At 59.6% G+C, this 56303-nt stretch carries 54 protein-coding genes and 7 pseudogenes; 18 read left to right on the forward strand and 43 right to left on the reverse strand.

What is annotated here, in order from left to right:
- The 7 genes and pseudogenes from PWP93_RS34930 to PWP93_RS34960 all read right to left on the reverse strand — a co-directional run.
- Positions 1–410: pseudogene (locus PWP93_RS34930) on the reverse strand (Ni/Fe hydrogenase subunit gamma); the annotation flags it as partial.
- Positions 397–855 carry a cyclic nucleotide-binding domain-containing protein gene (locus tag PWP93_RS34935; protein WP_421048094.1) on the reverse strand — a complete coding sequence of 153 codons (459 nt, stop codon included), beginning with the start codon at positions 853–855 and terminating at the stop codon, positions 397–399. The pseudogene PWP93_RS34930 and the gene PWP93_RS34935, both read right to left, overlap by 14 nt.
- Complete coding sequence (locus tag PWP93_RS34940) at positions 842–2008, reverse strand: 4Fe-4S dicluster domain-containing protein (RefSeq protein WP_421048095.1); 1167 nt, start codon at positions 2006–2008, stop codon at positions 842–844. Before PWP93_RS34940 ends, PWP93_RS34935 begins: the two co-directional genes overlap by 14 nt.
- Before the next feature lie 96 nt (positions 2009–2104).
- Entirely contained in the window at positions 2105–2482 is a 378-nt protein-coding gene (locus PWP93_RS34945; protein WP_421048096.1) for an STAS/SEC14 domain-containing protein, read from the reverse strand.
- A gap of 120 nt (positions 2483–2602) precedes the next feature.
- A complete protein-coding gene (locus PWP93_RS34950; protein WP_421048097.1) occupies positions 2603–3040 on the reverse strand; it encodes a universal stress protein in 438 nt (145 codons plus the stop codon).
- Positions 3041–3058: 18 nt separating this feature from the next.
- On the reverse strand, positions 3059–3751 hold the full coding sequence (locus PWP93_RS34955) for a CBS domain-containing protein (RefSeq protein ID WP_421048098.1): 693 nt from the start codon (positions 3749–3751) through the stop codon (positions 3059–3061).
- Between the two features lie 41 nt (positions 3752–3792).
- A complete protein-coding gene (locus tag PWP93_RS34960; RefSeq protein WP_421048286.1) occupies positions 3793–4782 on the reverse strand; it encodes an IS630 family transposase in 990 nt (329 codons plus the stop codon).
- 776 nt (positions 4783–5558) lie between these two features.
- Between PWP93_RS34960 and PWP93_RS34965 the strand changes: the two genes are divergently transcribed.
- The 5 genes from PWP93_RS34965 (at position 5559) to PWP93_RS34985 (ending at position 12004) form a co-directional block, all read left to right on the forward strand.
- The gene (locus tag PWP93_RS34965) at positions 5559–6953 is read left to right on the forward strand and encodes a bifunctional enoyl-CoA hydratase/phosphate acetyltransferase (RefSeq protein ID WP_421048099.1); all 1395 of its coding nucleotides are present in this window, start codon (positions 5559–5561) and stop codon (positions 6951–6953) included.
- On the forward strand, positions 6950–7213 hold the full coding sequence (locus PWP93_RS34970) for a hypothetical protein (RefSeq protein ID WP_421048100.1): 264 nt from the start codon (positions 6950–6952) through the stop codon (positions 7211–7213). The genes PWP93_RS34965 and PWP93_RS34970 overlap by 4 nt, the downstream gene beginning before the upstream one ends.
- A gap of 76 nt (positions 7214–7289) precedes the next feature.
- Entirely contained in the window at positions 7290–9767 is a 2478-nt protein-coding gene (locus tag PWP93_RS34975; RefSeq protein ID WP_421048101.1) for a plasma-membrane proton-efflux P-type ATPase, read from the forward strand.
- 59 nt (positions 9768–9826) lie between these two features.
- Positions 9827–10942, forward strand: a complete 1116-nt coding sequence (locus PWP93_RS34980) for an alpha/beta fold hydrolase (protein ID WP_421048102.1) — start codon at positions 9827–9829, stop codon at positions 10940–10942.
- Positions 10943–10987: 45 nt separating this feature from the next.
- Positions 10988–12004 carry a CorA family divalent cation transporter gene (locus PWP93_RS34985; protein WP_421048103.1) on the forward strand — a complete coding sequence of 339 codons (1017 nt, stop codon included), beginning with the start codon at positions 10988–10990 and terminating at the stop codon, positions 12002–12004.
- 250 nt (positions 12005–12254) lie between these two features.
- Here the strand turns inward: PWP93_RS34985 and PWP93_RS34990 are convergent.
- The 3 genes and pseudogenes from PWP93_RS34990 to PWP93_RS35000 form a co-directional block, all read right to left on the reverse strand.
- Positions 12255–12545 (reverse strand): annotated as a pseudogene (locus tag PWP93_RS34990) (DDE-type integrase/transposase/recombinase); the annotation flags it as partial.
- Between the two features lie 23 nt (positions 12546–12568).
- Positions 12569–13249 carry a hypothetical protein gene (locus tag PWP93_RS34995; protein ID WP_421048104.1) on the reverse strand — a complete coding sequence of 227 codons (681 nt, stop codon included), beginning with the start codon at positions 13247–13249 and terminating at the stop codon, positions 12569–12571.
- A gap of 121 nt (positions 13250–13370) precedes the next feature.
- A complete protein-coding gene (locus tag PWP93_RS35000; protein ID WP_421048105.1) occupies positions 13371–14072 on the reverse strand; it encodes a Spy/CpxP family protein refolding chaperone in 702 nt (233 codons plus the stop codon).
- A 338-nt stretch (positions 14073–14410) separates the two neighbouring features.
- Between PWP93_RS35000 and PWP93_RS35005 the strand changes: the two are divergent.
- Positions 14411–14887, forward strand: a pseudogene (locus tag PWP93_RS35005) (sensor histidine kinase); the annotation flags it as partial.
- Positions 14888–15311: 424 nt separating this feature from the next.
- Here the strand turns inward: PWP93_RS35005 and PWP93_RS35010 are convergent.
- The 3 genes and pseudogenes from PWP93_RS35010 to PWP93_RS35020 all read right to left on the reverse strand — a co-directional run.
- A complete protein-coding gene (locus PWP93_RS35010) occupies positions 15312–15800 on the reverse strand; it encodes a hypothetical protein (RefSeq protein WP_421048287.1) in 489 nt (162 codons plus the stop codon).
- Between the two features lie 288 nt (positions 15801–16088).
- Positions 16089–16412 (reverse strand): annotated as a pseudogene (locus PWP93_RS35015) (Crp/Fnr family transcriptional regulator); the annotation flags it as partial.
- Positions 16413–16429: 17 nt separating this feature from the next.
- Positions 16430–16636: pseudogene (locus tag PWP93_RS35020) on the reverse strand (aspartate carbamoyltransferase); the annotation flags it as partial.
- Positions 16637–16822: 186 nt separating this feature from the next.
- Between PWP93_RS35020 and PWP93_RS35025 the strand changes: the two are divergent.
- The 5 genes and pseudogenes from PWP93_RS35025 (at position 16823) to PWP93_RS35045 (ending at position 23368) form a co-directional block, all read left to right on the forward strand.
- Positions 16823–18565 carry a phage integrase family protein gene (locus PWP93_RS35025; RefSeq protein ID WP_421048106.1) on the forward strand — a complete coding sequence of 581 codons (1743 nt, stop codon included), beginning with the start codon at positions 16823–16825 and terminating at the stop codon, positions 18563–18565.
- A gap of 692 nt (positions 18566–19257) precedes the next feature.
- The gene (locus tag PWP93_RS35030) at positions 19258–19749 is read left to right on the forward strand and encodes an SET domain-containing protein (RefSeq protein WP_421048107.1); all 492 of its coding nucleotides are present in this window, start codon (positions 19258–19260) and stop codon (positions 19747–19749) included.
- Between the two features lie 731 nt (positions 19750–20480).
- A complete protein-coding gene (locus PWP93_RS35035; RefSeq protein ID WP_421048108.1) occupies positions 20481–20705 on the forward strand; it encodes a hypothetical protein in 225 nt (74 codons plus the stop codon).
- Positions 20706–20985: 280 nt separating this feature from the next.
- Positions 20986–21229: pseudogene (locus PWP93_RS35040) on the forward strand (IS110 family transposase); the annotation flags it as partial.
- A gap of 411 nt (positions 21230–21640) precedes the next feature.
- Complete coding sequence (locus PWP93_RS35045; RefSeq protein ID WP_421048109.1) at positions 21641–23368, forward strand: retron Ec67 family RNA-directed DNA polymerase/endonuclease; 1728 nt, start codon at positions 21641–21643, stop codon at positions 23366–23368.
- 398 nt (positions 23369–23766) lie between these two features.
- On the opposite strand, the gene PWP93_RS35050 is transcribed toward PWP93_RS35045, so the two are convergent.
- The 18 genes from PWP93_RS35050 to PWP93_RS35135 all read right to left on the reverse strand — a co-directional run bounded on the left by PWP93_RS35050 (position 23767) and on the right by PWP93_RS35135 (position 38550).
- The gene (locus PWP93_RS35050) at positions 23767–25716 is read right to left on the reverse strand and encodes a caspase family protein (RefSeq protein ID WP_421048110.1); all 1950 of its coding nucleotides are present in this window, start codon (positions 25714–25716) and stop codon (positions 23767–23769) included.
- Positions 25697–26308: a hypothetical protein gene (locus PWP93_RS35055; RefSeq protein WP_421048111.1), complete on the reverse strand. Its 612-nt coding sequence runs from the start codon at positions 26306–26308 to the stop codon at positions 25697–25699. Before PWP93_RS35055 ends, PWP93_RS35050 begins: the two co-directional genes overlap by 20 nt.
- A gap of 195 nt (positions 26309–26503) precedes the next feature.
- Positions 26504–26716 carry a hypothetical protein gene (locus tag PWP93_RS35060; protein WP_421048112.1) on the reverse strand — a complete coding sequence of 71 codons (213 nt, stop codon included), beginning with the start codon at positions 26714–26716 and terminating at the stop codon, positions 26504–26506.
- The gene (locus PWP93_RS35065) at positions 26713–28359 is read right to left on the reverse strand and encodes a patatin-like phospholipase family protein (protein ID WP_421048113.1); all 1647 of its coding nucleotides are present in this window, start codon (positions 28357–28359) and stop codon (positions 26713–26715) included. Before PWP93_RS35065 ends, PWP93_RS35060 begins: the two co-directional genes overlap by 4 nt.
- 905 nt (positions 28360–29264) lie before the next feature.
- Positions 29265–30467, reverse strand: coding sequence for a restriction endonuclease (locus tag PWP93_RS35070; protein WP_421048114.1), 1203 nt, complete (start codon positions 30465–30467; stop codon positions 29265–29267).
- A 939-nt stretch (positions 30468–31406) separates the two neighbouring features.
- Positions 31407–31727: a cyclic-phosphate processing receiver domain-containing protein gene (locus PWP93_RS35075; protein WP_421048115.1), complete on the reverse strand. Its 321-nt coding sequence runs from the start codon at positions 31725–31727 to the stop codon at positions 31407–31409.
- Positions 31728–31752: 25 nt separating this feature from the next.
- Entirely contained in the window at positions 31753–32343 is a 591-nt protein-coding gene (locus PWP93_RS35080; RefSeq protein ID WP_421048116.1) for a hypothetical protein, read from the reverse strand.
- A 30-nt stretch (positions 32344–32373) separates the two neighbouring features.
- Positions 32374–32826, reverse strand: a complete 453-nt coding sequence (locus tag PWP93_RS35085) for a hypothetical protein (RefSeq protein WP_421048117.1) — start codon at positions 32824–32826, stop codon at positions 32374–32376.
- A 23-nt stretch (positions 32827–32849) separates the two neighbouring features.
- On the reverse strand, positions 32850–33047 hold the full coding sequence (locus tag PWP93_RS35090; RefSeq protein ID WP_421048118.1) for a hypothetical protein: 198 nt from the start codon (positions 33045–33047) through the stop codon (positions 32850–32852).
- 35 nt (positions 33048–33082) lie between these two features.
- Positions 33083–33820 (reverse strand): hypothetical protein, encoded by a 738-nt coding sequence (locus PWP93_RS35095; protein ID WP_421048119.1) that lies wholly within the window; start codon positions 33818–33820, stop codon positions 33083–33085.
- Between the two features lie 10 nt (positions 33821–33830).
- The gene (locus PWP93_RS35100; RefSeq protein WP_421048120.1) at positions 33831–34325 is read right to left on the reverse strand and encodes a hypothetical protein; all 495 of its coding nucleotides are present in this window, start codon (positions 34323–34325) and stop codon (positions 33831–33833) included.
- 94 nt (positions 34326–34419) lie between these two features.
- On the reverse strand, positions 34420–34974 hold the full coding sequence (locus PWP93_RS35105) for a GIY-YIG nuclease family protein (protein ID WP_421048121.1): 555 nt from the start codon (positions 34972–34974) through the stop codon (positions 34420–34422).
- Positions 34975–35034: 60 nt separating this feature from the next.
- Positions 35035–35250 (reverse strand): hypothetical protein, encoded by a 216-nt coding sequence (locus PWP93_RS35110; RefSeq protein WP_421048122.1) that lies wholly within the window; start codon positions 35248–35250, stop codon positions 35035–35037.
- A gap of 237 nt (positions 35251–35487) precedes the next feature.
- Positions 35488–35985, reverse strand: coding sequence for a hypothetical protein (locus tag PWP93_RS35115; protein ID WP_421048123.1), 498 nt, complete (start codon positions 35983–35985; stop codon positions 35488–35490).
- An 82-nt stretch (positions 35986–36067) separates the two neighbouring features.
- Positions 36068–36955: a competence protein CoiA family protein gene (locus PWP93_RS35120; RefSeq protein ID WP_421048288.1), complete on the reverse strand. Its 888-nt coding sequence runs from the start codon at positions 36953–36955 to the stop codon at positions 36068–36070.
- Between the two features lie 126 nt (positions 36956–37081).
- Positions 37082–37306, reverse strand: coding sequence for a hypothetical protein (locus PWP93_RS35125; RefSeq protein WP_421048124.1), 225 nt, complete (start codon positions 37304–37306; stop codon positions 37082–37084).
- 53 nt (positions 37307–37359) lie between these two features.
- A complete protein-coding gene (locus PWP93_RS35130) occupies positions 37360–37713 on the reverse strand; it encodes a hypothetical protein (protein WP_421048125.1) in 354 nt (117 codons plus the stop codon).
- Between the two features lie 72 nt (positions 37714–37785).
- Positions 37786–38550: a tyrosine-type recombinase/integrase gene (locus PWP93_RS35135; protein ID WP_421048126.1), complete on the reverse strand. Its 765-nt coding sequence runs from the start codon at positions 38548–38550 to the stop codon at positions 37786–37788.
- Positions 38551–38914: 364 nt separating this feature from the next.
- Here PWP93_RS35135 and PWP93_RS35140 point away from each other — a divergent pair.
- The 7 genes and pseudogenes from PWP93_RS35140 to PWP93_RS35170 form a co-directional block, all read left to right on the forward strand.
- A pseudogene (locus PWP93_RS35140) lies at positions 38915–39064 on the forward strand (integrase); the annotation flags it as partial.
- Between the two features lie 378 nt (positions 39065–39442).
- Positions 39443–40384: an ABC transporter substrate-binding protein gene (locus PWP93_RS35145; RefSeq protein ID WP_421048127.1), complete on the forward strand. Its 942-nt coding sequence runs from the start codon at positions 39443–39445 to the stop codon at positions 40382–40384.
- A gap of 48 nt (positions 40385–40432) precedes the next feature.
- Complete coding sequence (locus PWP93_RS35150; protein ID WP_421048128.1) at positions 40433–41521, forward strand: porin; 1089 nt, start codon at positions 40433–40435, stop codon at positions 41519–41521.
- Positions 41522–41569: 48 nt separating this feature from the next.
- On the forward strand, positions 41570–42343 hold the full coding sequence (locus tag PWP93_RS35155) for an ABC transporter ATP-binding protein (RefSeq protein WP_421048129.1): 774 nt from the start codon (positions 41570–41572) through the stop codon (positions 42341–42343).
- Positions 42340–43098 carry an ABC transporter permease gene (locus tag PWP93_RS35160; protein WP_421048130.1) on the forward strand — a complete coding sequence of 253 codons (759 nt, stop codon included), beginning with the start codon at positions 42340–42342 and terminating at the stop codon, positions 43096–43098. The genes PWP93_RS35155 and PWP93_RS35160 overlap by 4 nt, the downstream gene beginning before the upstream one ends.
- A 14-nt stretch (positions 43099–43112) precedes the next feature.
- A complete protein-coding gene (locus PWP93_RS35165; protein WP_421048131.1) occupies positions 43113–43868 on the forward strand; it encodes an ABC transporter permease in 756 nt (251 codons plus the stop codon).
- A 121-nt stretch (positions 43869–43989) separates the two neighbouring features.
- Positions 43990–44775: an enoyl-CoA hydratase/isomerase family protein gene (locus PWP93_RS35170; protein ID WP_421048132.1), complete on the forward strand. Its 786-nt coding sequence runs from the start codon at positions 43990–43992 to the stop codon at positions 44773–44775.
- A 516-nt stretch (positions 44776–45291) separates the two neighbouring features.
- Here PWP93_RS35170 and PWP93_RS35175 read toward each other — a convergent pair.
- The 12 genes from PWP93_RS35175 to PWP93_RS35230 all read right to left on the reverse strand — a co-directional run bounded on the left by PWP93_RS35175 (position 45292) and on the right by PWP93_RS35230 (position 56177).
- A complete protein-coding gene (locus PWP93_RS35175; protein ID WP_421048133.1) occupies positions 45292–45699 on the reverse strand; it encodes a GFA family protein in 408 nt (135 codons plus the stop codon).
- A 116-nt stretch (positions 45700–45815) separates the two neighbouring features.
- A complete protein-coding gene (locus tag PWP93_RS35180; RefSeq protein WP_421048134.1) occupies positions 45816–47192 on the reverse strand; it encodes an aldehyde dehydrogenase family protein in 1377 nt (458 codons plus the stop codon).
- A complete protein-coding gene (locus PWP93_RS35185; protein WP_421048135.1) occupies positions 47189–47485 on the reverse strand; it encodes a hypothetical protein in 297 nt (98 codons plus the stop codon). The genes PWP93_RS35180 and PWP93_RS35185 overlap by 4 nt, the downstream gene beginning before the upstream one ends.
- Positions 47482–48438: an electron transfer flavoprotein subunit alpha/FixB family protein gene (locus PWP93_RS35190; RefSeq protein WP_421048136.1), complete on the reverse strand. Its 957-nt coding sequence runs from the start codon at positions 48436–48438 to the stop codon at positions 47482–47484. Before PWP93_RS35190 ends, PWP93_RS35185 begins: the two co-directional genes overlap by 4 nt.
- Before the next feature lie 26 nt (positions 48439–48464).
- Positions 48465–49214, reverse strand: coding sequence for an electron transfer flavoprotein subunit beta/FixA family protein (locus tag PWP93_RS35195; protein ID WP_421048137.1), 750 nt, complete (start codon positions 49212–49214; stop codon positions 48465–48467).
- Positions 49215–49250: 36 nt separating this feature from the next.
- On the reverse strand, positions 49251–50051 hold the full coding sequence (locus tag PWP93_RS35200; protein ID WP_421048138.1) for an enoyl-CoA hydratase/isomerase family protein: 801 nt from the start codon (positions 50049–50051) through the stop codon (positions 49251–49253).
- A complete protein-coding gene (locus PWP93_RS35205) occupies positions 50048–50524 on the reverse strand; it encodes an acyl-CoA thioesterase (protein ID WP_421048139.1) in 477 nt (158 codons plus the stop codon). The genes PWP93_RS35200 and PWP93_RS35205 overlap by 4 nt, the downstream gene beginning before the upstream one ends.
- A gap of 13 nt (positions 50525–50537) precedes the next feature.
- Positions 50538–51317, reverse strand: coding sequence for a citryl-CoA lyase (locus tag PWP93_RS35210; protein WP_421048140.1), 780 nt, complete (start codon positions 51315–51317; stop codon positions 50538–50540).
- Entirely contained in the window at positions 51304–52863 is a 1560-nt protein-coding gene (locus PWP93_RS35215) for an AMP-binding protein (RefSeq protein ID WP_421048141.1), read from the reverse strand. Before PWP93_RS35215 ends, PWP93_RS35210 begins: the two co-directional genes overlap by 14 nt.
- Positions 52853–54022, reverse strand: a complete 1170-nt coding sequence (locus tag PWP93_RS35220; protein WP_421048142.1) for an acyl-CoA dehydrogenase family protein — start codon at positions 54020–54022, stop codon at positions 52853–52855. The genes PWP93_RS35215 and PWP93_RS35220 overlap by 11 nt, the downstream gene beginning before the upstream one ends.
- A gap of 118 nt (positions 54023–54140) precedes the next feature.
- A complete protein-coding gene (locus PWP93_RS35225; protein ID WP_421048289.1) occupies positions 54141–54791 on the reverse strand; it encodes a flavin reductase family protein in 651 nt (216 codons plus the stop codon).
- Between the two features lie 81 nt (positions 54792–54872).
- On the reverse strand, positions 54873–56177 hold the full coding sequence (locus PWP93_RS35230) for an MFS transporter (protein ID WP_421048143.1): 1305 nt from the start codon (positions 56175–56177) through the stop codon (positions 54873–54875).
- Between the last annotated feature and the right edge of the window lie 126 nt (positions 56178–56303).

Here is a 56303-nt window from a genome sequence, read left to right on the forward strand (position 1 = left end):
TGGATGGCTGGCCGCAGCGGCGCAAGACCCAGCCCGCCTGCTACGATGACGACGTCGGACCCGGCGGCCGCGTTCAGCGGCCAGCCTCTGCCGAACGGCCCGCGCACGCCAAGCGTTGTCCCTGCGGTCACCCTCGCGAGTGCGCCGCTGACAGCGCCCACATCGCGAATGGTGTGTACGAATGTGTCGTGCTGAGCGGGATCGCCACTTACGCTGATCGCCGCTTCGCCAATGCCAAAGACGTAGAGCATGTTGAACTGCCCGGCCGCGAAGGCGGGCCGCGCACCGGCTAGTGGCTTGAGCTCCAGCGTGACGGTATCGGCAAGCTCCCGGCGGCTGCGCATGACGCGATAGCTGCGGGGTACGAAGGAATTGTCGAACCTGCCTGCGGCGGCGTCAGCGTTTTCCATAGACATCCAGGATCTGCAGGCGCGTGGCATGGAGACGCCGCGTGAGGATGGGGAGAAAGCGCTTCATCATCTCGTAGCCCAGGTGATGATCGACTTCGCATTTGGCGCGCAGGCAGGCTGCATCAATGCCGATCGCGCGCGTCAGCTCCATCGCTCGCACGTCGAACAACCACCGATAGGGAGGCACGAGCCAGGACGTGCCGACGATCTCACCTTCGCCTAGCGTTTCGAACACGACAGTCTTTCTTCCAGGCGCGGCGATCTCGAGCGCGACGCGTCCGTGGCGGATCAGAAAGAACTCAATCGCGAGTTCGCCTTCGCGCAAGAGATAGTGTCCCTCTTCGAAGCGACAGTTTCGTGCGCAACCGAGAACCAGTTGCAAATGCCCAGCCTCCAGGCCAGCAAAGAACGGATGTTCGGCCAGGATGCGCTCAAGCCCCTCCATGTCCCTCTCCACTCCCGTCATCGGGCGCGATACGCAGCGCGGCCACCTCTTCCGTGATATCGATCCCCACCGGACACCACGTAATGCATCGTCCGCAACCGACGCAGCCGGAAGTGGCGAACTGATCGATCCAGCTGGCGAGCTTGTGCGTCAGCCACTGGCGGTAGCGCGACTGTCCCGTCTGGCGCACGCTGCCCCCATGAATATACGAAAAATCGAGCGTGAAGCACGAATCCCAACGGCGTATGCGCTCGGCAGTCTGCCCGGTCAGGTCGCTATGGTCTTCCACTGTCGTACAAAAGCAGGTCGGACAAACCATGGTGCAGTTGCCGCAGCTCAGGCACCTTTGCGCGACTTCAGTCCAACGCGGATGGTGCGGGTTGCCCTGCAGAAGGGCTTGGATCCCCCCGGTTTGCATCGAGCGTCCCATCTGGCTTGCGGTGTGCGCCACCACCGCCTGTGCCGATGCCAGTTGCGCCTCCGTTGCCGGCCTGCGGGGGATATGCTCGAGTATCGCCGCGCCGCGGGCGCTCCCGACTTCGACGACAAGGTCATTATCGAAATCGGGAGGCAGTTCCGTGAGCGCAAGATCGAAGCCGGAATCGACGGCTGGCCCCGTTTGCATGGACACGCAAAAGCATGTTCCGCCCGCTTGTCCACAGTTGACCGCAACGATGAACGCATCGCGCCGGCGCAGCGCATAACCTCGATCGACAAAGGTCCCGCTGCAGAAGACGCGATCCTGCACCTGGATCGCGTGTAGTTCGCAAGCCCGTACGCCAACGAACGCGAGCTTCCGGGGTGCGACTTCCTCGCCGGGGGCGAAGGTGACGCCATCCACCCCCTCCTGCGCAACAAACAGGCGTTCGAGTGGCGGATGCAGAAAGCGCTTCCATGAGTGCGGGCCGACCGCAAAACCGAAGAGCGCTGCATCCCCGCGACGTTCGAGCCGATAGCGCCCCGCGTCCTGCCTGTCCGTCCAGCCTGCTGGAAAATCATCAACGCTGGCGACATCGTCGTAGACGATGGCGCCGTCCTTCACAGTCGGACCCAGCACACGATAGCCATGCCCGGCGAGTGCGCCGAGTAGCGCCTGCATCCCGTCCCGGGAGCCGATTACCGACCGCATCTGCTTCGGCGAATCTTCGATCATCGTTGCATCGCCACGTCCTCGACGGCTCGTGGCGCTCATGGCGTGGCGGATTCGCACCGCGCGAAGACCGGGATCGCGAGTGCCCCGAGGGAACCATCAGTTAACGCCTTTACCCTCAATGACCCATTCGCGGGCCTGGTCCGACTGGCAAGCGTCAAAGATGCGCACCTCTCCGGGAACCAGGAAGCGGAACACGGACAGGGCAATCCGCATCCACTCGACGTCCGTCACGACGGCCACGCGTTCCCATTGCGTCAGGTGTTGAACGCCAAGCTTGAAGTCCTCCCAGGCGGCGGCGGGTTCTATACCGGAAAAATCCGGCCCCAGTTCGAAATAGCACCGCACCTTCCGGTGGGTCCTGAGTGCCGATTCCATCGCAGGAATCAGGACGTCTTCGTAGTCCTTTTTCGTCACCCGCCCCTTCGCCACAAATCCCGCAACGCCGTCGGGCAGGTCCGTCACGATCTGTATCATCCCGCCTCCTTCGCGCCCGCACTCCATGCCGTGCAGTACATAGCCCGCTTCAGCCCGCCACAGCCCGCTTACCACCGTCGCTCTCGGCGGCCCTGACAGCAGCCACAAGGTAACGTTTTCTCAGGGCACGACGACAACCGGTAGCGGCGCCAGGCTCACGAGTGCCTGGGAGACGCTGCCGAGCAGCAAACCGGTGATCCGGCCGGTCCCGCGCTTGCCAACGACGATCGCCTGCGCTTTCCTTTCCCTGGCGATTTCGATCAGCGTCGGAGCGACCTCTCCGGCTCTCGATTCCAGTTCCGTCGATCTGGCTCCGGTGGACCACGCGCGCGCCCGCGCGTCCTTGAGGATTTCTGCAGAAAGCGAGGCCAGTATTTCCTTGAACCAGGCGGTCTGCCCGTCCGTCAGGCTTCTGAGTGCCTTGTCCGGAAGGCCGTAGCCGCCCATGACATTGACGATCAAAAGCCCCAGGTTCTCCCGCGTTGCCCAGTGCGCCGCGTAGTCAATCGCCCGGTTGGCGCCTTCGGAACCATCGATCGCCACTAAAATCCAGTTCATGGCGGCCTGCCATCTCCGTTACATTCCCATCACCGCCGGCACATCGCATGTATGGTCCTCGACCGCCTTCACACCGGGGATGCTTTCCGCTGCGACACGCATCGCCTGCACTTGATCGGGAGACCACACATAGTAACCAAACAGGTGGACGACGCCGTTCTGGACAATGATGTTACGCCCGGACATGGCCCAATTGCGGCCGGCAATTTCGCCCATAAGCATGGCCCGAATTTCACGATCGCTCACGGCCTGCAGGGTATTGGGCACACGAGGTGCAAGTGCCAATGCCTGAACAAGATTCGCGCGGCTGACGATCCCGACCACCTGATCTCCGCGCATCACTGGCACGCGCCTGATGTGATGAATTTCAAGCCTATTTGCGACCTCATCAAGTGGTGTCGCCTCATCAACGGTGATCACGCCTTCGGTCATGACATCCTTCACCAGACGACCGTGTTCCTTGATATAGGCTGAGGCGTCATGGCGGGAGGACAGCATTTCATGCCACCACGAGCGGCGAGGCTTTTCAGTGCCGAGTTCAACCCGATGCAGTAGATCAGCATCGCTGATGATGCCGCGCAAATGTCCCTGAGCGTCCAGGACCGGCGCTCCGCTGATCTCATGTTCGGCAAAGAGCGCCGCTGCTTCGCGAACAGTCATCTCCGGCTCGACCGACACGACCTCGGAAGTCATGACATCGACAGCTTGCATCGTCATCTCCTTGCACCTTGAGCGCCTTGAGCGCCTTTTACTCATAGGTCAGAAATGTAGGCGACAGATGGATGCCTGAAAAACGAGCGCACGAGCTCTGGGTTTTGCTGAACCTGTGTGAGTTGCTCGTGAACCTTCGGGCCGAGCTGTTCGCCTTTGCGTAAGGGATTTCGCGCGACACCTGTGCGCTTGACGTGGCTCCACACCAGCTCATCCGGGTTGAGGTCTGGCGCATAGCCGGGCAGAAAGTGCAGGGTCAGTTTGCCGTTAGTGCTAGCAACGTAGTCCTTCACGATAGCCTTTTTGTGTGCAGGCAGTCCGTCGACAATCAGATGAACTGGTCTCTTCCGATTGAACATCAACTTCTTGAGCAGCGCGACGAACAGTTCGCCGCTGAGTCCCCCTTCGTACGTCGCAAACCAGAAGGCGCCCTTCGAGTTGACGGCGGACGCCGCGCTCATACTCTGGCGTTGACCGGGGCGCTCTACGATGGGTGTCACGCCGCGTGGCGCCCAGGTCTTGCCATGTACCGAGTCGGCCCGAAAGCCCGATTCGTCCCAGAAGAAGATGTCCGCCTTCTGCTCACGAGCCCGTCTGGCGATGGATGGATACGTGTCGTGTTGCCAGCGCTCGATTGCCTCTGGATCGCGTTGGTAAGCGCGCTGCAGAGGCTTTTGCGGCGTCAGGTTCAGACGCGCCAGCATTGTGCCGATCGAGGCCAGGCTCAGCGTGATGCCGAATTTACGCTGGACCAGTTCGCGTACCAGATTCCGAGTCCAAAGCCCGAAGTCAAAGCCATACTGCATTGGGTTCTTGCCATTGATCCAGCGCAGCACCTGCTGCTCCTGGGCGGTAGTGAGCTTGCGCGGGCGGCCTGTGGCCTGAGTCGACCGCAATGCACGCACACCTCGTCCTCGCCCGCGGGCCTTCGCTCGCAGCTTGTATGCCCACGAACGATGCATCCCAAACGACGCCGAAACCGCATCAGGATGTTCGCCTTCATTCATCCGCTCGAGCGCGAGCATGCGCATCTCTTCGAGGATGTTGTGCGCCAGACTTCTCCCGTCTCGTTTCACGGTTCGCAGCTCCATCGAGTGACACGACACGATAGATCGGCATTCACCGAATTTGTTCCCTAACTTACTGACCTATGAGTAAGTGCCACCCACATTTGCTTTTTCGCTCAGGCTACGATCTGTCGAAACGCTCACATTGACCTATATCAATCGCCGTTGAAGCAGGTGTCGGGATCCGGTTGCACGAGGTGCGCTGACCAGGCTGCGTGTTGACAACCGTGTTCCGGCAGCATGGTCTGCTGCGGCAATTCGCACAGGAACCGGTGCCGAATTCCCCCGGCATGATCAAGGGCAGGATCCTCTGTGTCCCAGCGGCGAAGGGCTTTGAACCGTGCCGTGCGCGATCACTCCGGGCATGAGCAGAGGACGTCTGGGTACGCCTCTGTTTCATCGGTCTTTAAGATCCCTTATTGCGCACTGGCTGCGGCGAACAAACGCGTAGGCCCCGCTCGCAGCGAGCTCGCCGTAACACGTCTGAGGTATTCAGTTCGTCACACCACGACCTGACGATCAGGTTGCACCATGGGGAAGACCGGCGCACGGGCCTCGGTGTGGGACACAAAATCCGCTGGTTTTGATCGCCGCGATGCCGCTTTCCCTTGCCATGCCTGGGTCGCGAACTTGATGTCGATCAACCCGTGATTCACATCCAACGACGATAGTCTTCCAATCACCCGAGCAGTGAAAAATTCGCGGTATCGGGCGCTGGATATGCCAGGTCAGAGGCTTACATGGAACGAATCGAAAACCGCACGTACACCGAGCTGAATATCGGCGACTCGGCGAGCCTCGTGCGGATGCTCACGCTCCGCGACATCGAACTGTTTTCGGTGATGGCGGGCGATGCAGCACCCCTTGGTCTTGATCGCGATGTGGTTCAAAGTGGCCAGTTCCGGGTGATCGTCGCGCACGGAGCGTGGGCTGGCGCCCTTCTCTCGACGCTGGTAGGAACGCGCCTTCCTGGGCCCGGCACTGTCTACCTGGATCAGTCTCTGCACTTCGTCAAGCCGGTCGACCTCGGCGACACGATTACCGTCTCGGTTCGCGTCAGCGAAAAGGATGATGTATCGCATCAGATTGCGTTGGAGTGTCTGGCGGTCAACCAGCGCGGAGAGGACGTCATCACAGGCGTCACACACGTCGTTGCTCCAACGGAAAAGATCCTGCGCCCTGCCGAGGCACTTCCTGAATTCGAACTGATCGAGAAGGGTCGGCGCTACGGGCGCCTCATCGCGATGACTCGTGGGCTTGAGCCCTTGCCTACTGCCGTTGTGCACCCGGTAGACACGGCGTCACTCGTCGGGGCCGTCGAGTCCGCACGTGCTAACCTCATCATCCCGATACTCGTCGGCCCGGAAGCCAGGATTCGCGCCGCCGCAGATCGGGCGCAGGTCGACCTCACGCCCTACGAGATCGTGTCCACCGGGCATAGCGAAGCTGCAGTCATACAGGCGGTAGCCATGGTGCGCGCGGGCAAGGCCCAGGCGCTCATGAAAGGTGCGCTTCACACCGATGAACTGATGCATGCCGTGGTCGACGCCGAGCAGGGCTTGCGCACCGCGCGACGCATCAGCCACGTCTTTGCGATCGACGCGCCCGGCTACCCAAGGCCATTGTTCGTCACCGATGCGGCGATCAATGTGTCGCCCACCCTCGATGACAAGCGCGACATCATTCAGAACGCGATCGACCTCGTGCATGCGCTGGGCATTGCCGAACCGCGTGTGGCGATTCTCTCCGCCGTCGAAACCGTAACCGGGAAACTGCGCTCCACGCTCGACGCCGCCGCGCTTTGCAAGATGGCCGATCGCGGTCAGATCACAGGTGGCATCCTTGATGGCCCGCTCGCATTCGATAACGCCGTGTCGGAGGAAGCTGCGAAGACAAAAGGTATCAAATCACTGGTCGCTGGCCGCGCCGATATCCTCGTCGTGCCGGATCTCGAAGCAGGCAACATGCTTGCCAAGCAGCTCGAGTATCTCGCTGGTGCCGAAATCGCTGGCATTGTGCTTGGCGCCCGCGTCCCGATCATCTTGACGAGCCGCGCCGACAAAACCATCGCAAGGCTCGCCTCCTGCGCGATCGCGTTGTTGCTCGCGCGCCATACAAGCGGAGCAAAAGCGTGAGCGACACCAACCTTGTGCTCAACGCCGGCTCATCGAGCATCAAGTTTTCTGTCTTTCCGGGCCATAGGTTACCGAGTCGGCAGGATCTCATCTGTGAAGGCCAGTTCGGAGGCGTCGGAGGGCGACTCCATTTCATGGTGAAGGATGCGACAAGTACCTCCATGGCCGTCGATGACTCGCCGGGAACGACGCACGAGGATGCGCTGACCGTGCTGCGCGGTCAGCGGCAGGTGTTCGACAAGCGGAAACGGCGCAAATGAGATCGGCGAAGGCGACATCGCGAACAACCTCTAACCGGGCAACTGGATGGATCGAATGGGAAGCAAGGAGATGAGCATGAACCGGGATCAGTTGCTGCAGCAAGCTAGCCAACCAGCCACGCAGCAGGCCGTGACCTGGCAACTGAAAGGGCTAACGGAGGCCGAGGCGGCACGCCGGCTTGCTCAATATGGCGAAAATGCACTGACGGAGCACCGCGTTACCGTACTCGAACGGCTCGCTCACTTCTTCTGGGGGCCGATCCCCTGGATGATCGAGGTCGCAGCGATACTCTCGGCCGTACTCGGGCACTGGGCCGACCTCGCGATCATCCTGACCATGCTTTTCGTCAATGCTGGCGTAGGGTTCTGGCAGGAATTCAAGGCCGACAACGCAATCGCACTGCTCAAGCAGCGCCTCGCCCTAAAAGCCCGTGTGCGACGCGATGATCTCTGGAAAGACATCGAAGCAAAGTTTCTCGTGCCCGGCGATCTCGTGCTCGTCAAACTCGGCAACGTCATCCCGGCCGACCTGAAACTCGTGGACGGTGCTTACCTCAGCGTCGACGAGGCTGCACTGACGGGCGAGTCGCTGCCGGTCGACAAGAAAGCCGGCGACGATGCGTATTCTGGATCGATTGCCAGACAGGGTGAAATGAGCGGTGTCGTGACTGCAACCGGCATGAACACCTATTTCGGCAAGACTGCCCATCTCGTCGAGCAGGCCAGGACCGTCTCCCACTTTCAGCGCGCCGTGCTGCGCATCGGTAATTTCCTGATCATGGTCACGGTCGGTCTCGTATTGCTGATTGGGCTTGCCGCCCTGTTCCGCCATGACCCGCTTGTCGAGACGATACAGTTTGCGCTCATTCTGACCATCGCCTCGATCCCGGTCGCCCTGCCCGCTGTCCTCTCGGTCACGTTGGCGATCGGAGCGGAACGTCTGGCGGATCTGAAGGCAATCGTCTCCCGGCTCGTCGCCATCGAAGAGATGGCAGGCATGGATCTGCTGTGCAGCGACAAGACTGGCACACTGACGAAAAACGAGCTCACGCTTGGTGACATCGAGCCGGCGCCTGGCGTCCAACGCGAGGAACTCATGCTGGCTACGGCGCTCGCCTCGCGCCGCGACTCACCCGACGCCATCGATGCAGCCATCCTTGCCGCACTGCCTTCTGCCCGGCCGATGGACGGTTATGCGGTAACCGGCTTTCATCCATTCGACCCGGTCGCGAAGCGGGCAGAGGCCGAAGTGACCCATGACGGCACGCACTTCAAGGTAACCAAAGGTGCGCCGCAGGTAATCGTTGATCTTTGCGAACCGGGTGAGCAGGCACGGTGCTCGATTGCTGCGAGCGTCGAGCGCGCAGCAGCGCGAGGATTCCGTACATTGGGCGTCGCGCGTATGGACGAGGCGGGCAAGTGGCGCTATCTGGGGCTGATTCCGCTGTTCGATCCACCGCGCGAGGACTGCGCGCGAACGATCGCCATGACGCGCGCGATGGGCATCGATATCAAGATGGTGACAGGCGACCACGAGGCGATCGCCAGGGAGATCGCCGGGCAGCTCAAGTTGGGGCAAAACATCGTCGTAGCGGGGACCGTTTTCGAGTACGACAACGAAGGCGAGCAGCTCGCGCGCATCAACGCCGCAGATGGTTTTGCCCGGGTGTTTCCGGAGCACAAGTTCAAGATCGTCAAAACGCTGCAAGCCGCCGGCCATATCGTCGGCATGACCGGCGACGGCGTCAATGACGCCCCCGCCTTGAAGCAGGCGGACATCGGCATCGCGGTCAGCGGAGCGACCGATGCCGCGCGCGCCGCAGCCGACCTGGTGTTGACCGCGCCGGGGCTCTCGGTAATTGCAAAAGCGATCGAAGAGGCTCGCCGAATCTTCGAGCGCATGACGGGCTATGCGATCTACCGGATTGCCGAAACCATTCGCTTGCTGCTATTCATGACGGCAAGCATCCTCGTCTTCAACTTCTATCCGGTAACCGCAATCATGGTCGTGCTGCTCGCGCTGCTCAACGACCTGCCGATCATGATGATCGCCTATGACAATGCCCCGCTCGCGATGAAGCCTGTGCGATGGGACATGACCAGAGTGTTGACCACTGCAACTGCGTTGGGCGTCTTCGGCGTTCTGAGCAGCTTCGGTCTGTTCTGGTTCGTGCGCGACCATCTGAAGCTGGCGCTGCCGCTCGTACAGGCCTTGATCTTCCTGAAGCTGCTGGTTGCAGGGCACATGACGATCTATCTGACCCGCAACAAGGGGGCGATCTGGGAGCGCCCCTGGCCTAACTGGCGTTTGGTGGCGTCGTGCGAGGCCACGCAGGTCATCGGAACGCTGGCAGTCGTTTACGGCTGGTTCATGACGCCGACGGGCTGGACTTACGCGCTCATGGTATGGGGCTACGCCCTTGTGATGTTCGCGCTTGCGAGCGTGGTCAAGATCAGCGTCTTCAAGCTTCTCGATCATCGCGCGAACCGCCAGGCGCGTCATCTCGCGCGTGTCGAGCGTCATCTCGCGCCTCTGCCGTCCAGGCCCCATTGAGCTGATATGAGACTCACCGCAAGTTCACAGGATCGGTCCGCCCCGAAATGGAGTCCACCATGCCGAACAAATCTTCCGTCAGCTCATCCGAGCTGTCGCTCCTCAGCGTTCCAGCATTCTGGCCCATGGCGATGGCCAGGGCACTGGTGACCGCGGGGAGTGAGCTTTACGTAAAGAATCTCAAGTTCGTCGAGGAGGAGATCAAGATTCACGAGGAGTTGAGACCGCAACTCGCAACCCCGAACCGGGTCCGTCTCGACCTGCGCACGATGTCACTGCGCGATTACGGCGAGCCAGGAGGAACTCCGACGCTCGTCGATGCGCCCTTCGCCGGACATACTGCGATGATCGCCGACTACCACCGTGGACAGAGTCTCGTGCAGACGTTGCTCGACAACGGAATCGGGCACGTTGCGCTGACCGACTGGAAATCAGCGGGCAGTGACATGAAGGACCTCGACATCGACAACTATCTCGCAGAGATTCTCGTTGCAATCGATGATCTGGGCGGCCGCGTCAATCTTGTCGGACTGTGCCAGGGTGGATGGACGTCCGCCATGATCGCGGCCCGCTTTCCCGACAAGGTGAATGCGCTCGTCCTGGCGGGCTCGCCGATCGACACGGATGCAGGCAACGGCGCCATCAAGCGGATGGCGCACGAATCACCCCTATCATTCTATGAGGAACTGGTGACGCTAGGCGGCGGCTTGATGAAGGGTAAGTTCATGCTGCAGGGCTGGAAAAACATGAGCCCGATTGAGCACTACGCCCTGGACCAAATCGACCTGTATGAACACATCGACGATTCCGCTTACGTCTCGAAACTAGAAACATTCGAGAGCTGGTACGAAAATCCGATTGACCTGCCAGGGCGCTGGTACCTCCAGGTGATACACCAGCTTTTCCAGGAAAACCGTCTCGTCAAAGGCGAATTCGTTGGCCTGGGTCGAATACTCGACCTGCACGACATTACCTGCCCGACCTACCTGCTTGCAGGAGAGACCGACGCTATTACGACGCCTGAACAGGTACTTCGCACAGCCATGTATCTCGGTACGCGGACGGATCGCGTCGTCTCCCAGACCGTGCCCGGCGGCCACATAGGTCTGTTCATGGGCGCTCGTACGCTAAAGGAACACTGGCCGAACGTTGCACGATGGATAGCGGTTCAGTGAAAAGCAGGGCTGTCTCCTGGCAGGAAGCAACGGAAGGAGGATGGAATGAGTGCCGAACCACTACTCGTACAGGAACCGGAAAACCTGCCGCTCAGCCGCGGTTACGTGTTTTCCGCGAACGGAGTCGGCCGCAGGATCAATGCACAGGAGGCGCTCACGTGGCTGACGCACCAGGATAGCGAGACGGCAGGTTTCGTCTGGCTACATTTCGATGACGCTTCAACGGTCCTGAGTGGCTGGCCAACGGAGCTCGCGAAATTCCCACCGGGGTTCGGGGAAGCGCTCCGGGAAGGGTTGCGTTCGACGCGCGTCGAGCGCGTTCATCAAAACCTCATCGCCGTCGTCAACGACGTCGACTACGACTTTGAACGAAAAGGCCCGCTCAAAGTCGCGACGCTGTGGGTCAGCGTCTCGGTTCGCTGTCTTCTGAGCGTGCGCAGCCTTCCTCTACGTTCGGTCGATCAGTTGAGCCATGAGGTCGAGGCCGGTGTCATCTTCCCCAGTCCGATGGCGCTCGTTATCCGGCTCTTGCAACGACAGGCGGATCAACTGTTCGGCATCGTGCGAAGCGCAACCCGAACAGCCAACGAGGTCGACATGGATTTGCGCGTCGGAAAACTGCTGAGGCGCTCGAGTCTGGGTGGCATTCGTCGTGACCTGGTGCACCTGCGACGTTTGTTAGCGCCTGAGCCCGCCGCCCTGTTTCGGCTCATCAATCGTCCGCCGCGTTGGATCCGGGACGAGGATGTGCAATCCCTGAGGCAGTCTGCTGAGGAATTCTCCGTGGCGTTGCGCGACATGACAAGTCTTCGGGAGCGAATCCAGTTGCTCGAAGAGGAAATCGCGGCCAACGTGGCCGAGCATACCAACCGGAGCGTCTTGATACTGACCGCCGTTACGGTCATCGCTTTGCCGGTAAATCTGATTTCGGGTCTCCTGGGCATGAACATCGGCGGCATGCCTTTTCGTCAGTCGAACAACGGCTTCTGGCTGGTTCTTCTGTTGTCGTCGGTCCTGACAGGTTTGAGTGCGTGGCTTATCTTCCGTATCAGGCATGACTGAGTTCCCGATCGTGCTTCCCTACGCCCTCGCTGGGCGCACCGGGGGCCTCCGTCGTCGGGGGGCCTCGCTGCCAGCGCGTGATTGAGATCGTTTTGATATCTCGTTGCGCGCGCCGCGGCGCGCACATGCCACGCCCCAGCCTGGACCAAATGCGCCGGCAACTAGCAAACCCACGAATACGCCCAGTTTTACCGGTTCTGATGGTGCAAATAGGCAAACCGGTTGCGAAGTTTCCTATAGGAAGGATACCTTATCGAGCGGACAGGACAGAATTCCATACCGAGGGCGCCGCGGCACCCTCGAGGCCGAGCTTCGCGAGATCGAACTGTCCCTTGCGAATGCGGTGCGCCAACTCGAGCCCTGAAATCGTCGTCGCGGCGCTCCTGGACCGTTTGAAGCCGAGCATCACGTTTGTTCTGGATTTGATGTGGCGATGGTCCTGTTCGATCCGCTTGTCTAGATATTTCGAGGACCGGACCTTCGTGTCTTCAGGCAGCAGACCATCGGCCTTCATCTCGCGCACCGCGCGGTGCGAGGCAGCATTTGGTGTACGACGCCCCCAAGTCAACGCACGACGAACTTGCCGTACATGCCCTCTTCAGCGTGCTGAGGGGTCGGACAAACATACCAGTAGGTGCCAGCATCACGCGCGATGAAGGTCGTCGAGAGCGCCGCGTACTGAGCCTGACCGATGTCCTTTTTACTGCGCCATGGGAGAAGTGGCTCGACCTGCGCGAGGCCGGGCCCGGTATACATCATGGACATATAGGGGTATGGCGGCGGAGCTGGCGTGATGATCAGGCCGTGCTCCATATTGCCGCCGTAGTCCATGTTCACCAAGTTCAGATGCACCGTCGCGCCGCGCGGTACAACGAGTGTTGGATTCGTCAGGCCAGCGACCTCGAAGGTCTGGTCGTCATGCCCCGGTTGCACTGTGACCATGTTGATGGTGATTTCCGTCCCACTGTATGCGACGGCGTTGGCCTTGGTGTCAACGCGGCCCTGATGGGCGCTATCATGCAGGTACTTCACCACCTGTGCGTGGGTGAACACTCCGCCCTGCCAGGTTGAATCGACAGGATGATCGGCGAAGCCACCCATCATGCCCGGCCCCATCCCGTAGCCGCCCATCATCCCGTGGCCATTGCCGCCGTAAGGCTGGGCGCGGACCGAGGCCACGCCCAGTACAGACACCACCGCGACGACAATCGTGCGGCAGAGGGCCGTCAGTTTTCGATAGCTCATGCGCTTACCCCATGTCGATTGCAGGCCAGCCAGATTCTGGGGTGTCTGAAGCGGGCAGCGACGGCGTATGTTGCGGGAACGGACTCGTGCATGGCAGCCCAAGCGTATCCCCGCGAACCCGTTACCATCCGCGACGACCGTACTGACGCACCTGCTGCTGCTGCTGGGTGGTCAGGATACCAAATATCTGCTTTCGGCTCTCCAACTGGTTACGCAACATTTGCAGACGGAGCTCAGATATAGTCTTGGCGGTCTTCATCGCCGCATCCACGTCGAGGGTCTGCGGGTCGAAACTGTGCCAGCCTGAAACCATCGCATCGTGCATCGAGATCATCAGCGCCCACTGCTTCTTCTCTCGCGCGTCCTGAATCGCCTCTATCTGCTTGATTTGGGCATCGCTCAGATCAAGCGATGCAAGCATCGGAGCAGCCCCCCCGGGGCCAAAGTTGTACCCGCCCATCATCCAGGGAGCCATTCCATAGCCACCGTCTCCCATCATCCACGGCCCCATCCCCCATCCGCCGTATCCGCCGTAGCCTCCGCCCATCATCCAGGGGCCCATGCCATAGCCGCCACCCCATGCACCCATCATTCCCGGGCCCATTGACCAACCACCCGGGTCGTAGGCACGGCCGCCGCTCGCACCGCTCTGCCAAGCTCCCGCTCCGTAGCCACCCATCATTCCGGGGCCCATGCCGTAACCCCGCCCGTAGGCCGATGCCGCAGGCGTGTCGGTGCTATTGGGGGATTGCGCCGACGCCGGGATGCACGCAAGCGCGAGCACGGAGGCAGCCACTAAGGCTACCAGGACTTGCTTGTTCATGACCTCTCTCCATAACCTGCCTTAGAAAAAGGCTAATTCATAAAGCCGGAATCATTTTGACTTAGATCATGTAGTGACCTTTCCTCGCGGCAGGCCTATTTCCCTCGCCGAACGGGGAACACCTGTCGTCGTCTTCTGTTTCAAAGGGGCCCGTGCCTCCAATACCTTTCTCGCACTTGAGCAAGCCGGCCTCAAGGACGTAAGCTATATTTCGGGTCATGGAACGAATGGTCGCGCGCCCCCTCTCTCCATCGAACGAGGCCTGCCATACCGGCTCCACGCTCCGTGAGAACCGGGTTCCATGGCAGTTCGAAGGAAAAGGCGTCACCATCGGGTAACTCCTCGTGGAGCATTGCCGTCATGCTGCATATATTGATCAGGGTGCGAATGTAGTGCGGGTTCGAGGCAACGAGGATGGTCTTCGTATCCTGCTCAACAATCTGGTCGACAACGCCATCCGATATGCCGGCCCGCGTGCGCGTGTCGATGTCGTTGCAAACAGCGAGGACGACGCTCCTGTGCTTATGGTATGCGACACGGGCCCAGGCATCGCACTGGAGGATCGCGAACGGGTATGGGAGCGCTTTTATCGTGTGAGCGGTCATGGCGCAATCGGCAGTGGCCTTGGCCTGTCAATTGTGAGGCGCATCGCCGAGCTACATCAGGCCGTTGTCGCACTCGAGTGTGGACCAGACGGCCACGGGCTGACGGTGCGCTTTCGCTTTCCCAGGCTCGCTCCAGAGGGTAGCGCCCCGAGGACTTCGAAAACGGATCAGGCGGGCGCGCCCGCTGCCACAGCTCGACGTCCCGCATGATCAACATCTCAAACGAAGCCGCCACCCCGTCGCATTGTGATTTCAGATCATGTCTGGGCGCTGGCCTTCGTCAGGCTTTTCATGGAAGGGTCGTCTGAACTCATTCATGCCCCGCCCTACTTCTTTGTCGTAGTGACAATGCATGATCGGAGTACGCGATCCCGATCAGGTTTCGGAATGAAAAGCCTCTCAGTCAGCCAAACAAAGCCCACCCGTCGTCCAGCACAATAAGGCAGTCTTAAGGATCCCGGCATAAAGTGACAATATGCGCTGGTTGTCGTGAACAACTCGAATCGAGCAGCCATGCCCACTTCACGCAGGTGATTTACTGCGCGGCAGTCCTGTTCATTCCGGACTACTCGCCAGCATCACCTTTCGATGGCCCCGACCTTACGATCGGGGCCTCCTTTTTTGATCTCCACACTCAAGCCGACGGCAACCGGCGCGCAGCCCGTTGCGGGATCAGCGTGATGCAGGCGACGATAAAAGCGAAGAGAATTCCCGAGGCATAGAAGCGGCTGACCCGCAAACGGCCCTGGGCAACCGGCTTGTCGAGTAAATCGCCAAGTGTGGCCCCGAGGGGACGCGTCAGCACGAACGCGGCCCAAAAGAGCGCCGTACGAGACACGCGCGGCCACAGCCACAGCAGACCGACGACCACGAGCCCCGCCCCGAAAATCGCCGCGCCTGTTTCGAAACCCAGTCCAAGGCCGCCCCCCCTGTCTGCATCGGCAACCCAGTCTCCCAGGGCAGTACCAACGAAGAAGATCATCGTGCCGATGAGGTATCCTAGGTTTAACGACATCGTGTCCCAGTCACCGCCAGTCTCTCCGAGTGTCGTCGCTGCAATTTTTATTATCCAGAAACCCAGTGTGAGTGCGGGGACCTTGCTCAATGCATGTTCGGACGACATCTCCGTCAGAAGGATTAGAATCCCGTCGCGCACTATCAAGCCCTCATTTTCCAATTGAGCCAGCGCGATATAGGGTTTCATGCGCGATGCCGAGCGTGCCCGCCCATTGCATGAGCGTTCCAGGTGGCGTGAACCGTCCGTGATAGTCGTGTTCGAGCGCAGGCAATGCAGGACGCGATCACGCGGGGAGCGTAGCGTCAGCCGTTCCTCGCGTGCACGACTGCGCACGAGCTGCCGTGACAGTAGCCGAATCCAATCAACCGCGAACAATGGATCGTGCTCCAGACACGCGAGCAACGTCCTCGCAGAAAGGGCCAGCAGTTCGCTCTCTCTCCCGCAAAACGCGTCGCAGTGGTAGCGGGCGGTGAAGAGGCTCGTCTCGGCCACGAAATCCCCGGGGCCTGCCGTCTGCAGCGTGAGATATCCGCCGTGCGCTTCGTCACGTCGCAGGAACACCTGCCCCGTCTGAACCTGATAGACCGACTCAACCCGCTGTCCGCGATTGAATACGTACGTGTGCGCATCGTACCGGCGCAGCCGCGCCGATTCGCGCAGCGCGTCCGCCCACGTCGGCGGGGTGAAGGAGGAGTCAGAGAGATCGGCCACTGGCATTCTTGGTCGTGTGTGACCTACTCCGCTGGCGAGGTGTCCATCGGATGATGATGCATCATGCCGGGATCGTGCCCTGCCATCGCATCTTGGCCGTGATCGGACAATTGGGCATCGAACCATTCGTGCAGCGCAGCGACGAAGCGAGGCTCGTCCGTGCGATAGACGATTTCGCCGCCATCGGGCAAGTCGCGAAAGCCAAGAACGCTCGCAGTCTGGCGTGCCGCCACCGCAGGGGACACGGCAGCGCCCATGACGCACCATGCATGAAACAGAGTCGCCTCAACCGGTCATGGCTGGCCACCGGGACACCGGGCAGGCTCCCGTTCCTCACTCAAATTTGCAGGCAATCAGCGCCATAGAGATAAGTTTTCTTATCACAATGGGCGTATTCATGCATTAAACTCCGGGCTATGAAAAATCGCCTGCCGCGACCCGCCACCAACCCTTCCCTCGACCCCGCCGGCTTTCCCGATGCCGACGAGCTCGCGATGCTGCGCGCCTGGTACGCAGGCCTCGCCGTGCGCCCCGCCGTCGAGCGCTATCTGCCCTCGGCGCTCGGCGAGGGCAAGTCGGCGCGTGGCGTGCTCGGGCGGATCCGTCGCAGGCTGATCGCTCTTGCGCGCGCCGCGCATCGCGACGATCTGGCGACGCTGTTCGACCATCCCGTGAACGAACGCGAGCGACACGCGAAGGCTGTCGCGCAGGCCATCGACAATCTGCGCACCGCGCGACCGCCCGAGCCGCAGATCGCCGACGCCATTTCGCAGTGGTTCGCACCGCGCGCGGTGCGGGTGCTGCACGCGCACGGCATCACGACGCTCGCGGATCTCACGGTGCGCATCCCGCGCCGCCGCCAGTGGTGGAAGGCCGTGCCGGGGCTCGGCGTGGCCAGCGCCCGCGCCATCGAGGCGTTCTTCGCCGCCTGGCCCGCGCTCACGGAGAGGGCCCGGGCGCTCATCGTCGCGAGTCGGGAGAACGACATCGTGCCGTGGGAGGCGATCCGCCTGCCCAACGAAGTCGACGGCACCGAAGGGACCTTCCGCGCGCCCGCCGCCACCTGCACGCTCGACGCGTCCAACGACTACGAGGCCGTGCAGACCTGGCTTGCGCTGCACGAGTCGCCCGCCACCCAGCGCACCTACCGCAAGGAAGCCGAGCGGCTGATCCTGTGGGCCATCGTCGAACGCGGCCGCGCGCTCTCGTCGCTCACGACCGAAGACGCCATTGCGTACCGCACCTTCCTGCGCCACCCTTCGCCCCGCGGGCGCTGGGTGGGCCCCGTGCGGGCACGCACCTCGCCGGACTGGCGGCCGTTCAACGGCAACCTCTCGGCGCGCTCGGTCGCGCACGCGCTGTCCATTCTCGGCGCCCTGTTCCGCTGGCTCATCGAACAGCGCTACGTGCTCGCCAATCCCTTTGCCGGCATCAAGGTGCGCGACGCGACCGGCACCCGGGTGCTGGATGTCTCGCACGCCTTCACCGAGGGCGAATGGGCGCTGGTACGCACGATCGCCGACGGGCTCGAGTGGTCGTCGGAATGGTCACCGCGCTGGTCGACGCCGGCCGCGCAGCGGCTGCGCTTCCTGCTGGATTTCGGCTATGCGACCGGCCTGCGCGCGAGCGAGCTCATCGGCGCAACCCTGGGACACGTGGAGACGGACCCGCGCGGCGACCACTGGCTGCGTGTCACCGGCAAGGGCAAGAAGCTGGCGCGCGTCGCGCTGCCGCCGCTCGCGTGGAACGCGCTCGCCCGGTATCTCGCCGAACGCGGCCTGCCGGTACTGCCCGTGCGCTGGAATCCGCAAACGCCCATGATCGGCAGTCTCGACAGGGGTACCAACGCGGACAGCGAGGCCGTCAATTGCACCAGCATCAGCAGCGTGCGCCTGTGGATGGTGATGCGGCGGTTCTTTGTGCTCGCCGCGAAGGCGATCGAAGCCGATCACGCCCCGCTCGCTGAGAAGCTGCGTCGCGCGAGCCCGCACTGGATGCGCCACACGCACGCGACGCACGCCCTCGGCCGCGGCGCGGAGCTCACCACCGTGCGCGACAACCTGCGGCATGCCTCGGTGTCGACTACGTCGATCTACCTGCACAGCGACGAGGTCAAGCGCGCGCGCCAGATCAGCCACGCCTTCACTGGCCGAAAGTGAGCGCTCCGCGCATCGCTGGTATCTGGAAAGTTGCCAGCCGCCCTTGAAACAGGCGAAGCCACCCCGACCACGCGTCGCAAAGCATCCAGTCGATCCTGTCACGCCCAACAGAAAACCCTCGCGCCAGCCGGCGGCGCGCTCGAAAGCGTTGCTGCTTCCCATGCGACGAGACAGGGCATTGGGCCTGATCCTGCGCACGCGCCTTTGCCTGGAGAGGCTTCGCACTGGCCATCTCGACCGCAGACTGATCAGTCATCTGGCGCAGTTCTGCATCATCCGCGGATATGTGGCGAGAACAGGTCGTGGCGGGCTCGCATCCGAAACCTGTGACCTGGTCGAACAGCAACCCAGCTTTTGCTCGACTTCGAAAAGGCAGGCTGGCACACGGGGCGCCAACGGACCCGCTGCGCGACGGAGTGATCGCTGTGGTCAACGCGTATGACCACATGCTTACGACAGTCCGTGTGGAAATCCTTGCGAAGGCCAGTGATCATCTCAATCGCCTCATGGCCATCGCAGCGAACGAAGAGTCCAGGTCTGTCGAGAGCCGGGCCGGCCGGACTCCGACCAACCCAGACGCCGCCCAGGCTTCCGCGTAGCCTGCCCGACGCTTTTCCCAAACTTCTTTGAAAATCGCCCGCCCTGGCTATTCTTTAAACAGCCACGCACCTTCCTCGACGGTCGCCGCAAAAATGAAACGAATCTCCGTCAGACGCTCCCCGATACACGGCAAGGGTGTTTTTGCGCTCCGCGCACTTGCCGCCGGCGAGCGCATTCTGGAATACCGGGGTCGCGTAACGTCATGGACGGAAGCGACCCGCAACTATGCCCACCGGCAGGAGGAAGGACATACCTTTCTGTTCGGCCTCTCCGACGGGCGCGTCATCGATGGCGGCCGTGGCGGAAACAGCACCCGCTGGCTCAACCATGGATGCGATGCGAACTGTGAAGCCGTCGAGCAATCCGGCCGCATATACATCGAGGCGACGCGCGACATCTCCGCCGGCGAGGAACTCTTCATCGACTACTCGCTGGACATCCCGCGCACAAGCAGACGGAAGGCAGACTACCGCTGCATTCACGAGGAGCTGCCCCGACATTGCCGAGAGATAGCCACACCTCCTTGGGTACTGGTCGAGGACGGCCAACCACCGAAAGTTGAACGCTCCCAAGCGTCCAAATGACCGCGCAGCCCCGAACAAGCGCATTATCACAGCAACGTAGCACCGTTCAAGCAGATGATCACGCCAGAGCTGGTCGATTACCTGCGCCCCTCCCCTCGTCATCAACGCTTTGTCCGCGAGCAGTTGCGGTCGTTCTGGCTTGCAGAGGATCACTGCGGACGCGCCGTTCTCTCAGCGCAGAATCTTCGGCGTGCGCATCCGGTACACGAGGGATACACAGCACAGGATGCGAATCGCGCTGCGCCACGCCCTCACCTGTCTATTCGGTCAGGTGCGCGGCGCATCGGTCCTTGAGAGCGAGGAGGATGTCAACTCATGGCCAAATGTAAAATCGCACTTACACAACGGCCGGGAAGAACGACCATGAGCGACAAGAATCGGGCGGGGGAAGTGCAAACGGCATGGCAATCGCTGACTTCCGCAATGCTGACAGCAGACTCGGTTCGAGCTGTGGGGAAGATTGCCAGCGGCGACCGAGGGCCCATCGCTCTGCCGTCGCGCCCGGGTGTCTACGCCTTCTGGTGGGTGGGAGCCGCATCCAGCTGATGGGCGCTAATCGGCATATCGTCCTGAAGGGACCCGGCGGCGGCGAGGTCGACGTGTACTACCATGACTGGTGGCCGGGCGACGCTCCATATCCTTGCTTGTACGTCGGAAAGACCACGGATCTGAAGACGCGATTCAGTCAGCACCTTATGCGAGGTACTGGGGGCCGTGCACATCAGGTGTCGTTGAAGAACAAGAAAGTAACGCCAAAAACAACATCATGCCAGTTGCGATTTGGCATCGAGCACGTCTTTCCGGCCGAAGCTAACCCCTTGGACGTCGTAAAAAGCTCCGTAGGCTTCTCCTATTGTGACGAGTTCCCGGACAACGCAGTTGCCGAACGCTTTTTTGCAGAGGACAGGCTCGTCGGACACCTCAGACCCTGGTTCAACATCGATTCGGAACGTTGAGTTAGCGCCGGGTGTCCGGCAAGATAGGCGCTTTCTTTGCTGACAGGTAGTTGCATTTTCCTTAATAAACATGGTAACTCCGTGCACCCTATAGTAATCACCTAGCGCGAGACAACGCCACGATGCACAGCGCGTCGAGTTTCGACACACTTTTTTCTTTGGCCTATTCGATGGACGTGTGATTGACGGTGGCCAACGGAGAATTAATATGCACGCGTCCCACCCCGTGACCGAGTGAGCAAAGGAAGGTGGATCCTCACGGGCCAACGGCATCGATCGTCGTATGAGGCAGCAACTGATCAAGTTTCGAACGACGCAGATCAATAATCTGAGAGAACTGCTGACAGAATACTGCGAGGTGATGACCATGGGCCGGGCCAAGCTGGACAAGGAGATACCAGTTGGTACTGGAACGGATCGCTTAGCGCCTGCCTGCGGTGGTCATTGACACGTTTCGCGAGCAGTGGAACGGACTGGCATAGCTGGACGAGCAGGTAGCGCAGATCGACCGCAGCATGCGCGAGTAGAAGAAGGAAGACATGTCGTCGGTGAAAGCCATTGCCGAGATCCCCGGCGTCGGACCTCCCAAGAAGAATCCGTGCCGTTTGATGCTTAAGGCCAAGAACAGGGAGACCGTTTCATTGATGAGTGAGGAAATTCAGGAGCCGAGCCAGGCACGTCATTTTGCAAAAGAGGTTAAAGTCCAGACTCACCAACCGCTATTAGAAACGTCGTGTCATTCCCGAAAGCATAAGGACGTGTGCTATAGTGTTTTGGGCTTTCGGGCAGACCTTTTGCCATGATTCGTGGCACGTGAAACCAACGGCCGGGACGTTGCTCCTGACGATATCTCGCCATATATGAGTTACCTTACATTGCGATAGCATTCGCATAAGAGTGCCTGAAAGCCCGTCTCCTGCCAGCACACGAATTCAATGAGTCAGCTCGCACATTTGAAGTCGGCAATGACTTTGCACGACGTTGCGTCGCTCCTAAACTTTAAGGCGTCGGCGCTCTCCTACGTGTTGTATAAGCTTCCTCCTCAACAAAAGTACACTCATTTCGAGATTCCCAAAAATAACGGCGGAATGAGGGGAATACATGCGCCATGCTCCGAACTGAAGTTGCTCCAACGGAATCTCTCCGACTTGCTTCAGAATTGTATCGCGGAGATCGATACGGTCGAAAAACGGAAGAACAGCTTTTCCAACGGTTTCAGGCGCGACCGGTCGATTATCCACAATGCTGCCCCACATCGACGTCGACGATTTGTTTTTAACATTGATCTCCAAGATTTCTTTGGATCTATCAATTTTGGTCGTGTGCGGGGATTCTTCATTAAGGATCGTGATTTCAAGCTTGAACCGAAAATTGCGACCATTCTCGCGCAAATTGCCTGTTTCAATAACGCGCTCCCCCAAGGGAGTCCATGCTCACCCGTAGTCAGCAACCTGATTGGACACGTGCTGGACGTTCATCTGGTCGGGCTTGCCTACCGAAACGGTTGCACATATTCGCGCTACGCTGATGACATCACGTTCTCGACAAACAAACAGGACTTCCCCGAAGCGATTGCTGCGAGCGACGGTGATACTAACTCATGGCGGATCGGTACAGAACTCGAAAAGTCGATCAGGCTTTCGGGATTTTCTGTAAACCCGGCGAAGACGCGAATGCAGTATCGGGATTCCCGACAGGAGGTGACCGGGCTCGTAGTCAACAGAAAGGTGAATGTCAAGCCAGAGTACCGGCGCACCGTACGAGCGATGGTTCATCGTCTTTTTACAACTGGGGAGTTTCACGTTCCACAAGCTGTGGACAACGGCTCCGGCACGAAGTCCATCGTAAAGAGCCCGGGCAAACTGAGCCAACTGCACGGCATGCTCGGCTTCGTGGATCAGATTGACCTGCATAACAAGCGGATTCGTGACCGGGAATTGAAAACCGACAGCATCTCAAGCAAGGAGTCGATGTTCAGGGATTTTCTGTTTTATCGGGAATTCTATGCCTCAGACAAGCCTGTCATCCTATGTGAAGGCAAGACAGATAACGTGTACCTCAAGCACGCCATCCATGCCTTAGCCACCTCATATCCGTTGTTAGCATCAGTAGATGCGAGCGGTTCCATCCAAAGAAATATCAGAATTTTTCGTTACGCAGAGACCAGCACCGGTCGCATCCTAGGAATCCACGGAGGTACGGCGCAGCTTGCCACCTTTATGCGAAAGTATGCAGAGTCTACGTCAAGGTTCAAGGCGCCGGGAGCGTCCCAACCTCTGATACTGGTGCTAGACAACGATAGCGGAGCTAAGAGTAAAGGAAAGATTTTTCAGGCGGTCAAGGATATCTGCAAGAAATTGATGACCGGTGAAGAATCGTTCGTTCACGTGGCCGGCAACATGTATGTGACTCTTACACCACTCCTACCTGGACAGGCAGATTCTATGATGGAGGATTTCTTCGACGTAAAGACGAAGTCAACGATTATCGACGGCAAAGCGTTCGATCCGAATAACAACATGAATACATCGACGCATTACGGTAAGCATATTTTCGCGCAAAAGGTCATCGCAGCCGACCCCAAATCAGTTGAATTCAGCGGTTTTGCACAAATTCTGGCAAATATTTCGGCGGTCGTGAGCGCTCATGCAAAGACGCCGTAAAGACGACCTTACTTGACCTACGGTACCACGTCTTCGCCGCGTCCGTTCCCGCTGCAGGAACTGCGAATGGAGACGGACTCTGCAAGATAGGAAGGCGCTCCGTCACGTCAGGTATGACGCGCGTTCGAGGCGCCGCACCATAAGGCGAGCTTGCAAAGTGGCCTCGGAATCCTAGAGAGCGTCAAGCAGCATGGCCGGCCAAGATTGGCCTTACCCCGCCGAGTACGCCATTCGTCAGTTAGTGGTCTCGCCGGTTTGAGGCTAGCCCAAATTCCGTTCCGGTCTCAGCTGGGAAATTCCGGCTCTTCGGGTTGGGCCGAATCGGCCTCCATTCGTCGCCTCGCCATAGAGAGGTTTTTCCCCTATCCAACGCGGCACAAATGCACCGGCCGCGACCGTCAACTTCCGCGCTTGCTTTCCACTTCTTGCGGCGCAAGCAGAAACCATGGGCTCCGATCGGGGAATACTAGCGCTGAGCATATGGCAGCGATTCGAACGGTTCCTGAACGCAGCGACGCGTCGCTTCGCAACCGCGCAAGGCACGCCCCCTCCCAGTGCCGTTCCAGGTCCGAAGCTTGCCACACGTTGGTTCCTATCTGAAAAACGTGATTCCGGCCCTCACGGATCACGTCCTTGCCGAAGTCCCGATAGCTGTCCGGAATGAATATATTCAGCGCTACATGATCAAGCTGCCGCAGACAAGAGTCGAACTCGTCAGCCAGACCGCATCGCGCCCCCACCAGAAGAGCTAGCGCTAGGCTTTCAAGCGGCCGCGCGATGAGCGCTCCAGCCGCACTGAAATCTCCGGTGCTGCGCGCGCGCAGGTAAGCGAGAGCATCTTCCTGTCCCAACGTTGCCACGGCCAACCTGGCCTGATGCTGAACAATCCTGTTGAAAAGAATCCCTAGCGGTATTTCAAGAAGCTCTTCGAGCCCTTGCTCGAGTGCCGCATGTGCAAACGTGAGTAGATACGGCGCTTCGCTGTCGCTCATGCCACACAGAACCGGCGCGTAATCGTCGATTAGCCGTCGGCCCAGCGCCTCGAAAACGCGCACCGCGCGCGCGTCGTCCTGATGACGCGCGCGACGGATATGCACCAATGCACCACTCCATCCGAGAATACGCGTTAGGCGCGACGGAAGATAGAAGAAGTCCGCCAGACCGCCAGTCGCAAGCGACGCAACGTCGGTCTCCTGCGTGTCCAGTGCGGCCTCAAGCGCGATCTCGAGTTCGTCGCATAGCCCGTCAGCAAGCATCCGTATCGCGTCATCCACCGGCGAGTCATCGCCCGCTGCCGACAAGAGTACCGAGATACAGGTGGCGATCGTCTCGACTGCCGCGAATGAATTCTGCGAGGTGCGACCGCGCTCCACCAGTGTCGAACACACACCCTGGACAAACTGCGCTATCGCATCACGATCGTCGGAGATACATTCAACTACCGTCCGGAGAGCTCCAGCAATTTTGACGGGCGTCAGGTCGGACGGCTCACTGTAATACAGACGCCATAGCCTCTCCGCCGCTTGAGCAATCGCGCGGCCAGCGCCGACGCCGGGAATAATGCCCGTCACATCGTGTATGGCGGGCGCATTGCGCGCGTCGAAATGGGGGTTACGGACAAACCGCGACTGCCCGTACAGGTTCGCCCCCCACACCACCGGCACCTGGAGCGCATCCGACGCCACGCTCTCCGATGCGCGGCGCCCCGCATCCACGAGGTCAAGGAACGGTCTTCTTGTATCGATGACCTCACGCCCGGCTATCACATCCAGCAGTGCGCGCAACCCCAAACCACCCGACTCATTTTCTTCGGCATCCTGATTGGCTGCCGATGATGCGAAGATCGAGATACCCGACGTTTGTGCGTCACCTATGACTTCTGGCTTCAGCAACACCCCAAGGTCTGATACGAGGCCTCCCGACTGGCACGAGTCCATGATCAGGTTACACTGAGCCGGCCGCATTTCATTGATGATCTGGAATAGCATCGAGAGCGGGAGCGCAGACGTCGACATCATGTCCAGTCGCGACTCGCGAAGCGCCAGATAGTATGTCCCCCGCACCACGCCCCCATGACCTGCAAACACGAAAGTAAAGGTGTCAGCTGGGTCCCGATCGAGGAACAGTTCGGTCAAGGCGATATGGACGTCTGCAACGCTGGGCGAAAGCAGAAGCCGTGCGTCCGCCGCGGGATATGCTCCGAACGCCGGGTCGGTGAAGATCGCGAACGCAGCGCTGGCATCGCTTTCGGCAGCATGGAGCGTAGCAAGATTTTCATATCTGTCGCACCCGACGCAGAGCAAGACTCGACGCCCATGACCAACGAGTTTATTTGAATCGTGCGACACGCTCTGCCTCCCGCGCCTGTGCGTTGCTCTTTTTGCGTTCTACGACCTCCTCGATCTTCTGCTTGAATTGCGGGTCGTTAAACTGCGGGTCGCTCCGGAGTGCTGCCAACACATCTGGAGCTGCGTGAAGTTGCGGCATCGTCGGTCGCCCCTGCCGATCCACACCAAACTCGAGTTTCTCCAGGAGTTCAAGGATCGTCTCCGCGATTGGACGCTTATGCGCGCTTATCACATTCCCGACGCTCACAGCCGCCTCCGCCACGGTCTGATAGAGCTTTTCCCGCATCGAGGTTTCGAAGCCATCGACCAGCTTACCCATCTGCCGAAAGACCAGTGAGCAGTCACCCTGCAACAGGTCCGCACGCGCAATACAGACTTCATGGCTAGTCCGCTGGAGCACCGTGACGTCGGAGGGAGACGTCTCGTTCTGGCTGCTCATTTGGAGGCCATGCATGAACCGGTACACGTTGTCGGTGGGTAGGTAGGCACTTCGTCGAACCCCGACCTGCGTCGCTACGTCAGCAGCGAACGCCGTCATAAAAGCGGCTTCTTCGCGGGCGAACGGAAATGGGACCTTGTTGTCTTTCTCCATTGCAGATCTCCGGCTAGCTCAAGCAAACCGTCTTTCGCGAAGGCCTCCATTCGGAACGCTTGCGAACGAAACGGTACGGCATCATCCTCGCCTCCTTCATAAGCGAGGTTCCGGTGCATCAGACGTGCGCCACCTGGCCGTCAGGTAACAAAAAAGCCCGCATTCTGCGGGCTCTTGCGAGAATCGGATAACAGCTTATTTGGCCGTTTTTCGCGCCTCAAATCGCTCCCATACCTCGTGCGAACCCTTTAGCGCTCGATTCATGCGTGATTTGAGCGCTTCGCCTCGCCCGTCGCGATCAAGCGATTTCTGAAATGCGTCCCGCAGTTCCACCGCTTCACGCGACGGGGCGGCAATCTTGCGGGCGACCGTCTTCGTTTCCGACTTGCGGATCAGCGTACGTGTCATTCCCATGGTGTCGATGTACTCCGTTGGACAGCGTCATAAAGACCGAATTCATGGACAAAATCTAGCACAAACTCGTTGAGCTGGCTAACAAACCCCTCGAATGCTTCCTCGTTTTCGGCGTCCACCCGAGCATCAGTCTCGATCATAATCACGAGCGGCTTTTCGATCCGACCCTCAAATTTTGGCAGCAGGTCGTCGTCCTCGCGCAGCGACGCGGGAAGACAGATTAGCCAGTGGTCGCCGGGCCACGCCCCCCCGGTGAACAACGTGAAACTTGCTTCGTGCGCCTCCCAGGCGTGGATCAACAAGCCGGGTTCGGCAACGGGCTTCTCAGTTTCGTAACCCGCATGATACAGGACAGCCAGATCACCATAGGTGGCAGCAGGACGCACCGCAACTGCGACCTTGATCACGGGCACGTCACCATCTGGAAACCAATCGCCCGATTTGGTCGCGAAAAGGTCCCGCACCGTCACCAGCAGTTCCTCGCAGGCAGACTCCAGCACATCCGGCGTCGTCGTCATTCCTTCATACAATCGTAGGGCGACAGCCTCACGCGCCTCGAGGGCATCGAGGCGAAGGGTTTCGCGGGTGGCGTCGAACTGGAACAACTTGAGATCGGTCGGGATTGGCACGAAGAGCATGCGCTCAACCGCGCGCAGGTGAATTTCGAGAGAGCCTGCCACGATACTCTCTAGCATTCCACCCAGCCAATGCCCCTTCTTCGACGCATCCTCGCGCGCGGCTTCAATCGAAAAGGCAATAGTGACAAGATCGGCCTGTTGCCGCCGTTCGGCATCGAACGTCCACACGGGCAGATTTGACATGACGCCGCCGTCCACAAAGGCGCATTCCTCTTCCCGCGCGCCGACGCCTGTGCCACGCCGGCGTATGAAACGCCAGGGAGCAAAGACAAACGGCAGACAGATTGACGCGGCAACGGCATCGGCCACTGTCGTACCCGGGGTCCGCTCGACGGAGAACACCTCCACACAGCGGCCGCTTACGTTGGTGGCCACGATCTTGAGCGGCAACGCACCGTGCGAGGCCAGATCTTGGAACGTCACATTGCCCGGTGCCGTACCGAGCTTGGCAGCCAACGCACGGTCGACAAAAGCTCTGACTTTCGCGACGCTGGCAATGCCGCGCAGCATCCACCGGACAAGACAATAGCCACCCGCCGCGACGGCAGCAACAACCGCTGCCGCCCAATGCGGCCGTTCCCAGATGAGGAAGATCAACCCGGCAGCTCCCGTCGCGACAGCGGCCATGCCTCGCCATCCAGAGAACGTCTCGGTCAGTCTGCGGATCGAGGAAATCACAAACCAGCCACGGCGGCCAAAGAACTGCGTAGGTCGCGTCAAGCCACGCTCGGCCCCAAGCGTATCGAGAATGTTGAGTCCGGTGTCTAGATCAAAAATCTCCCGGCTCGTATAACGGACGGCGACGAGCGCTGCCATCATCGCGCCAGCGGACGTGCCTGCGGCACCCTGAATTCTCAGGGCCGCTTCTTCAACCGCGGCGAGCGCGCCGACGTGTACCACGCCCTTCGCACCACCGCCCTGGAAAGTCAACAGCACTGGATTGGCGGACGGACGCAGCCACCATGGCGCGGGCGGCGGTCCGAACTTGTCGAGGGTCAAAGTCCTAGACATCGTTGTTATATGGCGCGACGGCAAATGGTAATTATATCCCGCGCCTCAATACAAGATGAGCGCGTCCATCAGATAGCGGGCTGTATGTTCCACCTTGCTTGAGATGCCTGAGCGAAACATCCGCGCGTCTTTTGCCCAAAGAAGGAAGCCCATCCGAAAACTACGCTCAGTCAGAAAAGCCCGCCCTGCCTCACGGCCCAAGCCAGCGGCACCTCACCCATCGTGAGCACGAGCGCGTACAGGCGCACGCCGTCCGGGCCGGGTTCGGGGATCGACCCGGGGCACGCGCAGCGAGGGCCGCAGTGCCAGACGCTGGGCCCGGTCGGGCGACTGAGCGTGGCTCATCCCGGGCACACAGCGATGAACGCGGCGCCCGCCGGCGGCAGGTTTTCGGGGGCGCAGCCGGCGGGCAGCGCGAGGGCAACAAGTTCGCGGCGGTCGACCATATGCAGCGAGGGAAGTCCGCGCCTCCCGATCCTGGCGGAAAACCCGCGGCGCCGCAACGGCGTCCGCCCGCCCTGACCTGCCGTGGCGTCCTCCGGACCACAGCCGCGGTCCGGCCGGGCCGGAGCGCGCAATCTTTCAGGTTTGCGAACCTCATCAACTCTGATAACCCGGCATTATCAGGGTCGCATTTGCTGAGCCAAAATAGAAAATACGGTGCCTGATCCCACGCCTGGAGGCCCCCTGGATGCCCAATCCCCTCCCTAGACCCATCGGCGCCCCCCGGGTGGACCGTCCAGTGAAAAGACCTCGCGGCAACAGTGACCAGGGCGAGACGCCGACACCCGGCGACCATCAGGCACGCCCGCCTCTCGATACGCCCGACGTGGACACGCTGAAAGATAAGCGTGACCATGCCTGACCGCTTAGACAGTTGCGAAGCACCAAGGTCAGCCGCTTGTGATGGCGGGGGATTCAGGGTCCGGGATACCATCGCCATCCAGACGGAACTGCTCGATGATCCTTTGGTTGTGGTCATCAAGGTAGGCCTGCAACTCACGGCGTCCTATCAGGCGAACTGATGCAGCGTTGGCGAGCTCCGTAGCTGATCGTGTGAAATAAGAATTTGTGACGACCATGGCATCGTCGCAACCATAGAAGCTCTTTGCTGAGATCGCTTCCTGAACAGCTGAGTTGCCGACGTTTCCCGAATAATTTTTTGCCTGGATCACCATCTTTTTGCCAAACTTGCTTACGAACAGGTCTGCGCCTTGATCGCCGCTTAGCTTGGTTCCCTCGACGTCGTAACCCGCCGTCTGGAATATCTGGGCAAGAAATTTTTCGAACTCGTATCCATTCATGGCGTCCACGTGGTACATCGTCACGAACTGACTAGGATCAAAAAACTCCAGTTTCGTTGCTAGCCTCTCGACGAGGATGTCGAAATTGATCTGCTCGCAGATTTTCAACCAGGTTTCCACGGTCTGCCAGGGAAGAAGCGGCGTGCCGAATACCGAGGACGCCTGATCCGCATACTGTACTTCCGGGTGGCGTATGTTGTTGTCCCAGAGGAAATAGAATAGCAGGCTGAGATCATCGCGGTAGCTCACACCTGCTTCCGCTATCCACGACCGGAGAATCTCGCGCAGTGAGCCCTTGACATGCCTCGAGATCTCAGTGGAAAAGCCAAGGTATACCGAATTGAAACCTGTCGTCAGCAAAAGTTTGTCCAACAGGTGCGGAAGCTCTTCCAGCTCTGTGAAGCCTTTGCGAATCAAAACCTCGCGAAACAGCTCGCGGTTAGAATACGTTCCATTTTCTCGTGCGCCTGGCGTTTCGGCATCACTGGGTTCAATACCCACGTTTCGAACCGTGTGATAGAAATTGGCAAAGTAAGGTTTTTTGAGTTCGGAATATTTCCTGAGCACTGCGCGAAGCAGGTCGTTGAGTTGCGCCTGCTCTTTTTTCTTGCCAAGCAGATCCTTCAGGAACCCTTTTGTCTGATACTGGAATTCAGGATAGAAGGAGGGATCAAGCGGGACTTGGAGCGCCGCAGGTACTGACTGCCCCGATGATTGAACCGGAGCATTTGTGCACCATGGGCATTTAGTTTCAAATGATTTTCTTCTGCAAGAAGTACATTGGTAGATCACGAATTCTCTCCTGACTATGAATCTTCTTTTTGATAGCCATCACATTACCAATATAGCTCGCGATTGCCATTCGCCTTTTCTTCGACGGAGGCAACCGCGTCTCCATCCACTCGCCGGCATCTACGCATGGAGGCAGCGTCCCGAGCCTCATCGTGGCGGTTGTGCTAGCGGCGTGGTCGGTAGAGTCGAGGTGTGACGCGGGGGCGGTAGGCGGGGTTTGTCTGTTGCCGCCTCTTTCGTCTGGCGGTGCCCTATTAACCCTGGCCATAACTCCGCCTTCACACCCCGCTCATCGAACCCGCCGTGCAGATCTCCCGCAACGGGCTCTCGGACGAGACATCACGCCTTCGTACACGGCAAGTCACTACCAAGGCCCCTGTAGACGAGCGAGACCGAAGTACCCGTAGAGGTGCGAGGGTGGATAGTTGACGCTCATCGTTACTGCGCAACGTTGCCGTCGTCAGGCAACTGGCCGCTGAACGGATTGCTAGGTTTGTTGTCGTGTAATTGACGCCGCCGTGCATTCTGTTTGTCGCCGGCCTTGCGGCGGCGGTATGCATCGACCGTTTCACCTGGCGTAAGAACTGAAGGAATTTGTGACGTTCGGGTGGACGCTCCAGCCACCGACTGTGCGACCGCATCGACTCGAAAACAGCGTCAATTGTGGGCACGTTTCCCTGCTTGAACTTGCATTCTTTATCTCGCCACGCCTTCGTTTCCATACCCACAACGAGTAGACGGTGCTTCGCAGCCGCAAAGCTAGCTGGAACAGTGGGAAGGAATAGCCCCGAAAGGCCCTGCGCACCATCGAAGACGGCAAGGTCCCTAGCGGTGAGAATATCGAGATAGCTCTGCGCCAACGCGAGTGCGTGGCTGTCAGTCTCGCTGCTTGTGAGAGTTTCGCCCATGTTGATCGATTGCTCTTTTGTTTCGCGGTACTCAAGTCCGGACGTCACGATGGATAGAACGCTCGCGCATGAACCTTTCAATCGCTTGGACGCCGGCTTGCATCTTCTCCGCCGCAGACGGGTTCGCAGAGTGAATCATGATCACTGGAGGCATGAATCCTCGAAGCGCGACTGCCTCCTCGATCCAGACAATGACGTCGTAGCCCATTCCGCGCGCGTCATCGCCCAAGTCATGGTCCAAACTGAGTTCTGTCACGCCCCCTGCGTCAAGGAGCCGGATGGCTTCGGACGGCCAATACACTCGATGCCAGCCCGCTGGCGTCGGGCGCTCGTCATCAAGAAACAGCTTCATGTCCTTCTGCCTGTTTTCCTATGGCTCAGCTATGCAATTTCGCGAGCATTTCTCCCAAGGCTGGTAGAAACGGAGCGACGATCGTCATATGTGCCGCGGCCGAACTGATAAAGCCCTGATAGTGTTGCGAGAAAGAAGCCTTGTCGTGCCTCGCCGACTCTAAGCGCGCGATGGCATCCAACAACGCGTCCCTCTCAGGCGAAGCACCGATCCCGCTTTCAACTTTCTCTCGCATCTGGCCGAAGATATCGCTGGCTGACACAACGTTGACTGAGTGATCGCTCGAGTGGATGTTGACGCGGGCGTTGTTGCCACTTACGTTCACGGAGTAGTGTCCACCCGTGTGCCTATCGAAGACTTTAGGACGAGAAACCTTCACTTGGTAGTGCGCGCCGAATGGGCCGCTACTGTAGAACGTTGGATCATCTACCGTGAAGACTTCTTGCTTACCGTTGGGGAGTTGCCGCCGAATCTCATCGCCGGTCCGAACATCCGCGCTTGTGTCGTCGATCAAGATCATAGTTCCAGTAAACGAACCCTTGATGCGACAACGCAACTCCCCCTCCGGGGAGACGATTTCCATATCCTCTTGCTCTACCAATCCGGGCAGTCTCATCAAAGATCCTTTTTCTGAGTTTTTCGATGGTTAATAAATCTCGTATGCTCGGGCGTCAACTTCAAATGGCGCTGCGTGATATCCGACCGTAGCGATCTGCTGGAGATACGCGGGCAGAAACGCAGCAATCGAGCCCGCCACTTCGTACTGTTGGACATGCCGGCATTCGTGTGTCAGCAGCTGGCGTGTCAAGTGGCCGTGAACGATGAAGATTGCGTATCCTAATGTAAGGCCCGTAAAACCTGGTCCGAGCAACCCAGTACTCACAGCGACGTTTCGCAACCATGCGTCATCCGGCAACGGCAGCCTTGGCGCGATGACCACGCGGATTTTCTCCGGCTCTCTAACACCGAGGGCGCGTGCGTCAGCGATGCCTTGCGGCATCAGTGCTACCCCTGTTGATAAGGCTTGCCGCTCTTGTTCCTCAGCCCAACTGATCGCTGCAGGCAACAGCTGCGGGAGTACACTTGCGAGATTGGTCATAATCTTCCCCGTTTTCCGACTCGTCACGGTTGTTTTGTTTCGCGCGCTTGCGCGGCGATCTCCCGCAGTTGCCTGGCCAGCGGGACCATCGTTGAACTGTGCACGACACGAAGCACGGCTTTCACCGCCTCAGGTGAGACGAAAGTCTGTTCGGTCGGCGTTAGCTGCTCGCAGACGATGCGAGCCCATTCTCTCAGTTCGTCTTGGGTTATATCGTCCATAGCGCTTCCTGTCCTGGTCATGAGCCGCCAGTCGGCTAGTGCGGTAGGTCTACAAATCGATGCATTGGGTCGTGAACCGGGAGCGCCCGCGCCGCCACCAATTTGCCGAGCTCCTCCACGAAATCGCAACCTGCATCGAAGTACTCTCTGAGTTCTGTACGAGTGAAGTCACCCCGCCAATTATCGTGAACGATGCGATTCCGCTGGTCAACTAGCGCTAGGTAGCTCTCTCTCACCACTCCACTGATCCTGCGTTTGAACAGTCGTTCTAGCCGCTTCAGGACCGATAGCTTTTTACCCTGCGTCGCTGCTGTTACAGCTCGCTCAACTATGCCGGAACATAGAGACCATAGATCGCTTGCCCCAACCAAGTCCTCCAAAGGTACCGACAAATGAAGGCTTTGGTCATTGATCTCAAGATCCTTCATGACTAACGGCCGATAGGTGAAAAGAACCGTAAACGCTTCCGCGATTGCTGCTTCAGTGATGGTTGAGACTACAACCACCAGTTGCCTTTTATAGGCGGCGATCGCCGCCTCGATCGAATCCATTATGGGATCGACAAACCTTGACGTGGCTGCGTCGTCCAACGCAGTTAGCTTTCCGTCCTCGCCGACGTGCTGCGGTCGACCAGTGCCAAGCAAATATGTTTGAATTGCGCACTCATCTGAGCAGAAGCGCAGTAAAGTATCGGAGCAGCCGAGCGCTTCGATGAGTTCAAAGTGCCAGCGGCCGTGGTCAAAACGAACCTGTCGCGTCTTGTCAGAGATCACCGTCGTCTTCCTATTCGCCGGGCTGACGCCAAGGTACCACCTTGACAGCTTGTTCTGTGAGCGACAAGACGTGGTCAATGTCGATCACCACTTGATTCGCATTCGGAGCCAGGAACCCGTTCAAACCGCTCGGATAGCGGCCGTGGAACGGCGCGGCATGGAGCGCGTTCAGGCATGAACACCAGGCGGGCGGGGAGTTGGACATTGCTCCCGTAGCCGCGGCCTGCCATAGTGCATCGAGGTCGTGTCCGAACGGCCTCCCCCTCAGATCTGACGCACGCCGCCCCGTTGTCCAAAGCAATGCCTTCAGCCCCCCCTCCAGCGCCTGCGCAGCGAGCAGGGCGCCGGGAAGTGCAGTCTCAACCTTGCTTTCCGCAAGTGCGCGCGCGCCATACCAGAGTTGCCGTGCCGTCGACACGAAGCTCTCCCCATCGGACGGCGGCCTGCAAGTGACATCAGCGGCGGTCACAGCAACGCTTCCAGTTATCGCCCGTAGATCGCGCATTCCGTTTTCCGTCCTGTTACGTGCTCGTTCTATCACATTCTTGGCGAGAATTAGTGCCGAGCGGCGCTGGATGGCCTCACCAATGAGACCCGGTTCACCACGCCACATCAGCGGCGACCGACGTGTAGCAGGTCGGGCAACGTGCTCTCAGCTCGTATCGTATAAGCGTCGTAGAAAATTTTGTGGCGCAGCGGGGGCACACTATTTCGACGAACTTTGTCGCAAAACCAAGACGTCGTGTGGACGGCAAATTATCCCCGTCTTCATGGGCCATCGCAGTTTGGCTTGAAGCCGGTCCGCCCTTGACAGAAAACTGTGTGTGCACTGAAGCACCACCGACGGCGTGCACGACATATTGGGCGTCAGGAGCGTCGACCAACCGTTTTATCGCCTCAACAACCGTACCCACCTCACAGCGAAAGAACTCACGTTCCGCTTGCAACCGCGCATCCGAAAGCGCGTGATGCAGTTCTCGTTCCAGCAGTGCAGCGTGATCGACTTCGCACTTGAACTCAACGATAAACGTACCGGGAACACCAGTCGTCGAAAGTGCCGACACCCGCTCCTCTACCGGTAAAGTAGTAAATCCGATTTTCAGCAACCCTGGCATGGCAGAGTTGGACAAAACGTACACCCATCCTTGCGACATAGCTCAATGGCTCCGTATGCGTGTTCGACGCAAACAAGCATGCCGATCTGGATTTCCGAGTCACAGATTGTTGGCTGCCACGCGACGCTTTGCCTCGTTCATCGCCGCGACGTCCGCATCGGCTTTCGCAATCCCGCGTGCTGGCTGCAAGGCGACGCGCGTGCTGTCTCCAGAAGGAGAATCAACAACGGCCAACGGAAACCAGTACCCTGGCATATCGCTGTTCTCATATGACGCGGGGGTTATTCTGTATCCCCGGTATTCGATGACGGTCATGTCGTAGTTTTCCGTGGCTTATCGAAGATGGTCGGGCAGCATCCGTTCGAGCGCTGCGGCTTCTTCTTCAGCCTGTTGTTCAGTTCGTCCAATTCACGCGCGGCCGCCTCAGCGTTTGGAGTGCCACTGACCGGTTTCGTGCGTTGCATTGACCTCGCGTTGGCATGCGAAGCGGTCCCCGGCCTCGTTCTGGATCAAGCTCCAATAGTTCGCGTTCGTCATGGCTCTGTTTTCCTATCACTTAACGCAGTTCTCAACGGCATAGGCGCATTGCTCGCCTTTTGTGAGTGCGCCTCCAGTCGGTCCGCTGTAGTTCACCCGAGAAACCACACCGTTGGTCATCACCACGGACACCGTACACGACCGGTGGCGTGTCAGTGAGTGACCGAAAGAGTTGGTCTGGCTCGAGCCGGCAGCAGCGCCAGTGGCGTACACTGAATTCCCAACACGTGTCGCCTCGGCAGCACCAACCGCACTGCCCATCGTGTTCGAATAGGCATTGTTGAAAGTGTCGGTTCGGCCGTTGCCAGAACGGTAGCTCCAGACTTCGACGTTGCCTTCAGCGACTTTCGCTTGCGGGACGCCCATGCATGCCAGTACGTCACCTTTGGAAAGGCCGATCATCTGCGACTTCGCAGCCTCGGCGGTCTGAGCGCGCTCGAAAACGCAGCCCGACGTCAGCAATGTGACGCATGCACCCACGACGAGCAATGAATAACGATACGAGTGGTCCACAGCTATTCCCCCGACTGCATCTACACCAACTACCGGCCGGCGTTGCGGCGCACGAGCGCCAGCGTTTTCCGATGGTCCTCGACTATGCCACTTGCACTATCGAATCGGTATGTTCCCGAACCCACTCGACCAGAAGATCGAAATAGGCGGATGGGTCGCCCGCCGCGTCTGCCTCTGACCACCGAGCGACATACCCGGCAGCCTTCCTGTCGAGATCAAGCCGCGTCAATGTGCCGCTACCATACGTGGCCCAGAGCCGCTTGAATTTATCGATAGCCCACTGATGAACATGAATCGGGCTCAGATTCGTCTGTACACCGACCGCGGAAGTTTCGACCGCTCGTGATTTCAATCGGCGATCGTAGGCCGAAGCCTTCTTTGCGTGTTGTAGCGCGTCCATATAGGCGAGCTGCCGTTGTACCGGCTCTCGGCCGTTGTGAAGCCAAATGCGGTTTTCGAATGAGTCTCGGACAAACGCACGAAGCATATTCCAGTCAACATCCCGATTCAATTGCCACGCAAGGAGTTCGATCGCTGCAATGCCGAGCTTACCGAGCTTGCTGGCTTTATCGGCCTCGACCTGATGCGTTACTGCCACTTCCACTATGAGGTCGCGCCCCGCAACGGTTACGACGGAGTCGGCGACAATATCCTCAATACGCACTTCAAGGCGCGGGGCACTATAGGTGACGCGTCTTCGCGCTAGGGTGCGCGATGCACTTCTCTCGTATCCGTCGAATGTCGCAGTTTCCTCAACCGTGAGTTCAGGCACTGCCAGAACGCTTCCATCAGCGATGACCTGCTTTATGGCGCGATGCAGGGCCGTCTCGGCAGCCGTCGCACAATTTCCAGCGGCATCATGCGCGAAGTGCCACGCGTTGCGTTTCCCCTTTTTCGCGATCACGGAACCGTTGCATGCCGTGCAGAAACAACCACATGCTCGACCACGCTCGACCTCCGACACGTGCACTATCCTCCCGTTTCCCGCGACGGCGTACAGCGCCTCGGTAGCGCGAGCGCGCGACGAGTTTTCGGCTTCAGCAGGGTTTAACGCGCCTAGCTCGGACAAAGTCGCCCCCGTTTTCCGCGCCGTTGTTTAACGCACCGGCGCCGCGGCACGTTCCTCCGCGTCCTTCCGCTTCTGCTCTTTCGCCATGTGATGACCTACTGCGCAACCGACGATTGCGCCGGCAACTGCATGATGCCCTGCCACGTGCCCTGCTACGGCGCCAGCGGCCGCGCCTTTCAAACAGCCTGCCGCTTGAGCGTTGCCGGCCGCAACGGATAGCAGAGCTACCGCCATACAAATTGCTTTCTTCATTCTTTGTTCCTTCGTTCGTACTCGCCCGCGTGGGTGCGTATCTTTTACGTTTCCTAGTTTTCCAAATTGCAGTCGGCGACTTCAACCCTGTGCGACAACCCCGCGCGGGCGATCGGCGGTTTTTGAGGAATGCCCCACGCACACAATAGCGCATCGAACGAAGGCGCGGTTGGACCGGATTTCAGCACCGGGAGCTCACGTCCTGTCAATTGGTACTGGACACGCTCACTGGGGGTGGCTCCAGACTGCTTAACGCGCTCAAGCACGCCGTGACGAACCGCGTACTGAACTGCATCTGACGCTGCGCGCGAATTCAACGTCCCGCTTGCCGCGATCTGCTTGACTGTCGCCGCACCATACTGACGCATCCATGCGCAAAGCTTCTCGGCGTTATGGTGTACCTTCATCGGTATGTTCCGCTGTTGGTGACTCTAAGAAGTGCCTCTGGCCAAACTCTGAACGTCGCTGCCGTCTCTTGCCTAACCCTTCCTTATCGGCATCTGCACCCAAATCTGTATATCCAAACGACGGGCCTGATTAAAGCTTATGCAAAATGCATTCAATCGGATAGGTTGACCGCAGCGACAGCTGCACGGAGCTCTCGCTGCGATACTTCCAGATACGGCGCAACATGGTCGAGCGTGTCCCAACAGAATCTGCACCATTTCGAGCGAATGGCCGTTCGCCATCAAGCGGCTCGCGAACGTCCTCCTGCCAGTGTGACTGCTGTAACCTGCCCCGAGCCCGGCGGCACGGTACAGGCCGGTCACGTAGCTCTGAAGACTATCGGCGGCCAGATACTCGACCAAGTCGCCCTCGAAATTGACGCGACGCTTCGTGCTCAGCTCGAATGCGCCACCCTTCTGCGTGACGATCAGCCTTGTGCGGGGCATAAGACCACGGTACTCACGGCGATCCAGTGACATCCCATGTCCACGGCGATATCGCCACTCGACATAGCGATCCAACGCCTCGACTGCCTTCACGTGCGAGAGAAACACGCAGCGCGAACGACAGCCTTTGGTGATCGAGCCAGGCAACCCGATCTCTTCCTTCCTGGTGACCGACTTTGAGAGCACATGATGCACTTCTAACCGCGCAATCTCAGTCACGCGCATACCGCATGTGATGCCGAGCAAGAGGATCAAGGTGTCGCGCTCAGAAAAGCGACTGGTCGCTTCGGCGACGCACAGAAGGTGGCGGAATTTCGCGGGGGTGAGGATTTTGGCGTGCTTGGGTTCCATGCATTCCTGTCTCGGAATACGCCCGTTTTCGGGCCTTGTTACGAGAAAGAACACGCCGGGCGCTCCGCTCCAGTGCAACCCGCATGAAACCTCACCTCCTCGGAAAAATCTCGCTTGCCCTGCCTGCCGCTGCGGTGCGCCGGGAACCGGCGGATGCAGGGTGAGGATGGCGCAGGCGGTTAGTTGCGCAATGGACGAACCCTCGTGCTCGCGTCCAGCTGGACACACGAGGCCGGGTCGCGCACGGCTGCGCCCTGGCGCCACCCGAATCGTTGGCCATTTCGCCGCGCCAGGTGCGGGCCCGAAAGAGCGCGGTGTGGAAATTGCTGGGTCTGGGTGGTAGCCGCAAGCCGACCAACGTCCCATGGAATCCACCCTCATCACGCCTCGCCCTCTCGGCACGCTCGCGCTCCCCGACAACCTGGACGGCCGCAACGGCGCGAACCGCGCCACCGGACGCCGCCAGATCGGCACCGATGACGATCTCGACGCCATCCGCGCCTGGCTTGCACGTGTGCCGTCCCATGTGCTCCCGAGTTCGCCCGCGAGATGCACCTCGATGTGAGCGTGCGGATAGACGCCCGAATCTCTTCCACTGCATCGCTGCAAAGCCGCCCCCATGTCTTGCAGGGCCAAGCCCGGATACGTGCCCACCCTCGCCGCACGTCTTTCCAAAGACGGCCGGCGTGCCACCGAGTTTGGGCGGACACAAACCATTTGATCCATTTTTTTCGAAATCGCTTTCGACCGAGTTAACCCGACCTTGACTCTTATTATTTAAACTTCTAGCATTTACACCGAAATCGTTTTCGTTCGGCGGAGCAGTTCTTTACTCAAAGCTTCCCGCACCCAAACCCGTCGATGCGGCCCATCAGTTCACCGAGGAGACACTGTGTCCTACCTGTTCCGTTTGCTGGCTTTTGCCCTGCTGGCCGCCTCCCTCGTCCTTCCTTACGCTGCGAGGGCGGATACGCCCACCCGCACGAAAGTGCGCGTTGCGTCCGTCGTCTCGGCAGCATGGCTACCGTTATGGGTCGCCAAGGACCAAGGCATGTTCGACGCGCATGGGCTGGACGTCGACATCACGACCGTGCAAAACGTTTCGTCCGTCGTTGGCGCGCTGGGCCGGCAGTTCGAGATATCGGGCTGCACGCCGATCGATATCATCAAGGCACGGCTCAGGAAGCTCGATATCGTCGGCATTTCAGGTAATACACAGGAGCGGTCGTCGAATCAGCAGATGCGGTTTGTGGTCACGGCGAACGGCCCGATACAGAGCATGGCCGATCTCAAAGGACAAGTCGTCGCCACGCCATCGCTGAACGGGGTGATTCACGTTGCTACGCTAAACGCGCTCCGCGAGCGCGGCATCGACCCGAAGGGCATTCGTTTTCAGGAGATGTCCTTTGCAAATATGGGTGACCAGCTGGCTGTGGGACGCGTCGCCGCCGCGGAGATCGTCGAACCATACGCATCCGCATCGATGAAGAAAGGCGTCAATAGCCTCGGCGATCCGATGCTTTCCGTCGGCGACCCCGTGGTTTTGACTTGCTGGATGGCCAACGGTCAGTGGGCCAGGTTGAATCATGCGACGCTCGTCGCATGGCGCGCCGCGCTCAACGATGCGATTCAGTACATCCAGAAGAACGACAAAGCATCCCGCGCGGTACTTGCGAAATGGACGCACCTGCCGAACGAAATCGCCAATTCCACGCGCCTGCCTGCCTATCACACGCACCTCGACGATAACGATATCGAAATCTGGATCCGGGCTTCACTCGCCGCCGGTGTGATTAGCGGCAACGTGGGCGCAGCGGGATCGAGCGTCAACTAGCGCAGACGCGGTAGTGGAGCCCCTCAAAAAAACACTGGAGACGCAGTAATGAAATATCGGTATCCGGCAGCGACAGTCCGTCTTACCCGGTACGCAGCAGGTTTGATAATCGTTTCAGCTGCAGCCGCCGTCCATGCGCAGTCGAGCGTGACACTCTACGGCATTGTCGACAGTGGCATTGCGTACGTCACCAACGCGGGAAAAAGCGGCGGCCAGAATCAAAGCGTGGTTCAGATGATTACCGGTGGTGATGTAAGTGACCGGTTCGGGATTCAGGGCAAGGAAGACCTGGGCGGCGGGATCAAAGCAGTATTCACGCTTGAAAGCGGCTTCAATATCGCAAACGGTACGCTTCAACAGGGCGGGCGTCTGTTTGGCCGGCAAGCGTTCGTTGGCCTTCAGACACCGTACGGGACGATAACGCTGGGTCGTCAGAACGTTCCCCTCTTCGACTACTTCACGCAACTCGATCCGCTCGGCTATTACAACTGGTCGCTGGTCGCCCAGGACGCCCAGTACGCGAACCGGGCGGACAACTCCGTCAAATACGTCACCTCGACTGGACCTTTGCGCTTCGACGCGCTTTTCAGCACCGGTTACGACGCAACCATCCCGAACGGCGCACAGGTTCCGGGCGAGTTCCGCGTCGGCCAGGAAGTCAGCGGCGGGGTGAGCTATGCCGCCGGCCCGATTCTGGCGGCTCTCGTGTACGAGATGCGCCGTGGCACATCGACTGTCACGCAAAGCAACAAGGAGCAACGCATTGGCGCCGGACTCAGTTATCGGGTGATTTCACCGCTCACACTATTCGCCGGATACAAGTGGTTCAATAGTTCCATTCCTGCCACTGCCGCGCGCTCCAATATGTACTACGGCGGACTCCAGTATCACGCCACCCCTGCCTTGATCATTTCCGCGGCGACTTACTACACGGACATCGTATCGGCAGGCCAGCATCCGATCGACTTCGGCATCAACACCGCCTATTTTCTTTCGAAACGCACCAACCTTTACGCAGCAATCAGCTACGTGAAGAACAGTCATGGATCGAACCTCGGCGTCGCGGGCTTTGGTTCCGGTGTGGTCGCCGGCGCCAATCAGACGGGCGTCGAAGTGGGTGTAACCAATCGGTTCTAGCCGGCGCATCGGCTGCGCCCGATACAACAGCCAATTTGATGGATAAATATGAACCCACCTGCATTTTTCTGTGACCAGACCGAAGTCAGATTGACATCGGCGAGCGGAGAAAAAGTCATTCTCCAAAGCATCGACCTGCGTATCGGCCGCCAGGAATTTCTTTGCCTGGTCGGCGGGTCGGGTACGGGAAAGACAACGTTGCTGCGTGCTTTGGGCGGCTTTTGCGAACCGACGGGCGGCAGAGTCCTGTATGAGGGCAAGACTTTCTGCGGACCGCCCGAGGGCGTCGTGACGGTGTTTCAGGACTATGGCAACGCGTTGCTGCCATGGAGAACAGTCAGGGGCAACGTAGCGCTCGGCATCGAGGGAAAGATCTCCGGAGCGGAACTCGACCAGCGCATCGACACGGCCCTGACGCTGGTCGGTCTCAAACATGTCGAGAAGGAATATCCGGCCAAGCTATCCGGCGGCATGCAGCAGCGGCTGCAAATCGCGCGCGCGTTGGCCCTGCAGCCGAAGGTCCTGCTGATGGACGAACCCTTCGGCGCGCTCGATGCGATGACCAAAGCGAAACTGCAGGACCAGTTGCGCCATATCCAGGCCAGCACCGGAGCCACCATCGTATTCATCACCCATGATGTCGACGAGGCAATCTATCTGGGAGACCGGGTCGTGCTGCTGGCCGGCTCTCCAGGAAGAATCGCGTCGGAGATACGCCCCGCACTCCCCGCAATGCGCGATCAGATTTCCACGAAGGAAATGCCCGAATATTTGCAGGCGCGCCACGAGCTTCTGAACCTTCTACACGGAGCCGCGCGATGACGCCCCTCTCGCGCAAGGGGTGTCAGTGGCTGCTGCCCATCGCGCTACTGGCAGCCTGGCAACTGGCGGCTAACACCTCCGACGGGCTTAACGTTCTGCCGGCGCCCGTGCAAATCGGCGAGGCTCTGCTCGATGCGCTGGTGAGCGGACGTCTGCCCGCCGACGCATTGCATACCTTTGGCGCGGCGCTCGCGGCTTGGGGCATCTGCCTTGTCGTCGGCATACCGTTGGGGATGGCACTGGGCAGTTCGGCAAAGCTTCGCCTCATTTTCTCGCTTTTTATCGAACTGCTGAGACCCGTGCCCGCCGTCGCGCTGATTCCGCTCGCGATTCTGGTATTCGGATTCTCCTTGCAAACCGAGATTAGCGTCACGGTGTTTGCGAGCGCATGGCCCGTGCTCTTCAGCAGCAAGTCAGGCATCGAGCGACTGCACTCCAGAATGTTCGAAGTCGCCGCCACCTTGCACCTCAGCAGATCTCATGCGCTACGGAGCGTCGTCATCCCGGCCGCCCTTCGGGAGATTCTCGTCGGCGCGAGACTCAGCTTCAGTCTTTGCCTCGTAGTGAGCGTCGTAGCCGAGATGGTGGGCAATCCGGCCGGCCTCGGATGGGGACTGGTCAGCGCGCAGGAAGCAATGAAAGCGAGCGAGATGTTTGCCTATCTCTTTGCCATTGGAATGCTCGGCGTGTTCGCGAACTTCGCTTTGGACTTCGCAGTCGGACGCCTGCTTCCTGGCCTGTACCAGCGAAACTGAAAGGAAAGTCATCCGTGAACTACATATCTCGTATGCTTGCCGGCCTCGTCCTGCCGGTTGCCTTGTTAAGCGCATGGTGCGCGTGGGGAGACCCGTCATCACCCGTTGCACCGGCACCGCAAGCCTGGTTGACGCAAGCAGCCACGATGCTCGCAACAGGCGATCTTCAATTATCGGTGCTAGCGACGCTGAAGACCGTCGTGCTTTCCACCGTAGTCGCGGGCGTGATCGGCACGGTGATCGGCGCGATCCTCGGCGCGCGGCTTGCCATCTCCGAAGCCGTCACGCCGACACTTGAATTTCTTCGCTCGATCCCGCCGCCGACAATCGTTCCCGCAGCGATGCTGTTGATCGGCACCGGCGCCGGACTGGAAGTCTCGGTCATCACGCTGGCGACGCTCTGGCCGGTCCTGCTCAATGTGCTGCACGCAACCCGGACGATTCACCCGACTTTGACCGGCACAGGCCGCACGCTGAGACTTTCCGCGCGGAGTATGCTGCTCAACATCTACGCCCCATGCATTTTGCCCGGCATGATCGCCGGACTGCGCGTCGCAGTGCCGCTGGCGATCATTGTTGCGCTTCTGGTCGAAATGCTGGCGACACTGCCCGGCATCGGCGGCATGCTTCTATCCGCTCAACGCGACTTCGATGCTCCCTCCGTCTTTGCGTTGCTCTTTATCGTCGGAATCATCGGCGTATGTCTGAATTCCGCGCTCGAATGGCTGGAGCGATATGTTTTGCGAAGGCCGCCCAACAGCGTGCGCTGATCATATGCGGTAGATCGCATGCCCCGACGGCATTGTGCGTGCGCCCCCTTTCCACACCTCAGCCCGTGTCACTGCTCAGGATCACACGCAATGGCCGGGCGCTGACTTCAACGATACATTGATGTCCATCGACTTCCAGATCATCGATCACGCTATTGCTCATATCGTCATCAACCGCCCCGAGCTTCACAACGCGCTCGACGTGGAACACGATCGCGACCTCGCGCGCGCGTTCCGGCGTTTCAATGAAGACCCGCAGTTAAAGGTGGCCATCCTGTCCGGCATCGGAGGACGCGCGTTTTGCACCGGTGCCGATATCGGCGACTACCTGCCGCATAGGCGTCGGATCGCGGCGAGCGATGCGCCGACCTCGATCATCAGCTTCGGTGGCCTGACTGGCGCCACAGACGTCGTCAAGCCGACGATCGCCGCGATCGACGGGTTTTGCGTGGCCGGTGGCCTCGAACTGGCTCTCGCTTGCGACATCCGTGTGGCCACGTTTGAATCGCGTTTTGGGTTGCCCGAAGTCAAGCTAGGCATTCTCCCCGGCGGCGGTGGCACACAACGACTCGTGAAAGTCACGGGCATGGGCGTCGCGATGAGGATGATCCTGACGGGCGATACCTTCGACGCCAACTTCGCGCTCAATCATGGCCTCGTGACCGAACTGGTATCCGCACAGGAGTTGCAGCAAACCGCGCTGACGATCGCTCGCCGGCTCGTCGCGAATGGTCCGCTCGCGGTCGTTGCCGCGCGCCGCGCGGTCATCGCAAGCTATGGCCTCGATCTCTCGGAAGGTCTGCTCCAGGAAGCGCAATTGCAGAGAGAACTACTGATGAGTCGTGACTCGCGCGAGGGCGTCACCGCATTCACCGAGCGCCGGCCGCCCGATTATAAGGGGAGTTGATATCTGTCGACTTGTTGGGGAGCGCGCCGTCCATGCCAGGACAGCACCGGCGCTCAACGATGCTCGATAGATCGCTTTCACGCAACCATCCGGACTGTGCCGCGAGAGAACGCACTTCAATGTCCGGCCGAACTTCCAGTTCTTCAAAGAAGCTACCGCCGCGATTGATCCATGCGACCGTGTACCGGATGTCTCTAGCGCCAGCTGCATACGAACCATCGGCCATGAAAACAGGATCGCTTCTCGCGATGCGCCGATTGTCTGTTCGCCGAGTTCATAGGCGGCCGCCCGTGGCTAGTATGCTCGTATGGGTTCCGTGCTGACCCGGTGGGAAAAGTGCTTTTACAGATCGAGATGGCGACAACCCTGCGTATGGATTCTGCAGAGCCACTAGACAAGTTTCCAACTGGAGCGCCGCGACTGCGCAACGCCTCCAGTGCGGAGGCCATGTCCGGAAGCAGATCCGGCCGCGGGTACGCATCGCAAAGATCTGCACGGTCGCGCCCACTCAACGCGTCACGGACTCAGTGCAAAGCGCGTAGTGCCAGCGATAGGTGCGAGCCATTGCACGGCGCGCGCCGTGTAGATCTCGATTTGAGGAGCCTGCAGGCCGTCCATGCTATCGAGCGTGCCTGCCTTTACCAGAACCTGCGCCGGCAGCATCGCCACCTTCGTGATGATCGGAGAACCGCAATTCCCGCAGAAATGCCGATAAGAGGGCTGACCGCTATCGCCCTTGTCTTCATAGACCATTGTCTGCCCGTCCTGCTCGTAGTCGGCTTCACTCACTAACAGGTTGAAGGAAAACAATGTTCCGCCCGCTTTCTGACAGTGCCTGCAATAACATATTGCGGCGGCCGACGGTTCACCCTTGATGACGTAACGCACCGCGCCGCATAAGCAGCCACCTTTGCGAATCTGCATGATTTATCTACCGGACCAAAAAATTGCGGAGGAACCGGCAGGCTCCTCCGTGGACGAATGGCGATGCTTATCGCCACAAACTCGCGCAGCGACAACGGCGCCGCCCCGCGAGGCGATCAGGCTGCGCCGGCGACCCGGACGAGCTTGCGGTTGAGGAATTCTCCTATGCCCAATTCCGACAACTCACGACCGAAACCAGCATTCTTGACGCCGCCAAAAGGCAGCCCCGGCGAGTCGACGAAACACGAATTGATGTACACCATCCCCGACTCGATGCGCGACGCAACCTGTTTTGCACGCGCGATATCCGCGTCGAACACATAGCCTCCGAGCCCGTACTTCGTCGCATTGGCCAGCTCGATCGCTTCTTCCTCGTTATCGACGACATAGAACGACAACACCGGGCCGAATGCCTCCTGCTGAAACAGCGGATTGTCTTCGGTGATATTCGTGATGATCGTCGGCTCGAGAAAGAAACCGGGACGATCGACCCGCTTGCCGCCATGAACGACTCGCGCTCCGGCAGCCTCGGCGTCCGCGATCTGCTTGAGCAGACCTTCCAGCGCGCGCTCACTGACGAGCGGGCCGAGTAGGGTCGCCTCGTCCCCTGGATCGCCGACATTGATCGCCGCAAAGCGCTCCTTCAGCGCAGCCAGCATCAGCTCGCCACGCTCCTTGCCGACCACGATGACGCGCTTGATATTGACGCAGCCTTGTCCCGAGTTGAACGTGCGGCCCATCACGCACTGCTCGACCGCATGTTCGATCGGCGCACCCGGCAGAATCAGAGCGGGGTCACTACCTCCCAGCTCAAGGATCACTTTCTTGAGATTTCGCCCGGCGCGTTCACCGACCGAAACCCCTGCTCTTTCGCTGCCGGTCAGTGCAACACCGCGCACGCGGAAATCGTCGATCAGACTGGCGACCTGCTCGATACTGCAGAAGAGATTGGTATACGCACCCTTCGGCGCTCCGGCTTCCTCGAACAGCCTCGCGAAAGCGAGCGCGCACTGCGGCACGTTTTCCGCGTGCTTCATCAGCACGACGTTGCCTGCGATCAATTGAGGCGCAGCGACACGGGCGAGCTGGTAGTAGGGGAAATTCCATGGCTCGATCGCGAGAATCACACCGATCGGCTCGGATACCAGCGTAGCGCCCGGTTCTCCCGGCAACGACTGCGCGGCCAGAAGCCGCTCGCCGTTTTGCACGTAGTAATCCAGAATGTCAGCGACCAGATCGATTTCCATGTACCCGAAGCGAACCACCTTGCCCATTTCGAGCGTCGGGTACTTCGCGTATTCGTCGCGCTTCTCGCGCAGGATCTGCGCAGCTCGCGCGACAATCCGGACACGCTCGGCAACCGGCCTGAATTTCCAGTCTTCGCGATAAAGTTCGTCGGCCGTTTTCAGCGCCGCGAAAACTTCTTCGTCGGTCTGCAGCGGGAACTCCTCGATCAATTCGCCCGTTGCAGGATTGATACTGCGAAAGCTCATGTTCTACTCCGTAGCTTGACCTTAAAAGAAGAAGTGGCGGTTCCGTCGACCCTCGCCTTTGCTGCGCGCATTGCCTCGTCGAAGCTCGTTTCCGTCGCCACGTGCCGGTGGTCGACCGACACCAGCCAGGCTCCATGGGCCAGACGCCACCTGATGCGCGAGTCCTGCACCATCAGCGAGAACCATCGCCACAGGCTGGCATCCTCAGCATTCGCGCTTGCGACTCCCTGCAAGCGGCCAATGTCGACCGGGTTCGCACGGTCTTTCCAGCATGCTGAAACTGGCGCCTTCATGAACCCAAGTCCAGTTCGTGAAGGAGCGAAGGAACACAGTCGAACAGATCACCGACCAGGCCGTAGTCGGCAACGCTGAAAATCGGCGCCTCTTCGTCCTTGTTGATCGCGACGATCACCTTCGAGTCTTTCATCCCGGCCAGATGCTGGATCGCACCGGAGATGCCAACCGCGATGTACAACTGCGGCGCGACGATCTTGCCTGTCTGTCCGACCTGATAGTCGTTCGGCGCATAGCCCGCATCGACGGCGGCACGCGACGCGCCTATCGCCGCGCCGAGTTTGTCGGCCAGCGGTTCCAGCACGCTTCGGTAATTCTCGCCACTGCCCAGACCTCGTCCGCCCGACACGATGATGTTCGCCGAAGTCAGTTCCGGACGATCCAGCTTCGTCACTTCCCGGCTGACGAACTTTGAAATTCCCGAATCCGCCGCAGCCGCAATTTCCTCGATCGACGCACTGCCGCCTTCAGACGACGCCGGATCGAACGCCGTCGCGCGGACCGTGACCACCTTGACCGGATCGCTTGATTCCACCTGCGCGATCACATTGCCGGCATAGACCGGCCGCTCGAATGTGTTGTCGGCAATGACGGCAATGATGTCGCTGATCTGCGCGACGTCGAGTCGTGCAGCAATGCGTGGCGCGATGTTCTTGCCATAGGCGGTAGCCGGCGCAAGGATGTGCGAATAGCCGCCCGCAACGCCGAATACCGTGGCTTCGACGTTCTCCGCGAGACCGTCGGCCAATGCCGGCGAATCCGCGAGCAGCACTTTGGTGACGCCAGCGACTTTCGCGGCGGCCTGCGCCGCGGCTTTTGCTCCGTGTCCGGCGACCAGCACGTGCACAGCTTGATTCGTGAATGTCGCAACGATCGCGGCAGCCGCAATCGTGTTGAGTGTTGCTGCTTTCAGCGACGCGTTATCGTGTTCAGAAATGACCAGAATCGACATTTGATCCTTCTCCGCATATCCGTGTATCAAAGCACTTTCGCTTCGGTTTTCAGCTTTTCGACGAGCGTCCTGACATCCGCCACCTTCACGCCAGCGGCACGTTTTGGCGGCTCGCTGACCTTCAGGGTCTTCAGGCGCGGCGTCACATCGACACCCAGATCACCGGGTTTCAGGATCTCCAGCGGCTTTTTCTTTGCTTTCATGATATTCGGCAGCGTCACGTAGCGCGGTTCGTTCAGCCGCAGATCCGTCGTCACCACGGCCGGCAGGATCAGCGCCAGCGTTTCGGTCCCGCCGTCCACTTCGCGCGAAACGGTCGCTTTGCCGTTCGCAATGACAAGCTTCGAAGCAAAGGTCGCTTGCGGCAAACCCGATAACGCGGCGAGCATCTGGCCCGTCTGGTTCGAATCGTCGTCGATCGCCTGCTTGCCCAGAATAGCCAGCGAAGGCCGTTCTTTGTCGACCACCGCCTTGAGCAGTTTCGCGACTGCCAGCGGCTGCAACTCTTCGTTCGACTCGATCAGGATGGCGCGATCCGCGCCGATCGCCAGCGCGGTGCGCAGCGTTTCCTGACATTGTGCGCCGCCCGCCGACACCGCGACCACCTCGGTCGCGACGCCGGCCTCGCGCAAACGCACCGCCTCCTCGACTGCGATTTCGTCGAATGGATTCATGGCCATTTTCACATTCGCGAGTTCGACACCCGTCTGGTCCCGCTTCGCGCTGACCTTCACATTGGCGTCCACCGATCGTTTAACCGAAACCAACACTTTCACATCGCTCTCCTTAACAGACCGTGTTTTCCTGGCGAATCACCCTTCAATCCGGATGCCGCGACCGTCACTGACTTTGTCCCAGAAGCGCTCGTAGTCGGGCGCTCTCTTCTGATTGAACGCGGCAAGACCTTCTTGCCACTCTTCTTTCGGCACGTCGAGCGGCGACTCGACGACGCGGCGCCAGTCGATTGCCGTGTGCGCAAGCAGATTGCGCTTCGCTGCCTTGAGCGCGCCCGGCGGCACCGATTCGATGACTTTTCCGGCAAGCAACAACGCTTCGCCGAGAAGCTTGTCAGCGGGCAACACACGATTGACGAGGCCGATGGCCAACGCCTCGTCCGCCGGCACGCGCCGGCGCGTCAATATCAACTCGGACGCGCGGCGCAGGCCTATCACGCGCGATAGCAACGCGAGCCCGGTGTTCGGAATGACGCCGTGGCCCAGTTCGGGCATGCGGAACCATGCAGAGTCGGCTGCCACAACGAGATCCGATGCAAGCGTGAGTTCCATCCCACCGCCCACCGCGGCACCATGAACAGCGGCTATCACGGGCCTGTCGAATTCCGTGATACGTTTGAACATCACCGCGGGATCTTCATCAGGTGCAGGGCTTTCCATCCATCCGTCGCGCAGGTCGTCGATATTGGCGCCCGCGCAAAAGGTCGGCCCCCGTGCGGCGATCACGACCGCGCGTATCCCTTCGGCCAATGCCGTGTCTAGCGCACGCGACAGTCCGCGGACGATTTCCCGCGACAGCGCATTGCGGCGATCGGGGTCATTGAGTGTCAGCAGCGCAATGTCGCCACGCCGTTCGTAAACAACTTTATTGCCACTCATGCGAAAGGCTCCTTGCCATTGCTGGCCAGAAGATAGGCGCGCAATTCAGAGGTGACAGGATGCGGACGTCCGCTCTCGCCGTGGACCAGCACGCAGACGGCTTCCGCCTTCGCGCGACAGCGATCGTCCGCGTCCACGAACAACCCCTGTCGTACCTTGAACGATGTCTTTCCGACTTCGATGACCGTGGTTCCGACACACACACGTCCGGGAAAATGCACCTCCGCGCTAAACTCAATCAACAGTCTGACGACCGCGAGGTTCGTGCCGCCCATCAGCGCGCGAATCGATGGCGGCGCAAAGATCTCCATGCGCGCAGCTTCGAAAAAAGTCGCGATAATGGCGTTGTTGACGTGTCTGAACTGATCGGTATCGGCGTTCCTCAGCTTCTCTTCTGTCCAGAAGCGAAAGTCACCGCACTGCGCAGCCGCGTTTGCCGTCGATGGCATCCGGTCCGATTCGAAGGCATTCATACCTGCTCTCCTGTTACTCCTTCGGGATCAAATGCGCGCTCGCTTCGTGTTCGGTGCGCAAATAGAGCGCGGTAGCGAATGGTTGACGCATTTCTTCGAGGATGTGCCCGACAAGCCCAACCGAACGCGCGGCAACCGCTAGTCCCCGGCAAATTTGCCAGGGGATCTTCATTTCGGATGCAACCGCGGCCATCGCACCGGTCACGTTTACCGGCAACGGACGATTCAGCTGTGACTCGGCTTCTTTCCCGATCGCGTTCATCAGGCGAATGTAAGGGCCGGCATATCCAGTCTCCTCAGCGACTTTGAATAGTGCCGGCGCGCGCGGATCGATCGGCTTATGAAACGGATGTCCGATGCCCGGCAGGATCTCCTTGCGCGCGCGGTAGTCATGGACGATCTCACGGGCGAGCGCGCCGATGTCAGGCACGTTGGCGGGATCGGGAAGCGACGCCTGCAACAGCCGCGCTGCGTTGTCCAGCGATCCGACGAATACCGAACCCAATCCCAACAGGCCCGCCGCGACGGCAGCCTGGACCGCTTCAGGCGCGCCCGCATAAGTCATGCGCGTTGCCAGCGACGAAGGTGTAATACCGTGCTCGACCAGAATGACCATCATCGCGTTGAACATGCGCAGTTCGAGCTCTTCAGGCAATCGCCCAAACAGTTGCAGAAACGCCATTTGTCCGAAGTCGAGTTTGCCGACGATGTCCTCACACAAGTCCAGACCGTGAACGACGACCTTCGTCGGTGTCGCCCACGCGATGTCGGAGCGAATTTCAGCTTGCTTCATGATGGACTTCTCGCGTTGTAGATGAATGTTGAGCAACACCAAGAGTTTGCGCTGCCATGTCGCGCAATACGCTCTTCAGGATCTTCACGCCATTGGGGCCGTCCTGTTGCGGAAAAGACTCCACTGCCAGAATGCGTCGCGGAATCTTGAAACCGGCAATCCCCTGCTTGCACCAGACGAGCAATTCCTGCTCCGTCGCGGGGGTGCTGGAATTGCGGACAAACGCAACCGCAACGTCTCCCTCGCCGTCGATGTGGACCCCCACGACTTGCACCGCCGCAACACCCGGATGTCGTGCGAGAAAGTCCTCGATCTCGACCGGATCGACCAGATAACCGCGCAAACGCAGGCTGTCCCTGATCCGCGCCGAGTAGCAAAACCCGCCACCATCGGCATAGGCGAGATCGCCAGTCCTCAGCCAGCCGTCGGGTGTCAGTGCTTCCGCGGTCGCGGCGGGATTGTTCAGATATCCCGCCATCACGTTATAGCCGCGAAGCTGCAATTCGCCCTGCTGTCGGTCCGGCAATGGCGCACCGGTTACCGGGTCGACGATCCGAAACGAAATCTCGGGGGAAATCGGTGTACCGCCGGGTAGACCTCTTTGCTGTGCATCGCCGTCGCGATCGCCGATCGCGGTCATTGCAAGGCATTCGGACATCCCATAGAGCCCCGTCAATCGGACGCCCCAAGCCGAGCATGCCTGCGCGATCACGCTTTGACCGAGGCTCGCATACTCCGCAAATGCACCCCGACGCCATGTGGCCAACGAGGAATCTCCGGCATTCAGCACCATGTCCATCATCGCGTCCGAGCCGAAGAAATGGGTGACGCGGTGACGCTCGATGGCTTCGGCAGCCGCTTGCGCCTTGAACACAGGCAACAGCACGCATGTACCGCCCGAAGCGAGCGCTGCGATCGCCTGAACGAATCCCAGCACGCCATAAAGAGGCAGCGCACAAAGAACCACATCGCCGACCTTCATGTCGTTGAAGCGAGCGGCATTGCGCGCATGACGGGCAATGCCCCCTGCAGTGTGAACCGCGAGCTTGGGCCGACCGGTTGTGCCGGATGTGGTGAAGGTGCACAACAGATCCGTGTCGCGGCCTTCCCATTTCGAATACGGTTCATAGGCATCCCATTCGAACGCATCGAATTGGCTCACCTCTACGACGTGCTGCAACACATCGCTGGACGCTTGAATTTCACGGGCCGCGCCCGCATAGTCGAAATCCAGAAAGCGCCGTGGCACGAGCAGGACGCGCGCTTTCGCAGTATCGACGACGTGTTGGGCTTCCTGCTGTTTGAAGCGCGTACTCACCGGCACCATCAGCACGCCGAGCTGTGCTGCCGCGAAGAACAGTTGCAGCCACACGCCGCCATCCGGCAACCAGACGGCGATGGTGTCGCCCCGCCTTACCCCCAGCTCGAGCAGAAACGAAGCTGCTCTTCGCGACGCGATTCGCAGCTCACCGCGGCTCATTGTTCTTTCGCCGTGATGCACGGCGACCAGATCGGCCTCGCCCGATTCAAGCAGATCAAATGCCATGACGCCCTCCGGACACGGCAAATGCGGCGCGAGCGATCTGGATACGCTGCATTTCCGATGTGCCTTCGCCGATACGAAATGCGCGCGCGTCACGATAGAATCGCTCGATCGGCAGTTCGGTCATGTAACCCATGCCGCCGAAAATCTGCAGCACGCGATCCGTTACCCTGCATCCCATTTCGCTCGCGTAGAGCTTCGCACGGCATGCAGCGACGTGAGCCCGCGAATCTTCGTGCTCGATCATTTCCGCAGCCGCGCGGATCAACATTCGCGCCGCCTCGATCTCCACGTCGTTATCGGCGACCATGAACTGGATACCCTGATGCTGCGAAAGACTCGCGCCGAATGCCTTGCGTTCGAGCGCATATTCGCAGGCCATCGCCTGTGCGCGCGACGAAAGACCGAGTGAGCGGCTGGCCGACAGCAACCGGTCCTGGTTGATCGATTGCATCATGCCGAGAAAACCTGCGTCAGGCTCACCCAGCAGATCTTCGTCGGGAACGAAACAGTTTTCGAGGGTGAACCCGTTGAGGTGATAACCACGCCAGCCCATCTTCCGGTAACGCGTCATTCCCACTACACCGCGATTGCCGCGCCGGACGATAAACGTGGTCAGCTTGTTCTTCAACGCGGCCGACGGTTCAGTGACAGCGAGCACGATGATGTAGTCCGCGGTCTCGGCGTGCGAGATGAAATGCTTGCTGCCATTGAGCACCCATCCGCCCGCCACTTTTTCCGCTCGGGTACGAAGCCCGCTGAGGTCCGATCCGGCGTTGGGCTCGGTCAACGCATAGGTGACGATCTTCTTTCCGGACAGGATGTCCGGTAGAAGCTCGGCTCGTTGACTTTCATTGGTCTGGGTCAGTTGCAGCGGAAGGTGACCGAACACCTCGCTCAGAGGCACCGACGTATGCGTGACCTCTTCCAGAATGGCCACTTTGGCAGCCGCCGACAGCCCCGGTCCGCCGATGCTCTCGGGAAGATTGAAGCCGTACAGACCAAGCGCGGCAACCTCCGAACGCAGTTGCGCCAGCAATTGCGTACTTACATCGTCATCTGTTTCGATTTGCTGCTCTAGCGGCACGAGCCGGTTGCGCACGAAACGGCGCGCGGTTTCCCGGATCATGGACACTTCGCTGTCAGTCTGAGTCATGGTCATTCTCACTTACGAAAACGATTTCGATAAAAATTATGGTGGCACAACAACAATTAGCGGCCAAGCACAAACATGGGGTGGTATAAAACGATTTCGAATTTTTATGAGCGACTCAAAAAATTCACGACACTGGGCGAATCATTTCAAATCTCTCGCCAATCCCGGCGTAATCACCGCGGTAGCCGGCCCGCATGATCGGCTGTGCGGCATACGTGTCGAACAGACCGTCCTTCAGATACGCCTTCAGAATATGCACGCCGATCACCTGGCCGAGCACGAGCCAGTTATCCGTCGGTTTGCCGTGCAGATCGTGAAGCTGAGAAATCTGCAGCAACCGGCATTCGAGCGCCGCAGGCGATTCGCCGACACGCGGCACCGATACGTTGCGTCCCGCGACCGGTGTCACGCCCGCCAGTAGAAACTCGTCGACATCCGGAGCGACAGTCGCCGACGTTCGGTTCATTTGCTCGGCGAGCGGACGCGTCGCCAGATTCCACACGAATTCGTGCGTTTGCTCGATATTGCGGAGGCTGTCTTTGCGGCCCTCACTGCAAAACCCGATGATCGGCGGGAATGCCGCGAATGCACCGAAAAAACTGTACGGAGCGAGATTCGGCTGGCCGCTCGGCGAACATGTCGATATCCAGCCAATCAGGCGCGGAGCGACGATCGCCTTGAACGGATCGTGGGGCAAACCATGGCCTGCGGCGGGATCATAAAATTCGACCTCCGCTCCGGAATCGACGACATCGATTCCCGAATTGCAACTCATGCGTATCTCCAATGTCTGAACGTGCGCAAAAGCAAGGTGAACAAAACCGAATGTCCGGGCGCTCGGGAAAGATCGATACTTCTATCTGCGTATAGGGGTTGCCGGCTCCAACGTATCTGCCTGATCGTACGAATCATCGATCGGCGCAATATTCGAGAGATCGCGTCCGCGCGTCTCTGGAAGGAATGCCAGCGCAAGCAGCGCACAGGAATAGCCGATAATGCAGAACAGCGCGATTGATCCGACCAACCCGAGGTGTTCTGCCGCAACGCCGACGAGCGCAACACTCAGTGCTCCAAGCGACTTGCCGACGTTATACGAGAAGCCCATGCAAGTAGTGCGGATCTGTGTTGGAAAAAGCTCGGACAACATCGGGCCAATGCCCGCGAATGCGCCATTAATTCCCATCCCCACGGGCAACCCCAGTAGCGCGAATAACCACGGGTTCATTGGCACCAGCAAGTAACAGCCAGTCAGGAACGCGGAGAACAGACAGAAGCCAATCGCGGTGAACCTGCGGCCCAGTGAGTCGTTGATATAAGCGAAGCCCACCTGTCCGATGAAAGAGCCGATACTCATCATCGTCACCATCATTGCAACGGACGACGGCGGCAGATGGCGGATCTGAACCAGCATCGTCGGCAACCAGATCATGACCGCATAGCTGCTGCCTTGAAGGCCGGTAACCAGCAGCGCGGCAAGAAGGCTCGAACGCCGGACATCTTTGCGAAACGACGAGCGCCAGCTTGCCAGCGTTCTGCTTCCGGTCGCCTCTTTCATCTCGCGGAATATTGCCGGCTCCGGAATATATCGGCGGATCGCCAACACGATCAGTGCGGGAATGACACCGACCCAGAACGCCGATCTCCATGCGAGCCATGAAGGCAGATACGCGAGAAGCAAACCCGTGACGACTGCGGCAAGCGCCCACCCTACCGAAAACCCGCTCTGAACCAGGCCGAGCGCTTTCCCTCGATGGGCGGGGTTGATCACCTCTGCCATCAGCGCGGCGCCGACGGCCCATTCAGCGCCGAATCCCAAACCCTGCAGCGCTCGCACGACCAGTAGCTGATAATAAGAATTGGTGAACCCGCCGATGATGCTGAACGCAGTGAACCAGATGATCGACCAGGTCAATACCCGCACGCGCCCGTGGCGATCGCTCAAAATTCCAGATACCCATCCCCCGAACGCGGCGGCAAGCAAAGACGAAGTGGCGATCAAACCCGCCTCCGTCTTGGAGAAGTGCCACGCCGCCATCAGGACCGGCAAAAGGAATGCCAGAACCTGATTGTCGAACGTATCCAGACTCCACCCCAAAAAGCATCCCCAGAACGTTCGCCGTTCCGCTGGCGCGGCCACCCGATACCAGTCAAACATTTGCATTTCGATCTCCTATGCTCCAGATGGTCTGCGTATGCAGTGCCGCTCCCAATTGCCGATTGCCGATTGGGTCGCGCCGATAACCCGGCCAACCGCCTTCTCGACCCGGCGCGCTATTGATCTGATTGG

The organism is Paraburkholderia sp. A1RI-2L, assembly GCF_048957375.1.
Taxonomy (GTDB): Bacteria; Pseudomonadota; Gammaproteobacteria; order Burkholderiales; family Burkholderiaceae; genus Paraburkholderia.

What these genes read in the sequence shown, in the direction of transcription:
- PWP93_RS34935 (WP_421048094.1), bottom strand. Translation starts at nt 855, where the DNA reads ATGGAGGGGCTTGAGCGCATCCTGGCCGAACATCCGTTCTTTGCTGGC.
- PWP93_RS34940 (WP_421048095.1), bottom strand. Translation starts at nt 2,008, where the DNA reads ATGATCGAAGATTCGCCGAAGCAGATGCGGTCGGTAATCGGCTCCCGG.
- PWP93_RS34945 (WP_421048096.1), bottom strand. Translation starts at nt 2,482, where the DNA reads ATGATACAGATCGTGACGGACCTGCCCGACGGCGTTGCGGGATTTGTG.
- PWP93_RS34950 (WP_421048097.1), bottom strand. Translation starts at nt 3,040, where the DNA reads ATGAACTGGATTTTAGTGGCGATCGATGGTTCCGAAGGCGCCAACCGG.
- PWP93_RS34955 (WP_421048098.1), bottom strand. Translation starts at nt 3,751, where the DNA reads ATGCAAGCTGTCGATGTCATGACTTCCGAGGTCGTGTCGGTCGAGCCG.
- PWP93_RS34960 (WP_421048286.1), bottom strand. Translation starts at nt 4,782, where the DNA reads ATGCGCATGCTCGCGCTCGAGCGGATGAATGAAGGCGAACATCCTGAT.
- PWP93_RS34965 (WP_421048099.1), top strand. Translation starts at nt 5,559, where the DNA reads ATGGAACGAATCGAAAACCGCACGTACACCGAGCTGAATATCGGCGAC.
- PWP93_RS34975 (WP_421048101.1), top strand. Translation starts at nt 7,290, where the DNA reads ATGAACCGGGATCAGTTGCTGCAGCAAGCTAGCCAACCAGCCACGCAG.
- PWP93_RS34980 (WP_421048102.1), top strand. Translation starts at nt 9,827, where the DNA reads ATGCCGAACAAATCTTCCGTCAGCTCATCCGAGCTGTCGCTCCTCAGC.
- PWP93_RS34985 (WP_421048103.1), top strand. Translation starts at nt 10,988, where the DNA reads ATGAGTGCCGAACCACTACTCGTACAGGAACCGGAAAACCTGCCGCTC.
- PWP93_RS34995 (WP_421048104.1), bottom strand. Translation starts at nt 13,249, where the DNA reads ATGAGCTATCGAAAACTGACGGCCCTCTGCCGCACGATTGTCGTCGCG.
- PWP93_RS35000 (WP_421048105.1), bottom strand. Translation starts at nt 14,072, where the DNA reads ATGAACAAGCAAGTCCTGGTAGCCTTAGTGGCTGCCTCCGTGCTCGCG.
- PWP93_RS35010 (WP_421048287.1), bottom strand. Translation starts at nt 15,800, where the DNA reads ATGTCGTCCGAACATGCATTGAGCAAGGTCCCCGCACTCACACTGGGT.
- PWP93_RS35025 (WP_421048106.1), top strand. Translation starts at nt 16,823, where the DNA reads ATGAAAAATCGCCTGCCGCGACCCGCCACCAACCCTTCCCTCGACCCC.
- PWP93_RS35030 (WP_421048107.1), top strand. Translation starts at nt 19,258, where the DNA reads ATGAAACGAATCTCCGTCAGACGCTCCCCGATACACGGCAAGGGTGTT.
- PWP93_RS35045 (WP_421048109.1), top strand. Translation starts at nt 21,641, where the DNA reads ATGAGTCAGCTCGCACATTTGAAGTCGGCAATGACTTTGCACGACGTT.
- PWP93_RS35055 (WP_421048111.1), bottom strand. Translation starts at nt 26,308, where the DNA reads ATGGAGAAAGACAACAAGGTCCCATTTCCGTTCGCCCGCGAAGAAGCC.
- PWP93_RS35060 (WP_421048112.1), bottom strand. Translation starts at nt 26,716, where the DNA reads ATGACACGTACGCTGATCCGCAAGTCGGAAACGAAGACGGTCGCCCGC.
- PWP93_RS35075 (WP_421048115.1), bottom strand. Translation starts at nt 31,727, where the DNA reads ATGAAGCTGTTTCTTGATGACGAGCGCCCGACGCCAGCGGGCTGGCAT.
- PWP93_RS35080 (WP_421048116.1), bottom strand. Translation starts at nt 32,343, where the DNA reads ATGAGACTGCCCGGATTGGTAGAGCAAGAGGATATGGAAATCGTCTCC.
- PWP93_RS35085 (WP_421048117.1), bottom strand. Translation starts at nt 32,826, where the DNA reads ATGACCAATCTCGCAAGTGTACTCCCGCAGCTGTTGCCTGCAGCGATC.
- PWP93_RS35090 (WP_421048118.1), bottom strand. Translation starts at nt 33,047, where the DNA reads ATGGACGATATAACCCAAGACGAACTGAGAGAATGGGCTCGCATCGTC.
- PWP93_RS35100 (WP_421048120.1), bottom strand. Translation starts at nt 34,325, where the DNA reads ATGCGCGATCTACGGGCGATAACTGGAAGCGTTGCTGTGACCGCCGCT.
- PWP93_RS35105 (WP_421048121.1), bottom strand. Translation starts at nt 34,974, where the DNA reads ATGTCGCAAGGATGGGTGTACGTTTTGTCCAACTCTGCCATGCCAGGG.
- PWP93_RS35110 (WP_421048122.1), bottom strand. Translation starts at nt 35,250, where the DNA reads ATGACCGTCATCGAATACCGGGGATACAGAATAACCCCCGCGTCATAT.
- PWP93_RS35125 (WP_421048124.1), bottom strand. Translation starts at nt 37,306, where the DNA reads ATGAAGAAAGCAATTTGTATGGCGGTAGCTCTGCTATCCGTTGCGGCC.
- PWP93_RS35130 (WP_421048125.1), bottom strand. Translation starts at nt 37,713, where the DNA reads ATGAAGGTACACCATAACGCCGAGAAGCTTTGCGCATGGATGCGTCAG.
- PWP93_RS35135 (WP_421048126.1), bottom strand. Translation starts at nt 38,550, where the DNA reads ATGGAACCCAAGCACGCCAAAATCCTCACCCCCGCGAAATTCCGCCAC.
- PWP93_RS35150 (WP_421048128.1), top strand. Translation starts at nt 40,433, where the DNA reads ATGAAATATCGGTATCCGGCAGCGACAGTCCGTCTTACCCGGTACGCA.
- PWP93_RS35155 (WP_421048129.1), top strand. Translation starts at nt 41,570, where the DNA reads ATGAACCCACCTGCATTTTTCTGTGACCAGACCGAAGTCAGATTGACA.
- PWP93_RS35160 (WP_421048130.1), top strand. Translation starts at nt 42,340, where the DNA reads ATGACGCCCCTCTCGCGCAAGGGGTGTCAGTGGCTGCTGCCCATCGCG.
- PWP93_RS35170 (WP_421048132.1), top strand. Translation starts at nt 43,990, where the DNA reads ATGTCCATCGACTTCCAGATCATCGATCACGCTATTGCTCATATCGTC.
- PWP93_RS35175 (WP_421048133.1), bottom strand. Translation starts at nt 45,699, where the DNA reads ATGCAGATTCGCAAAGGTGGCTGCTTATGCGGCGCGGTGCGTTACGTC.
- PWP93_RS35180 (WP_421048134.1), bottom strand. Translation starts at nt 47,192, where the DNA reads ATGAGCTTTCGCAGTATCAATCCTGCAACGGGCGAATTGATCGAGGAG.
- PWP93_RS35185 (WP_421048135.1), bottom strand. Translation starts at nt 47,485, where the DNA reads ATGAAGGCGCCAGTTTCAGCATGCTGGAAAGACCGTGCGAACCCGGTC.
- PWP93_RS35190 (WP_421048136.1), bottom strand. Translation starts at nt 48,438, where the DNA reads ATGTCGATTCTGGTCATTTCTGAACACGATAACGCGTCGCTGAAAGCA.
- PWP93_RS35200 (WP_421048138.1), bottom strand. Translation starts at nt 50,051, where the DNA reads ATGAGTGGCAATAAAGTTGTTTACGAACGGCGTGGCGACATTGCGCTG.
- PWP93_RS35205 (WP_421048139.1), bottom strand. Translation starts at nt 50,524, where the DNA reads ATGAATGCCTTCGAATCGGACCGGATGCCATCGACGGCAAACGCGGCT.
- PWP93_RS35210 (WP_421048140.1), bottom strand. Translation starts at nt 51,317, where the DNA reads ATGAAGCAAGCTGAAATTCGCTCCGACATCGCGTGGGCGACACCGACG.
- PWP93_RS35215 (WP_421048141.1), bottom strand. Translation starts at nt 52,863, where the DNA reads ATGGCATTTGATCTGCTTGAATCGGGCGAGGCCGATCTGGTCGCCGTG.
- PWP93_RS35220 (WP_421048142.1), bottom strand. Translation starts at nt 54,022, where the DNA reads ATGACCATGACTCAGACTGACAGCGAAGTGTCCATGATCCGGGAAACC.
- PWP93_RS35225 (WP_421048289.1), bottom strand. Translation starts at nt 54,791, where the DNA reads ATGAGTTGCAATTCGGGAATCGATGTCGTCGATTCCGGAGCGGAGGTC.
- PWP93_RS35230 (WP_421048143.1), bottom strand. Translation starts at nt 56,177, where the DNA reads ATGCAAATGTTTGACTGGTATCGGGTGGCCGCGCCAGCGGAACGGCGA.